Annotated in this window: 51 protein-coding genes (2 of these 51 cut by a window edge); 33 read left to right on the top strand and 18 right to left on the bottom strand. The window is 61.6% G+C overall.

Annotation, left to right across the window (positions count from 1 at the left end; all coding sequences use genetic code 11):
- The 3 genes from ngg to ACIPL0_RS13410 form a co-directional block, all read left to right on the top strand.
- Positions 1–1,529 carry the 3' portion of an N-acetylglutaminylglutamine synthetase gene (gene ngg / locus ACIPL0_RS13420; protein ID WP_400597131.1) on the top strand. 220 nt of this gene lie to the left of the window's left edge, so only the last 1,529 of its 1,749 coding nucleotides appear in the window; its start codon lies beyond the left edge, outside the window; its stop codon occupies positions 1,527–1,529.
- Between the two features lie 178 nt (positions 1,530–1,707).
- Entirely contained in the window at positions 1,708–2,898 is a 1,191-nt protein-coding gene (locus ACIPL0_RS13415; protein ID WP_400597130.1) for an osmoprotectant NAGGN system M42 family peptidase, read from the top strand.
- A 222-nt stretch (positions 2,899–3,120) separates the two neighbouring features.
- The gene (locus ACIPL0_RS13410; RefSeq protein ID WP_400597129.1) at positions 3,121–3,351 is read left to right on the top strand and encodes a YheU family protein; all 231 of its coding nucleotides are present in this window, start codon (positions 3,121–3,123) and stop codon (positions 3,349–3,351) included.
- 40 nt (positions 3,352–3,391) lie between these two features.
- On the opposite strand, the gene csrA is transcribed toward ACIPL0_RS13410, so the two are convergent.
- The 3 genes from csrA to ACIPL0_RS13395 form a co-directional block, all read right to left on the bottom strand.
- Positions 3,392–3,589 (bottom strand): carbon storage regulator CsrA, encoded by a 198-nt coding sequence (gene csrA / locus ACIPL0_RS13405; protein WP_400597128.1) that lies wholly within the window; start codon positions 3,587–3,589, stop codon positions 3,392–3,394.
- Positions 3,590–3,746: 157 nt separating this feature from the next.
- Positions 3,747–4,079, bottom strand: a complete 333-nt coding sequence (locus tag ACIPL0_RS13400; RefSeq protein ID WP_400597126.1) for a YnfA family protein — start codon at positions 4,077–4,079, stop codon at positions 3,747–3,749.
- Positions 4,080–4,146: 67 nt separating this feature from the next.
- Positions 4,147–4,953, bottom strand: a complete 807-nt coding sequence (locus tag ACIPL0_RS13395; RefSeq protein ID WP_400597125.1) for an SDR family oxidoreductase — start codon at positions 4,951–4,953, stop codon at positions 4,147–4,149.
- A 259-nt stretch (positions 4,954–5,212) separates the two neighbouring features.
- Here ACIPL0_RS13395 and ACIPL0_RS13390 point away from each other — a divergent pair, with 259 nt between their 5' ends.
- Positions 5,213–5,371 carry a DUF3309 family protein gene (locus ACIPL0_RS13390; RefSeq protein ID WP_020290439.1) on the top strand — a complete coding sequence of 53 codons (159 nt, stop codon included), beginning with the start codon at positions 5,213–5,215 and terminating at the stop codon, positions 5,369–5,371.
- A gap of 1,485 nt (positions 5,372–6,856) precedes the next feature.
- Here ACIPL0_RS13390 and ACIPL0_RS13385 read toward each other — a convergent pair.
- The 3 genes from ACIPL0_RS13385 to ACIPL0_RS13375 all read right to left on the bottom strand — a co-directional run bounded on the left by ACIPL0_RS13385 (position 6,857) and on the right by ACIPL0_RS13375 (position 10,063).
- The gene (locus ACIPL0_RS13385) at positions 6,857–8,515 is read right to left on the bottom strand and encodes a cation acetate symporter (protein WP_400597124.1); all 1,659 of its coding nucleotides are present in this window, start codon (positions 8,513–8,515) and stop codon (positions 6,857–6,859) included.
- Positions 8,512–8,823 carry a DUF485 domain-containing protein gene (locus ACIPL0_RS13380; protein ID WP_400597123.1) on the bottom strand — a complete coding sequence of 104 codons (312 nt, stop codon included), beginning with the start codon at positions 8,821–8,823 and terminating at the stop codon, positions 8,512–8,514. The genes ACIPL0_RS13385 and ACIPL0_RS13380 overlap by 4 nt, the downstream gene beginning before the upstream one ends.
- 382 nt (positions 8,824–9,205) lie before the next feature.
- Positions 9,206–10,063 carry a glycine betaine ABC transporter substrate-binding protein gene (locus tag ACIPL0_RS13375; RefSeq protein WP_400597122.1) on the bottom strand — a complete coding sequence of 286 codons (858 nt, stop codon included), beginning with the start codon at positions 10,061–10,063 and terminating at the stop codon, positions 9,206–9,208.
- A gap of 479 nt (positions 10,064–10,542) precedes the next feature.
- On the opposite strand from ACIPL0_RS13375, the gene ACIPL0_RS13370 reads away from it, so the two are divergent.
- On the top strand, positions 10,543–12,141 hold the full coding sequence (locus ACIPL0_RS13370; protein WP_400597121.1) for a glycosyl hydrolase family 17 protein: 1,599 nt from the start codon (positions 10,543–10,545) through the stop codon (positions 12,139–12,141).
- A gap of 940 nt (positions 12,142–13,081) precedes the next feature.
- Here the strand turns inward: ACIPL0_RS13370 and ACIPL0_RS13365 are convergent.
- Entirely contained in the window at positions 13,082–13,438 is a 357-nt protein-coding gene (locus tag ACIPL0_RS13365; RefSeq protein ID WP_400597120.1) for a hypothetical protein, read from the bottom strand.
- Between the two features lie 219 nt (positions 13,439–13,657).
- Between ACIPL0_RS13365 and ACIPL0_RS13360 the strand changes: the two genes are divergently transcribed.
- The 3 genes from ACIPL0_RS13360 (at position 13,658) to ACIPL0_RS13350 (ending at position 16,849) form a co-directional block, all read left to right on the top strand.
- Positions 13,658–14,956, top strand: coding sequence for a serine/threonine protein kinase (locus ACIPL0_RS13360; protein WP_400597119.1), 1,299 nt, complete (start codon positions 13,658–13,660; stop codon positions 14,954–14,956).
- The gene (locus ACIPL0_RS13355) at positions 14,949–15,752 is read left to right on the top strand and encodes a VacJ family lipoprotein (RefSeq protein ID WP_400597117.1); all 804 of its coding nucleotides are present in this window, start codon (positions 14,949–14,951) and stop codon (positions 15,750–15,752) included. The genes ACIPL0_RS13360 and ACIPL0_RS13355 overlap by 8 nt, the downstream gene beginning before the upstream one ends.
- 242 nt (positions 15,753–15,994) lie before the next feature.
- Positions 15,995–16,849: a pirin family protein gene (locus ACIPL0_RS13350; protein WP_400731541.1), complete on the top strand. Its 855-nt coding sequence runs from the start codon at positions 15,995–15,997 to the stop codon at positions 16,847–16,849.
- Between the two features lie 214 nt (positions 16,850–17,063).
- Here ACIPL0_RS13350 and ACIPL0_RS13345 read toward each other — a convergent pair whose 3' ends face one another.
- Together ACIPL0_RS13345 and ACIPL0_RS13340 are read right to left on the bottom strand one after the other, a co-directional pair.
- Positions 17,064–18,302: a patatin-like phospholipase family protein gene (locus ACIPL0_RS13345; protein WP_400597115.1), complete on the bottom strand. Its 1,239-nt coding sequence runs from the start codon at positions 18,300–18,302 to the stop codon at positions 17,064–17,066.
- A 19-nt stretch (positions 18,303–18,321) separates the two neighbouring features.
- The gene (locus ACIPL0_RS13340) at positions 18,322–19,254 is read right to left on the bottom strand and encodes a lipid A biosynthesis lauroyl acyltransferase (RefSeq protein WP_400597114.1); all 933 of its coding nucleotides are present in this window, start codon (positions 19,252–19,254) and stop codon (positions 18,322–18,324) included.
- Positions 19,255–19,410: 156 nt separating this feature from the next.
- Here ACIPL0_RS13340 and minC point away from each other — a divergent pair, with 156 nt between their 5' ends.
- From minC to ACIPL0_RS13310, 6 genes are all read left to right on the top strand, one after another.
- Positions 19,411–20,157 carry a septum site-determining protein MinC gene (gene minC, locus ACIPL0_RS13335; RefSeq protein WP_400597112.1) on the top strand — a complete coding sequence of 249 codons (747 nt, stop codon included), beginning with the start codon at positions 19,411–19,413 and terminating at the stop codon, positions 20,155–20,157.
- A gap of 289 nt (positions 20,158–20,446) precedes the next feature.
- Positions 20,447–21,259, top strand: a complete 813-nt coding sequence (minD, locus tag ACIPL0_RS13330) for a septum site-determining protein MinD (protein ID WP_400597111.1) — start codon at positions 20,447–20,449, stop codon at positions 21,257–21,259.
- Positions 21,259–21,513 (top strand): cell division topological specificity factor MinE, encoded by a 255-nt coding sequence (gene minE, locus ACIPL0_RS13325; RefSeq protein WP_166593368.1) that lies wholly within the window; start codon positions 21,259–21,261, stop codon positions 21,511–21,513. The genes minD and minE overlap by 1 nt, the downstream gene beginning before the upstream one ends.
- Before the next feature lie 91 nt (positions 21,514–21,604).
- Complete coding sequence (locus tag ACIPL0_RS13320; protein WP_400597110.1) at positions 21,605–22,240, top strand: RluA family pseudouridine synthase; 636 nt, start codon at positions 21,605–21,607, stop codon at positions 22,238–22,240.
- 270 nt (positions 22,241–22,510) lie between these two features.
- Entirely contained in the window at positions 22,511–23,800 is a 1,290-nt protein-coding gene (locus ACIPL0_RS13315) for a M18 family aminopeptidase (RefSeq protein ID WP_400597109.1), read from the top strand.
- Between the two features lie 336 nt (positions 23,801–24,136).
- Complete coding sequence (locus ACIPL0_RS13310; protein WP_400597140.1) at positions 24,137–26,254, top strand: mechanosensitive ion channel family protein; 2,118 nt, start codon at positions 24,137–24,139, stop codon at positions 26,252–26,254.
- A 132-nt stretch (positions 26,255–26,386) separates the two neighbouring features.
- On the opposite strand, the gene ACIPL0_RS13305 is transcribed toward ACIPL0_RS13310, so the two are convergent.
- Entirely contained in the window at positions 26,387–27,118 is a 732-nt protein-coding gene (locus ACIPL0_RS13305) for a UTRA domain-containing protein (protein ID WP_400597108.1), read from the bottom strand.
- A 374-nt stretch (positions 27,119–27,492) separates the two neighbouring features.
- Here ACIPL0_RS13305 and ACIPL0_RS13300 point away from each other — a divergent pair, with 374 nt between their 5' ends.
- From ACIPL0_RS13300 to ACIPL0_RS13260, 9 genes are all read left to right on the top strand, one after another.
- Positions 27,493–28,560 (top strand): ABC transporter substrate-binding protein, encoded by a 1,068-nt coding sequence (locus tag ACIPL0_RS13300; protein ID WP_400597107.1) that lies wholly within the window; start codon positions 27,493–27,495, stop codon positions 28,558–28,560.
- Between the two features lie 191 nt (positions 28,561–28,751).
- Positions 28,752–29,558 (top strand): alkaline phosphatase family protein, encoded by an 807-nt coding sequence (locus ACIPL0_RS13295; RefSeq protein ID WP_400597106.1) that lies wholly within the window; start codon positions 28,752–28,754, stop codon positions 29,556–29,558.
- Positions 29,555–30,397 (top strand): ABC transporter permease, encoded by an 843-nt coding sequence (locus ACIPL0_RS13290; protein WP_400597105.1) that lies wholly within the window; start codon positions 29,555–29,557, stop codon positions 30,395–30,397. The genes ACIPL0_RS13295 and ACIPL0_RS13290 overlap by 4 nt, the downstream gene beginning before the upstream one ends.
- Positions 30,384–31,181 (top strand): ABC transporter permease, encoded by a 798-nt coding sequence (locus ACIPL0_RS13285; protein WP_400597104.1) that lies wholly within the window; start codon positions 30,384–30,386, stop codon positions 31,179–31,181. The genes ACIPL0_RS13290 and ACIPL0_RS13285 overlap by 14 nt, the downstream gene beginning before the upstream one ends.
- A gap of 1 nt (position 31,182) precedes the next feature.
- Complete coding sequence (locus ACIPL0_RS13280) at positions 31,183–32,172, top strand: ABC transporter ATP-binding protein (RefSeq protein WP_400597103.1); 990 nt, start codon at positions 31,183–31,185, stop codon at positions 32,170–32,172.
- A 165-nt stretch (positions 32,173–32,337) separates the two neighbouring features.
- The gene (locus ACIPL0_RS13275) at positions 32,338–32,991 is read left to right on the top strand and encodes an HAD family hydrolase (RefSeq protein ID WP_400597102.1); all 654 of its coding nucleotides are present in this window, start codon (positions 32,338–32,340) and stop codon (positions 32,989–32,991) included.
- Between the two features lie 211 nt (positions 32,992–33,202).
- On the top strand, positions 33,203–33,532 hold the full coding sequence (locus ACIPL0_RS13270; protein WP_400597101.1) for a hypothetical protein: 330 nt from the start codon (positions 33,203–33,205) through the stop codon (positions 33,530–33,532).
- A 299-nt stretch (positions 33,533–33,831) separates the two neighbouring features.
- Positions 33,832–34,650: a hypothetical protein gene (locus ACIPL0_RS13265; protein ID WP_400597100.1), complete on the top strand. Its 819-nt coding sequence runs from the start codon at positions 33,832–33,834 to the stop codon at positions 34,648–34,650.
- Positions 34,651–35,038: 388 nt separating this feature from the next.
- The gene (locus tag ACIPL0_RS13260; RefSeq protein WP_400597099.1) at positions 35,039–35,650 is read left to right on the top strand and encodes a hypothetical protein; all 612 of its coding nucleotides are present in this window, start codon (positions 35,039–35,041) and stop codon (positions 35,648–35,650) included.
- Positions 35,651–35,875: 225 nt separating this feature from the next.
- On the opposite strand, the gene ACIPL0_RS13255 is transcribed toward ACIPL0_RS13260, so the two are convergent.
- Complete coding sequence (locus tag ACIPL0_RS13255; protein ID WP_400597098.1) at positions 35,876–36,838, bottom strand: zinc-binding dehydrogenase; 963 nt, start codon at positions 36,836–36,838, stop codon at positions 35,876–35,878.
- 155 nt (positions 36,839–36,993) lie between these two features.
- On the opposite strand from ACIPL0_RS13255, the gene ACIPL0_RS13250 reads away from it, so the two are divergent.
- On the top strand, positions 36,994–39,075 hold the full coding sequence (locus ACIPL0_RS13250; RefSeq protein ID WP_400597097.1) for a carboxy terminal-processing peptidase: 2,082 nt from the start codon (positions 36,994–36,996) through the stop codon (positions 39,073–39,075).
- A 276-nt stretch (positions 39,076–39,351) separates the two neighbouring features.
- The gene (locus ACIPL0_RS13245) at positions 39,352–41,115 is read left to right on the top strand and encodes a bifunctional diguanylate cyclase/phosphodiesterase (RefSeq protein WP_400597095.1); all 1,764 of its coding nucleotides are present in this window, start codon (positions 39,352–39,354) and stop codon (positions 41,113–41,115) included.
- A 219-nt stretch (positions 41,116–41,334) separates the two neighbouring features.
- Here ACIPL0_RS13245 and ACIPL0_RS13240 read toward each other — a convergent pair whose 3' ends face one another.
- From ACIPL0_RS13240 to ACIPL0_RS13225, 4 genes are all read right to left on the bottom strand, one after another.
- A complete protein-coding gene (locus tag ACIPL0_RS13240) occupies positions 41,335–41,700 on the bottom strand; it encodes a hypothetical protein (RefSeq protein WP_400597094.1) in 366 nt (121 codons plus the stop codon).
- A complete protein-coding gene (locus tag ACIPL0_RS13235; RefSeq protein ID WP_400597093.1) occupies positions 41,697–42,041 on the bottom strand; it encodes a multiprotein-bridging factor 1 family protein in 345 nt (114 codons plus the stop codon). Before ACIPL0_RS13235 ends, ACIPL0_RS13240 begins: the two co-directional genes overlap by 4 nt.
- 1,075 nt (positions 42,042–43,116) lie before the next feature.
- Positions 43,117–43,566, bottom strand: a complete 450-nt coding sequence (locus ACIPL0_RS13230; RefSeq protein WP_400597091.1) for a YkvA family protein — start codon at positions 43,564–43,566, stop codon at positions 43,117–43,119.
- 414 nt (positions 43,567–43,980) lie between these two features.
- Positions 43,981–44,784: an FKBP-type peptidyl-prolyl cis-trans isomerase gene (locus ACIPL0_RS13225; protein ID WP_400597090.1), complete on the bottom strand. Its 804-nt coding sequence runs from the start codon at positions 44,782–44,784 to the stop codon at positions 43,981–43,983.
- A 395-nt stretch (positions 44,785–45,179) separates the two neighbouring features.
- On the opposite strand from ACIPL0_RS13225, the gene ACIPL0_RS13220 reads away from it, so the two are divergent.
- The 8 genes from ACIPL0_RS13220 (at position 45,180) to ACIPL0_RS13185 (ending at position 54,103) form a co-directional block, all read left to right on the top strand.
- Positions 45,180–46,229: an ABC transporter substrate-binding protein gene (locus tag ACIPL0_RS13220; protein WP_400597089.1), complete on the top strand. Its 1,050-nt coding sequence runs from the start codon at positions 45,180–45,182 to the stop codon at positions 46,227–46,229.
- Between the two features lie 11 nt (positions 46,230–46,240).
- The gene (locus ACIPL0_RS13215; protein ID WP_400597088.1) at positions 46,241–47,167 is read left to right on the top strand and encodes an ABC transporter permease; all 927 of its coding nucleotides are present in this window, start codon (positions 46,241–46,243) and stop codon (positions 47,165–47,167) included.
- Positions 47,168–47,965 (top strand): ABC transporter permease, encoded by a 798-nt coding sequence (locus tag ACIPL0_RS13210; protein WP_400597087.1) that lies wholly within the window; start codon positions 47,168–47,170, stop codon positions 47,963–47,965.
- Positions 47,966–48,377: 412 nt separating this feature from the next.
- Entirely contained in the window at positions 48,378–49,838 is a 1,461-nt protein-coding gene (locus tag ACIPL0_RS13205; RefSeq protein ID WP_400597086.1) for an NAD-dependent succinate-semialdehyde dehydrogenase, read from the top strand.
- Between the two features lie 138 nt (positions 49,839–49,976).
- Positions 49,977–51,065: an ABC transporter ATP-binding protein gene (locus tag ACIPL0_RS13200; RefSeq protein ID WP_400597085.1), complete on the top strand. Its 1,089-nt coding sequence runs from the start codon at positions 49,977–49,979 to the stop codon at positions 51,063–51,065.
- A 435-nt stretch (positions 51,066–51,500) separates the two neighbouring features.
- A complete protein-coding gene (gene gabT / locus ACIPL0_RS13195; RefSeq protein WP_400597084.1) occupies positions 51,501–52,790 on the top strand; it encodes a 4-aminobutyrate--2-oxoglutarate transaminase in 1,290 nt (429 codons plus the stop codon).
- 96 nt (positions 52,791–52,886) lie between these two features.
- Positions 52,887–53,573, top strand: a complete 687-nt coding sequence (locus tag ACIPL0_RS13190) for a hypothetical protein (protein WP_400597083.1) — start codon at positions 52,887–52,889, stop codon at positions 53,571–53,573.
- A 38-nt stretch (positions 53,574–53,611) separates the two neighbouring features.
- Positions 53,612–54,103 (top strand): Lrp/AsnC family transcriptional regulator, encoded by a 492-nt coding sequence (locus ACIPL0_RS13185; RefSeq protein ID WP_400597082.1) that lies wholly within the window; start codon positions 53,612–53,614, stop codon positions 54,101–54,103.
- Between the two features lie 773 nt (positions 54,104–54,876).
- Here ACIPL0_RS13185 and ACIPL0_RS13180 read toward each other — a convergent pair.
- The 3 genes from ACIPL0_RS13180 to ACIPL0_RS13170 form a co-directional block, all read right to left on the bottom strand.
- Positions 54,877–55,587 (bottom strand): cupin domain-containing protein, encoded by a 711-nt coding sequence (locus tag ACIPL0_RS13180; protein WP_400597081.1) that lies wholly within the window; start codon positions 55,585–55,587, stop codon positions 54,877–54,879.
- Between the two features lie 14 nt (positions 55,588–55,601).
- Positions 55,602–56,885, bottom strand: a complete 1,284-nt coding sequence (locus ACIPL0_RS13175; protein ID WP_400597080.1) for an NAD(P)/FAD-dependent oxidoreductase — start codon at positions 56,883–56,885, stop codon at positions 55,602–55,604.
- Between the two features lie 174 nt (positions 56,886–57,059).
- Positions 57,060–57,671, bottom strand: partial view of an HAD-IA family hydrolase gene (locus ACIPL0_RS13170; protein WP_400597079.1) — the 3' portion only. It continues 96 nt past the right edge of the window; 612 of the gene's 708 nt are visible here — the last part of the coding sequence; the start codon falls outside the window, past its right edge; its stop codon occupies positions 57,060–57,062.

The raw sequence follows: 57,671 nt of genomic DNA, 5'->3' as shown, positions 1-57,671 counted from the left end.
TCGCGCTGTACGTGGCGGCGCCGCAGCAGGTGCTGGCGCAGTCACCGCAGCAGCTGTTTCTCGACCCGTCCGACACCCTGCGTCTGTGGTTCAGCGACTATCGGCCGTCGCAGCGAGTGTTTCGCGGCTTCCGCATCCGTCGTGCGCAAAGCGAGGCCGACTGGAGCGCGATCAATAACCTGTACATCGCCCGTGGCATGTTGCCCATCGACCCGACGCTGCTGACCCCGCGCCATCAGGGCGGCCCGGTGTACTGGATCGCCGAGGACGAGAGCAGCAACGCGGTGATCGGCAGCGTCATGGGCCTGAATCATCAGAAGGCTTTCCATGACCCGGAAAACGGCAGCAGCCTGTGGTGCCTGGCGGTCGACCCGCAATGCACCCGCCCCGGTGTCGGCGAGGTGCTGGTGCGCCATTTGATCGAACACTTCCAGAGCCGCGGCCTGGCCTATCTGGACCTGTCGGTGCTGCACGACAATCAGCAGGCGAAAAACCTCTACGCCAAACTCGGCTTTCGCAACCTGTCGACCTTCGCCATCAAGCGCAAGAACGGCATCAACGAACGGCTGTTCCTCGGCCCCGGCCCGCAGGCGGACTTCAACCCCTATGCACGGATCATCGTCGAGGAAGCCCACCGTCGCGGTATCGACGTGCAGGTGGATGACGCCGAAGCCGGGCTGTTCACCCTGATCCACGGCGGGCGGCGGGTCCGTTGCCGCGAGTCGCTGAGCGACCTGACCACCGCCGTCAGCATGACCCTGTGCCAGGACAAGCGTCTGACCCACAAGGCGCTGAAGGCCGCCGGGCTTGAGCTGCCGGTGCAGCAACTGGCGGGCAATGCCGATGACAATCTGGCGTTTCTCGACGAGCACGAACGCATCGTGGTCAAGCCGGTGGACGGCGAACAGGGCCAGGGCGTGGCAGTGGACCTGCGCAGCATCGAAGACGTGCAGACCGCAGTCGAACGCGCCCGTCAGTTCGACAGCCGGGTGCTGCTGGAAAGCTTTCATGAAGGTCTCGACCTGCGCATCGTGGTGATCGGTTTTGATGTGGTGGCAGCGGCGATCCGGCGCCCGGCGGAAATCCGTGGCGATGGCCGTCATACCATCGGCCAGTTGATCGAAGCCCAGAGCCGGCGCCGCGCGGCGGCCACCGGTGGCGAGAGCAAAATCCCGCTGGATGAAGAAACCCGCCGCACCGTGGCAGACGCCGGTTTCGACTTCGACAGCGTGCTGCCCGCCGATCAGCGCCTGGCCGTGCGCCGCACCGCCAACCTGCACACAGGCGGTTGTCTGGAAGACGTCACCGCGATCCTCCATCCGGTGCTGAAAGACGCCGCCATCCGCGCCGCCCGCGCCCTCGACATTCCGGTGGTCGGCCTGGACCTGATGGTCCCAGCGGCGGACCAGCCGGACTACGTGTTCATCGAAGCCAACGAACGCGTCGGCCTGGCCAACCACGAGCCGCAGCCGACCGCCGAACGCTTCGTCGATCTGTTGTTTCCCCATAGCCTGCCCGTGCATGGCTGATGCTGCGCAACTGTACGCCGGATGCTGACCGACGTTGTGGGAGCGAATTCATTCGCGAGAGGCCGTAACAGGCGACATTGTTGCCCTTACGTTCGTATCGCGAATGAATTCGCTCCCACAATGAGGTCATTCATTCGGCCAACGGCTGCATCGCTCACGAAATACAGGAGCCCTCCCCATGACCACTGCACAGAAAATCCTCGAACCGGATCTGAATTACCTGCAGAAAGTCCTGCTGGAAATGCTCGCGATTCCCAGCCCCACCGGCTTCACCGACACCATCGTGCGCTATGTCGCCGAGCGGCTGGAGGAGCTGGGCATTCCCTTTGAACTGACCCGGCGCGGCACCATTCGCGCCACCCTCAAGGGCCAGCAGAACAGCCCGGACCGCGCCGTGTCCGCGCACCTGGACACGATTGGCGCCAGCGTGCGCGAGGTCAAGGACAATGGCCGGCTGGGCCTGGCCGCCGTGGGTTGCTGGTCCAGTCGCTTCGCCGAAGGCAGCCGGGTCAGCGTGTTCACCGACACCGGGGTGATTCGCGGCAGCGTGTTGCCCCTGATGGCGTCAGGGCACGCCTTCAACACCGCCGTGGACAGCATGCCGATCAGTTGGGACCACATCGAATTGCGCCTGGACGCCTACTGCGCCACCCGCGCGGATTGCGAATCGCTGGGCATCAACATCGGCGATTTTGTGGCCTTCGATCCGCTGCCCGAATTCACTGAAAGCGGGCATATCAGCGCCCGCCATCTGGACGACAAAGCTGGCGTCGCAGCGCTGCTGGCGGCGCTCAAGGCCATTGTCGACAGCGGTGCCAGCCCACAGATCGACTGCCACCCGCTGTTCACCATCACCGAAGAAATCGGCACCGGTGCGGCCGGCAGCCTGCCGTGGGACGTCAGCGAATTCGTCGGCATCGACATCGCCCCGGTCGCACCGGGCCAGCAGTCCAGCGAGCATGCGGTGAGCGTGGCGATGCAAGACTCCGGCGGGCCGTACGACTATCACCTGTCCCGCCACCTGCTGCGTCTGGCCCAGGACAAGGAGCTGCCGGTGCGCCGCGACCATTTCCGCTATTACTACAGCGACGCCCACTCGGCGATCACCGCCGGCTACGACACCCGCACCGCGCTGCTGGCCTTCGGTTGCGACGCCACCCACGGTTACGAGCGCACCCACATCGACAGCCTCAACAGCCTCAGCCGCCTGCTCGCGGCGTACATCATGAGCCCGCCGGTGTTCGCCAGCGACGCCCAGCCGTCCAAGGCCTCGCTGGAGAATTTCAGCCATCAGCTGGAACATGATGCGCAGATGGAGTCCGACACCCGCGTGCCAGCAGTGGATACGCTGGTGGGACAAAACTCCTGACTCCGTCCTTCTGTAGGAGCTGGCTTGTCCTGCGAGCGGCTGCGAAGCAGTCGTAAAATCGGCTGACGCGTTTTTTTCTGACACAGCGCATTCACTGGTTTTACGACGACTCCGTCGCCGCTCGCAGGACAAGCCAGCTCCTACAGGGGCTCCCCAACGTCTACACAGACAGAATCTGCTAGCATCGCCGCCCATTCCCTTTTTGCCCGCACCGAGACCGCCATGCTGATTCCCCACGACCAGCTCGAAGCCGACACCCTGACCCGTCTGATCGAGGATTTCGTGACCCGTGACGGCACCGACAACGGCGACGACACGCCGCTGGAAACCCGCGTGCTGCGGGTCCGCCATGCGCTGAGCAAGGGTCAGGCGGTGATTTTCTTCGACCTGGACAGCCAGCAGTGCCAGTTGATGCTCAAGCACGAAGTGCCGAAAGAGTATTTTGAAGACTGAGAAATGGCCGCAAGGCGGAAAGGGTCATGACAGCGTCAGTCTATGAATCTGCTGATTGCGCTGCCAGATGTTGCAACCGTTCGGTGATCCGTCGATAGACTTCCGCGCGGTGGATTTTCACGTGTTGCGGTGCATCGATGCCCAACCGGACCTGATTGCCGGCGATACCCAGAATCTGCACGGTGATGTCATCGCCGATGGAGAAGGTTTCTCCAACTTCCCTCGTCAATACCAGCATGTTCCTGCTCCTTGGTGATAACCGAGGACGCAGGGTGCCGCGCCTGCCGTAGCGCTTCAATGCACACAAGGCGAATCAGCCATGCCCTTCATGGCAATCAGATTCGTCCGGCAGACACTTCCTACAAAACCCGTAGCGGATCACAAAAACGCGCAGATCACGCCGCCGACCAGCGCGGTCCGAACAGAATGATGCTCGCCCCGATCACGCAGAACGCCACGCCGATCCAGTCCGAGTTCAGGGGCCGTACCTTTTCGATCAGACCCAGCCAGGCAATCGACGCGACGATGTAGATACCACCGTAGGCCGCGTAGGCTCGACCGGCATAGGTGGCTTCGACCCGGGTCAACAGCACGGCGAACAGGGTCAGGCTGATCAGCGCCGGAATCACCCAGAGCACGCTCTTGCCCTGGCGCAACCACATCCAGAAGGCGTAGCAACCGGCGATCTCGAACAGGGCGGCAAGAAAAAACCAGAGGTAATTGAGCACGGCGCAATCTCTTCAAGGGTGGCAAAACGATGCGCGCCACCCTAGCAGAGTTTGTACGGCGAGAGGATCAATGCCCCGCTTTGGCCCGCATCTTCACGGCCATGCTGGCCATTTCGTCGTAGATCGCCTGCGGATTCTGCTGCTTGACCTGCCAGGCCATGCGCCCCTGCTCGTGGGGCAGGATCATGAACTGGCCTTCGGCGACCTGACGGTAGATGTAGTCGGCAATGTCCTCGGCGCTGATCGGCGAGCTTTCCAGCAGCTTGCCGACCTGCGCCTTCATGGCCGGGGTCGGGCCGCGGAACGAGTCCAGCAGGTTGGTCTGGAAGAACGACGGACAGACCACATGCACGCCGACTTCCTGCTGACGCAACTCCACCAGCAGGCTCTCCGACAGCGCCACCACACCGGCCTTGGCCACGTTGTAGTTGCTCATCGCCGGGCCCTGCATCAGCGCCGCCATGGAGGCGATGTTGATGATCTTGCCCTTGCTTTGCTCCAGCAGCGGCAGGAAGGCCTTGCAGCCCTTGACCACGCCCATGAGGTTGATCGCGATCTGCCAGTCCCAGTCTTCCAGCGACAGCTCGCCGAAGAAGCCGCCGGAGGCCACACCGGCGTTGTTGACGATGATGTCGATGCCGCCGAACTTCTGCTCGCAGGCCTGGGCCAGTGCCGTCAACTGGCTGTAGTCGCGCACGTCACAGCGCTGGACGAAGCCGTCACCGCCGGCCTCGCGCACCAGGCGCAGGGTCTCCTGCAGGCCGCTGTCACTGACGTCCGACAGCGCCAGCCGCCAGCCTTCGCGCGCCCAGCGCAGTGCGATTTCGCGGCCCAGGCCTGAGCCGGCGCCCGTGATCATGATGCGGTTTTGCATAGCCAATGTCCGTTGCAGGGAAGTGGGCTCAGTGTAATCAGACAAATTGTCCGACAAGCCCTTCATCAGCTCGCTGAATATGCAGGACAAACCGCCGCACCAGCGCCCGCCTTTACCCGCAACGCCTGCCGCGCATGCAGAAAGTCCGAACCTTTTGCCAACCCCGGCAGTCGGATTTTTCAAGCGGCTCGTCTTTTTGCCAGAGGAGTTACCGGTCGAGCGACAAGCCACCACTCAAGAACACAAAAAGGTACTCGCCATGGGCATCGGCACAATCCTGATCATCATCCTCATCCTCCTGCTGGTGGGCGGTCTCCCCGTATTCCCGCACTCACGCAGCTGGGGTTACGGGCCATCCGGCATCATCGGTACGATCCTCGTGATTCTGCTGATTCTGGTCTTGCTGGGCAGGATATGACCCCTGGCAGCCAGTGAAAAAACCGCGCCTGGCGCGGTTTTTTCATGGATGACGTCCTGCTCCTGCCACATGACGCCGCCCTGTTCCGCCTCCCGCACGTTACACGGACTTTTGTAGGAGCTGGCTTGCCCTGCGACCGGCGACGCAGTCGTCGTAAAACCTGTGTATGCGGTGTGTCTGACGTATTGCCGGTCTGCTAACGCAGCCTTGTTTCGCCTGACGGCGAGTTACTTGGAAAAGCCCCAAGTAACCAAGGGCTCTTATCCCCGCCATACGGTGCCTCGCCTAGGCTCGGCATACCCGCACTCCGGCAATGCTCCGTGGGCTCGCCGCGAATGGGCCATCCATGGCCCACGCGGCTCTCGCGGCATCCATGCCGCTCGGCCCACTCCACATCGCCTGCGTTTGGCCTTCTGGAACGGGGCCCCAAGATCAAAATCAAAAGCCCCGTAGCAGTCCGGCTTGCAGGCGGTTGCAACCTCACGGACGTCACCGCCGGCAAGCCGGACTGCTACAGGCGCTTTGCCGCAATACCTGTAGGAGTGTGGCTTGCCCGCGATCGGCGACGCAGTCGTCGTAAATCCTGTGTCCTTGGCGTGTCTGATACTCCGCCGAGCCTACTAACGCAGCCTTGTTTCGCCTTCGGCACGTTACGCGCCCCCCATGTAGGAGCTGGCTTGCCCTGCGACCGGCGACGAAGTCGTCGTAAAACCGGTGCACTCGGTTTGTCTGGCCTGACGCTGTAGCTGCTAACGCAGCTTGGTTTCGCCTGACGGCGAGTTACTTGGAAAAGCCCCCCTCTCTGTTTCAAGAGCAGCCAAGGGCTTCTTACCCCGCCATACGGCACCTCGCTAATGCTCGGTGTTCCCGCACTCCGGCTTGTCCCGCGACTTGGCGCGAAGCGGCAGTCAATTCGATGAATGCGGGGGGGTCAGAAAGATCGCGTGCGCAGGTTTCACGACGACTTCGGTCGGACGCGACCCCGGCGCGCTCGCAGGGCAAGCCAGCTCCTACAGGTGCGAGGCAATTCAGACACTATTGCAGTGATTTACAAAACCCGTTCGCGGGCAAGCGCGCTCCTACAGGTAGGGGAGACCGCGCCTTAGTCCAGACACCGCAAAAAAACACGCGACAGACCAGACGCCGCAAAACGCGACTTGGGTGCAGGCCGAGCGCAGGCGGTGCGGAGTGGGTCGAGCGGCATGGATGCCGCGAGAGCGCCGCCAGGACATGGATGTCCGTTCGGCGCGGGCCCACGGAGCATCGTCGGAGCGAGGGAACCCGACGCAGTCGGGCCAAACCAGAAGCAAAGCGTTTTTGGTTACTTTTGGGTGGTCCGGCATTCCGGCGTTTGCCAAAAGTGACCCGCCGTAAGGGCGGAACCATAAGTAGCCGTTACCAAAGCAATGGATATGCACACTATCCCCAAAAACAAAAACGCCCCGACTCAATCGGGGCGTTCTCGTTCAAGCGATCTACCTCAGATCAATGCGACACCGCACCACTAGCCCCCAGGCCCGTCTGCGAACGCACGAACTGCGGATAGAACAACTCACGCTCACCTTCCGCCGCTTTCGATTTGTCAGTCACCGAGAAGAACCAGATCCCGATGAAAGCAATGATGATCGAGAAGAACGCCGGGTACTCGTACGGGAAGATCGCCTTCTCGTGATGCAGAATCTGCACCCAGATGGTCGGTCCGAGAATCATCAGAATCACTGCACTGAGCAGACCCATCCAGCCACCGATCATGGCGCCACGGGTGGTCAGGTTCTTCCAGTACATCGAGAGCAACAGCACAGGGAAGTTGCAGCTCGCCGCGATGGAGAACGCCAGGCCGACCATGAACGCGATGTTCTGACTTTCGAAGGCGATACCCAACACGATGGCGACGATGGCCAGCCCGATGGTGGTGATCTTCGACACACGGATCTCGTCTTTCTCGTTGGCCTTGCCAGCCTTGATCACGCTGGCGTAGAGGTCATGGGACACCGCCGAAGCACCGGCCAGGGTCAGACCCGCTACCACCGCGAGGATGGTCGCGAACGCCACCGCCGAAATGAAGCCCAGGAACAGGCTGCCGCCCACGGCATCGGCCAGGTGCACCGCTGCCATGTTGTTGCCGCCGATCAGCGCGCCGGCTGCATCCTTGAACGCCGGGTTGGTGCTGACCAGCAGGATCGCGCCAAAACCGATGATGAAGGTCAGGATGTAGAAGTAGCCGATGAAACCGGTGGCATACAGCACCGACTTACGGGCTTCCTTGGCATCGCTCACAGTGAAGAAGCGCATCAGGATGTGCGGCAGGCCCGCAGTACCGAACATCAGCGCCAGACCCAGCGAGAACGCCGAGATCGGGTCTTTGACCAGGCCGCCAGGGCTCATGATCGCTTCGCCTTTCGGATGCACTTTCACCGCTTCCGAGAACAGCATGTTGAAGTCGAAGTTGACGTGCTTCATCACCATCAGCGCCATGAACGAGGCACCGGACAGCAACAACACGGCCTTGATGATCTGCACCCAAGTGGTCGCCAGCATGCCGCCGAACAGCACGTACAGGGCCATCAGGATACCGACCAGCACCACCGCAACGTTGTAGTCCAGGCCGAACAGCAGTTGGATCAGCTTGCCCGCGCCGACCATCTGCGCGATCAGATAGAACGCCACCACCACCAGCGAACCGCAGGCAGACAGGGTACGGATTTCCTTCTGCTTGAGGCGGTAGGACGCCACGTCCGCGAAGGTGTATTTGCCCAGGTTGCGCAGGCGCTCGGCGATCAGGAACAGAATGATCGGCCAGCCCACCAGGAAGCCGATCGAGTAGATCAGGCCGTCGTAGCCGGAGGCGTACACCAGCGCGGAAATACCCAGGAAGGACGCGGCCGACATATAGTCACCGGCAATCGCCAGACCGTTCTGGAAACCGGTGATCTTGCCGCCGGCGGCGTAGTAGTCCGCAGCCGACTTGTTCTTTTTTGCGGCCCAGTAGGTCACGCAGAGGGTGGCGCCGACGAAGATCACGAACATGATGATCGCGGCCACGTTCAGCGGTTGTTTCTGCACCGCACCGGTCAGCGCATCGGCTGCCATGAGCGAAGGCGCAAATGCCGCCAGGCCAAGTGTTGCAAACAGGCGACGGCTCATTGTTGTGCCTCCTTCAGGATCGCGTTGTTCAGCTCATCGAACTCGCCGTTGGCACGACGTACATAGATGGCGGTCAACACGAACGCGGAAAGAATCAGTCCGACGCCGATCGGCATTCCCCAGGTGATGGATGATGTGGCGCTGAGTTTGGCGCCGAGAATCTGAGGCCCATACGCAATCAAAAGGATGAAAGCCGCATAAAGCCCAAGCATGATCGCCGAGAGAATCCAGGCGAATCGTTCCCTTTTCGAGACCAGCTCCTTGAAGCGGGGGCTGTTCTGAATCGAGAGGTAAATGCTGTCGTTCATTGTTTTTGTCCTCGCAGCACAGATTGGATGTCACGCTTCCACTTTAGACCGCTCTCGGATGCACTCCAGACGACCTTAGTATTAGAACGACATTAGCTGATGCGCGCAGGACTGCGTGTTTCAGGGATGAGAAAAAAGAGGCCGCATGTTTGGCGTAACAGACCTCTACGAAAACGCCCGCACAGACCGCTTCTGGCCGCAGGCCGTGGGAGCCGGCTTGCTGGCGAAAGCATTTATGAAGACAACATGGATGTGACTGGCCTGGCGCATTCGCCAGCAAGCCGGCTCCCACAGGTTTCGACCGGGGATCAACCAACAAAAAAACCGCCCGGCAACGTCTTGCCGGGCGGTTTCGGGTGAAGCATGAATCTTTTATGGCAAATTACTTGCCGGTCCATTCCTTGACGCGGTCCGGGTGCTTCGCTACCCAGTCCTTGGCCGCCTGTTCAGGCTTGGCACCGTCCTGGATCGCCAGCATCACTTCGCCGATCTCGTCCTTGCTCGACCACTGGAATTTCTTCAGGAAGTCGGCCACGTCCGGAGCTTTCTTCGCGAGGTCCAGGCTGCCGATGTTGTCCACGGTTTCAGCCGCGCCGTACACGCCCTTCGGATCTTCGAGGAACTTCAGTTTCCACTTGGCGAACATCCAGTGCGGCACCCAGCCGGTCACGGCAATGGATTCCTTCTTGTTCTCGGCGCGAGTCAGCTCGGCGATCATGCCGGCACCGGAACTGGCCTGCAGTTTGTAGCCATCCAGACCGTAGTCCTTGATGGCTTGGTCGGTCTTGATCATCACGCCTGAACCGGCGTCGATGCCGACGATTTTCTTCTTGAAGGACTCATCGGTCTTGAGGTCGGCGACCGAGTTGGCTTTCACATATTCCGGCACGATCAGGCCGATTTTCGCGTCCTTGAAATTCGGACCGTAGTCGGTGACCTTGTCCTTGTTCTTGGCCCAGTATTCACCGTGGGTCACAGGCAGCCAGGCGGACAGCATCATGTCCAGTTTGCCGGTTGCCACGCCCTGCCACATGATCCCGGCCGCGACGGCCTGCAGTTTCACGGGATAGCCCAGCTTCTGCTGAATGACTTCGGCGGCGACGTTGGTGGTCGCGACACTGTCGGACCAGCCATCCACATAACCGATGCTCAGCTCCGGTTTGGTGTCGGCAAGGGCCAGCGTGGAACTGATGGCAAGCGCCAGAGCGGCACCCGCACCCAGGATTTTTCGCATCTTCATCTTTACTTCCCCGGTAGTCCTGAACCCGACGATGTGCCGGGTATCGTTAACGTTTTTATAAGACCGGACGCTGCGCCCACATTTGGCGCACCTCCCGACTTTCACGCTTAAACCACTTGCCTGCGCAGCTGCACTCGCTGCGTTGACGAACCGATCATCAACCCCCACCGACCTTGTGCCTTTCCTGCGTACGACACTCAGGCATCGGGAAACGACATCACTGGGCCATCAACGACACAGGGGTCGTAAAACGCAGCACAGTCCGTCCGGAAATTGCATGCTTGAAAGGCAGTTGCGAGCTGCAAGCCTCAAGCAGCAAGAAAAAGCGGGGAGCATGCGCCTCGTCTTGCCGCTTGCCGCTTGCCACTTGCCACTTGCCACTTGCCACTTGCCACTTGCCACTTGCCACTTGCCACTTGGGGCTTGAGGCTGTTTTTCGAATGCTAATATGCCGGTCCCTGCCCCGTTTCGGCCCGATCATGCCCGTCACTTCCCGTTCGCCTGTCGTCCTTTACCTGTTCTCCTGTCTGATTGCGCTATGCGCCCTGTCCGGTTATTGGTACTGGCTGGGCAAGCCCGTTGTCCTGCCCGATGCCGCGACGCCGACGCACAAGCTGCAATGCGCCTCGTACACACCGTTCGACAAGGATCAGTCGCCGTTCGATCAGCCGTTCAAGCTGCGCCCTGAACGGATGGACGCCGACCTCGCCCTGCTGGCGACTCGCTTCCAGTGCATCCGCACCTATTCCATGACCGGTCTGGAAGCGATCCCGGCGCTGGCGCGCAAACATGGCCTGAAAGTGATGCTGGGGGCCTGGGTCAATGCCAACCCGCAAGACACCGCCAAGGAGATCGACGCGCTGATCGCCTCGGCCAATGCCAACGCCGACGTTGTCACCGCTGTGATCGTCGGTAACGAGGCGCTGTTACGCAAGGAAGTCACCGGGCCACAACTGGCGAAACTGATCGGTCAGGTCAAGGCACGCGTGAAACAGCCGGTGACCTACGCCGATGTCTGGGAATACTGGCTGCAATACCCGCAGATCGCCCCCGCCGTGGACTTCCTGACCATTCATTTGCTGCCTTATTGGGAGGACGATCCCAAGAGCATCGATGACGCCCTGGATCATGTCGCGCAAATCCACCAGTCGTTCGCCAGCAAGTTCGCGCCCAAGGACATCCTGATCGGCGAAACCGGCTGGCCCAGCGAAGGCCGTCAGCGGGAAACCGCCCTGCCCAGCCGGGTCAATGAAGCGAAGTTCATCCGCACCTTCGTCAGCATGGCCGAGCACCATGGCTGGCGTTACAACCTGATCGAAGCCTTCGACCAGCCGTGGAAGCGCGAGGCCGAGGGCGCGGTGGGCGGTTACTGGGGACTGTTCGACGCCGACCGTCAGGACAAGGGCGTGCTGGCCGGCCCGGTGTCAAACCTGCCGCAATGGTCATTCTGGCTGGCGGCCAGTGCGGTGTTGAGCCTGCTGACTCTGGCGCTGGCCGGCCCTGTGACCCGGCCGCGTAATGCGCTGGTCCTGCCGCTGCTGGCGGTGTTTGCGGCCTGCTGCATCGGCACTTGGGCGGAACTGGCGCAGGTCACCAGCCGTTTTGCCGGCGAATACGCCTGGGCCGTCGCGCTGATCGGCTTGAATCTGCTGATCCTCGCCCATGCCGCGCTGAGCCTGTCGGCACGTCAGGGCTGGCGCGGGCGTGCATTCGCCTGGTTCGAGCAGCGTGCCGGATGGTGGCTGTGCGCAGCAGGCTTCGCGGCGGCCGTGATGATGCTGACGATGGTGTTCGACCCGCGTTACCGCAGTTTCCCCACCGCCACCCTGTGGCTGCCAGCGCTGTTCTATCTGTTGCGACCGGTTGCAGCGCCACGCCGGGAAATCGCCCTGCTGGCGTTCATCGTCGGGGGCGGCATCGTCCCGCAACTGTATCGCGAAGGGCTGAGCAACCCGCAGGCCCTGAGCTGGGCGGCGGTCAGCCTGCTGATGACCCTCGCGCTGTGGCGCAGCCTGCGGGTGTGCACTGCGCCGACCGCTCAAGCTCAAGGTTTCAAGGGGCAATCCGCCACCGTGTAACCGACTGTGCGCCGCTCCGGATACATTGTGTTACCGCTTGCCGACTCCGACCCCGGCAAGCGGGTAACACGGAAACAGAAATCGCCAGTTCGGCGTGCAGGGAAAAATCCAAAAAATCATAAGCTATTGATTTATAACGATTTTAAAAAGTTGGCACGGCACCTGCTATATCTCTGGCATAACAAGAACAAAAAGTGAAAACCCAATAAAAATAAGATGAATCGGCTCTGACATAACAAGAACAACGGCACAGAGACGCAGCCAACTGATTTTTTTGGAGTAGATGTGCTTTACGGAGGCCCCGGCCTCACAGTCCGACAGAGAACAATAAAACTGCCCCGAGGCAGCGTCCCGAACGGATTGGAACCTTCAGGTTCAAGGCAGATCAGCGCTCAAAAAAATACGTTTGCTCTTGTATCCCGGATGGGGATCACTGAAGAACGCTGTAGAGGGACCGGTTGCCAAAAACAACAACAGACCGCCCTACAACAATAAAAAAGAGCACGTGCAACGATTTAAAGGGGAGCCTCGGCTCCCCTTTATGCTGTCTGGGGTTTACGGACGCATCTCCTGTAGGCGCTGGCTTGCCCTGCGACCGGCGGGGAACCCTTCGTAAAACCTGCATCCCGGCTCGATCTGGCACACCGCAGCCACAGGATTTACTGCCGCTTCGCGCCAGCTCGCGGGACAAGCCACGCTCCTACGCCTTCGGCAGAATCAAAAGCATCGCGCCCGCCACCTATCTGTAGGAGCTGGCTTGCCCTGCGACCGGCTGCGCAGCAGTCGTAAATCCGGTAAACGCGGTGTATCAGGAGAACCGCGTATGCAGGATTTACGACGACTCCGTCGCCGCTCGCAGGGCAAGCCAGCTCCTACAGATAAGCCGTCAGCTCCTACAGGTGAGCTCATGCCAGACCAGATGAATTAGTGCCAGGTGCAGTCACCGCCGCACCAGCCGCAACCCTGCAATCACCACCGCAAACACCGCCAGGCTCGCCGAGTACAGCACCAGCGACAGTACGCCCAGTGCCAGGCCGATTGCCGCCAGCCAGCGCCCTGCCCTGTGCCGCACAAGGAATCCCGCCAGCGACGCCACCAGCGCGCCCCAGCCGAACACACCGAAGTGAATCAACAGTCCCAGGTTCGAGCGCACCTGGCATTGCCATTTAGATGCCTCGTCGGCGCACAACCCGACCCATTGCACATCCTCCATCAGCCCATAGCGCAGGCCATAGGCAGCGGCCAACCAGACAGCCAAAGCGACGAACGACACAAGCAGCGGCAGATGACGCGACACAGAGCACTCCAGATCAAGCGGAAACGGCGCCCAGCATAGCCGCGGGCGCAGGAAAAAAGCACAGGCAGACACGCCATGCCGATCAGAACGTGTATTGTCGATCCGGTTTCATGCGCAGGGTTCATCCGTAGACTCGCTTGCGGTTACGGCACTTTGGCACTACACCCGTGTCTTAGCCTGCGGTAACTCAACAGCACTTCATTCCCAAGGGATTCAGTCATGCTTGGTTTTCTACGCCTCGCCGCCCTTTCTGGCGGCCTGTTCTTGAGTGCGTCCGTGATGGCGGTCGATGTCGACCCGTCCAGCTATGGCTTCCCCCTGACCAATCCGTTCGAAGCGACCATCGCCACGACCCCACCGGATTTGCGTGCCAAGGTGCCGGAAGACGCCGACATCGATCAGGACGATTACAGCCTGACCCTGCGCCCCGAGCGTGAATTCACCCTGCCGGACAACTTCTGGGCAGTGAAAAAACTGCGCTACCGGCTGGCGAAGCAGGATCATCCGGCACCGTTGATTTTCCTCATTGCCGGCACCGGCGCGCCGTACAACAGCACGCTCAATGAATACCTCAAGCGCCTGTACTACGGAGCCGGTTACAACGTCGTACAGCTGTCGTCGCCTACCAGCTACGACTTCATGAGCGCCGCCTCGCGTTTCGCCACCCCCGGCGTGACCAAGGAAGACGCCGAAGATTTGTACCGGGTGATGCAGGCCGTACGCGCCCAGCAGGACAAACTGCAAGTCACCGAGTATTACCTCAGCGGTTACAGCCTCGGCGCGCTGGACGCGGCCTTCGTCAGCAAGCTGGACGAAACCCGGCGCAGCTTCAATTTCAAGAAAGTGCTGCTGGTCAACCCGCCGGTGAACCTCTACACCTCGATCACCAACCTCGACAAGCTGGTGCAGACCGAGGTCAAGGGCATCACCAACAGCACCACGTTCTATGAACTGGTGCTGCAAAAGCTGACGCGCTACTTCCGCGAAAAAGGCTACATCGACCTGAATGACGCGCTGCTCTACGACTTCCAGCAGTCCAAGCAGCACCTGTCCAACGAACAGATGGCGATGCTGATCGGCACCTCGTTCCGCTTCTCGGCGGCCGACATCGCCTTCACCTCGGACCTGATCAACCGCCGCGGCCTGATCACGCCGCCGAAGACGCCGATCACCGAAGGCACCAGCCTGACGCCGTTTCTCAAGCGTGCCCTGCAGTGCGATTTCGACTGTTACGTGACCGAGCAGGTGATCCCGATGTGGCGGGCGCGTACCGACGGCGGCAGCCTGCTGCAACTGGTCGATCAGGTCAGCCTGTACGCATTGAAGGATTACCTGGCCAGCAGCAAGAAAATCGCCGTGATGCACAACGCCGACGACGTGATCCTCGGCCCCGGCGACCTGGGTTTCCTGCGCAAGACCTTCGGCGATCGCCTGACCGTTTATCCGTACGGCGGTCACTGCGGCAACATGAACTACCGCGTCAACAGCGACGCCATGCTGGAGTTTTTCCGTGGCTAAACGTCTATTGCTCACTGCGGCCCTGCTCTGCGCAGGCGCTGTTCATGCGGCCGAACAGCCGATCGTTTCCAAGGCGGCGCCGGTCCAGCGGGTCGAAAGCTCCGATGGTTTCACCGAGCCGCTGAAGTCGCTCAAGTTCAACCCCGGCCTGGACCAGCGCGAGTTCGAGCGGGCGACCCTCAACGCCCTGAACGTCTACGACCCGCTGGAGTCGTGGAACCGTCGGGTCTACCACTTCAACTACCGCTTTGACGAGTGGGTGTTCCTGCCGGTGGTCAACGGCTACAAATACATCACCCCCAGCTTCTTGCGCACCGGCGTGAGCAACTTTTTCAGCAACCTGGGCGACGTGCCCAACCTGCTCAACAGCCTGCTGCAACTCAAGGGCAAGCGCTCGATGGAAACCACCGGCCGCCTGCTGATCAACACCACGCTGGGCATCGCCGGCCTGTGGGACCCGGCGACCAAGATGGGCCTGCCGAAGCAGAGCGAAGACTTCGGCCAGACCTTGGGCTTCTACGGCGTGCCGGCCGGTCCGTACTTTGTCCTGCCGATCCTCGGCCCGTCGAACTTCCGCGACACCGGCGGCCTGGTCTTCGACTTCGCTGCGGAATCGCAGATCAACTTCCTCAACGTCTCCCAGGTCAGCGAGGACCACCCGGAGCTGTACCTGCTGCGCGCCATCGACAAGCGCTATACCACCAGTTTCCGTTACGGGCAGATGGACTCGCCGTTCGAGTATGAGAAGGTGCGTTACGTGTATACCGAGGCGCGCAAGTTGCAGATCTCCGAGTGACCGGCGCATAACCACTGTAGGAGCGAGCTTGCTCGCGATTGCGGATATCAGCCGACATCAACATGTCAGGACCGCCGCCATCGCGAGCAAGCTCACTCCTACAAGGTGTTCGGCATAAACACACATGACGCCTGCAAAAATATCTAAAAATCCGATTAATCCCCCACAAAAATACCACCCATCTATCGCCTCAACCCCTCTACCATAGGCGCCATTCCTACCTGTTTTCCGGAGTGTGCCCGATGACTCAATTTCGCAAAGTGCTGTCCATGCAGAGCGGCCAGCCGACCTCTGACGGCGCGGGCGTCAAGCTGACCCGCGTGTTCGGCGGGCCGGGGGTCGAGGTGTTCGATCCGTTCCTGATGCTCGACGAGTTCGGTTCGGAAAAGGCCGACGACTACATCGCCGGCTTCCCGCCGCACCCGCATCGTGGTTTCGAGACTGTGACTTACATGCTCGAAGGCCGCATGCGCCATGAAGACCATATGGGTAACGTCGGCCTGCTCCAGGGCGGCGGTGTGCAGTGGATGACCGCTGCCCGCGGTGTGATTCACAGCGAAATGCCGGAGCAGGAAGAAGGCGCCATGCGCGGCTTCCAACTGTGGCTGAACCTGCCAGGCAAATCGAAGATGGGGCCGGCCGGTTATGACGACATCCAGCCTGAGCGCATCCCCCGCGTGACCACCGCCAATGGCGTCGAAGTGATCGTGATCGCCGGCCAGTTCGACGACGGTCAGTTGCAACAGGCAGGCGTGGTGCAGCGCCCCGACACCGAGCCGCAGTATTTCGACTTCCACATGCCGGCCGGTTCGACCATCAGCCCGAAGGTTCCGGAAGGCCACCGTGTGCTGTTGTATGTGTACGAAGGTGAAGTGGAAATTGCCGGGCAACCGCAGAAACTCGGCAAGAGCCGTCTGGCGCGGCTGTCGGAAAACGGCGAACTGCAACTGAGCGCGTCGACCGGTTCCAAGGTTTTGCTGATCGCCGGCAAACCGCTGGGCGAGCCGATCGTGCAATACGGCCCGTTCGTGATGAACACCCGCGAAGAGATCGAACAGGCGCTGCGTGATTTTCGTGATGACAAGTTGACTGCTTGATCAATGCATTCTGCGCGTAGGGCGTAGGAGCCGGCTTGCTGGCGAATGCGTCGTCGAAGCCGCTGACGCCGGCAAGCCAGGCAAATGACCGTGTGGGAGGGAGCTCTGCTCGCGATGGCGTCAGACCGGACAACACTGCGTCGACTGATGTGCCCTCATCGCGAGCAGAGCTCCCTCCCACAGGATTTGCGTCGTTCAACGGATATCGCCCGCGTCAAACCACCTGCAAAAACCGCTTCAGCTCTTCCTGCTGGGCCATCGCATCGCGGCGGCCCAGTTCGATCAGCTCGCTGCAATACCCCGACTCGAACAGCAGATAGCTCAGCACCCCGGCGCCGCTGGTCTTGGTCGCGCCCGGGCCACGCAGAAAGGTGCGCAGCGCCGGTGGCAACTCGCGACGGTGGCGGGCAGCGATTTCGTCGATGGGCTGGCTGGGCGAGATCACCAGGACGTCCACCGGCGCCAGTGACTGCGCTGGCGTCGGCTGTTCGGACACCTGTGGCGAAGGCGCATGCCCGGCGGGCGGCAGCAGCCGGCTCAGCAGATTCAGCCGCTCCAGCAACTCGATATCGCTCTCCAGGCTGTCAATGAAGGTGCTGTTGAGCATGTGCCCGCCGATCTGCGCGAGGCTCGGCTGCATGCCGCTCATGTTGCGTTGCACCACAGTATTGGCGCCCAGGCCACGGGGGTTGCCGCTGACCCCGACCACCAGCACCCGATTGGCGCCCAGATGCAGCGCCGGGCTGATCGGCGCCGACTGCCGCACCGCGCCATCACCGAAGTACTCATGTTCCAGTCGCACCGGCGCAAACAGCAGCGGAATCGCCGAACTGGCCAACAGATGATCCACCGTCAGCCGGGTCGGCACGCCGATCCGCCGATGGCGCAACCACGATTCGATGGTGCCGCGCCCCTGATAAAAGGTCACCGCCTGCCCCGACTCGTAACCGAACGCGGTGACCGCCACAGCGCGCAGGTGCCTGGCCTCGATGGCCGTTTCGATATCAGAAAAATTCAGCCGCTCGCCGAGCAGGTCGCGCAACGGCGAGCTGTTGAGCAGCGCCACCGGCACGTCCTTGCCACCGATGCCGAGCAGGCTGCGGCCAAAGAATCGCGTGGCCTGGCGAATCACCCCCGGCCAATCGCTGCGCAGCACCTGATGGCTACGAAAGCTCTGCCAGAAGTCGGTCAGTTCGTGGATGGCAGTACGAAACTGCGCGGCACCGCTCGCCAGTTTCACCGCATTGATGGCGCCGGCCGAGGTGCCAACGATCACCGGAAAAGGATTGCTGGCGCCGACCGGCAACAGATCGGCGATGCCGGCCAGCACGCCGACCTGATAGGCAGCGCGAGCGCCGCCACCGGAGAGAATCAGCCCGGTGACCGGCTCGGTGCCGGCCAGGGCCGTTGAAGCGCTGTTGACGGTTTGTTGTTCTGGCGCGCTTGTACTCATGAAACCTCAGCTTTTGATGTCAGCCACGCTTTTTGTAGAGCTTGGGTTCGCCCGGCGGACGACTCTTGAAGCGCCGGTGCGCCCACAGGTACTGCTCCGGGCAGTCGGTCACGGCGCGCTCGACCCACTGGTTGATGCGCAGACAGTCCGCTTCATCGCTCTCGCCGGGGAAATTGTCCAGCGGCGGATGAATCACCAGCCGGTAACCGCTGCCATCGGCCAGGCGTTCCTGGGTGAACGGCACCACCAGTGCGTGGCCGAGCTTGGCGAACTTGCTGGTAGCCGTCACGGTGGCGGCCTGAATGCCGAACAGCGGCACGAAGATGCTCTGCTTGGCGCCGTAGTCCTGATCAGGCGCGTACCAGATGGCGCGGCCCTTGCGCAGCTGCTTGAGCATGCCGCGCACGTCCTCGCGCTCGACGGCGATGGAGTCCAGGTTGTGGCGCTCGCGACCGCGACGCTGAACGAAGTCGAACAGCGCGTTCTTGTGTTCGCGGTACATGCCGTCGATGGTGTGCCGCTGGCCGAGCAGCGCCGCGCCGATCTCAAGGGTGGTGAAGTGCAGCGCCATGAGAATCACGCCCTGCCCTTCGGCATGGGCTTTCTGCAGATGTTCTAGGCCTTCGATGTGCGCCAGCTTCGCCAGCCGCGCCTGGGGCCACCACCAGCTCATGGCCATTTCGAAGAAGGCGACGCCGGTGGAGGCGAAGTTTTCCTTGAGCAGGCGTTTACGCTCGGCCGCCGAATACTGCGGGAAGCACAGTTCCAGATTGCGCGACGCGATGATCCGGCGGTCGGTGGCGAACGAATACATGATCAGGCCCAACGCGCGGCCGATGGCCACCAGCAGGCGAAACGGCAACTGCACCACCAGCCAGAGCACGCCCAGCCCCAGCCAGAGCGGCCAGAAGCGCGGATGAAGAAAACAAGCTCGAAAACGCGGGCGATCCATTACAGCTTCCGTCAGGGCAAAGGCGGGCATTCTACATCGGTTCGGCAAGATCCGTGGCCTCTCGTCGCCAGCGCAGGCAGTGCGCCTCCCTTGCGGCTGGCGGGCGTTCTCGTTATAAGTCTCGACACTTTTAGCGACAAGCCGCTGTATGCCGACATGAGCCAAATCGAAAGACAAGAGCAGGATCCGGTGTTCCAGTTGAAGGGCAGCATGCTGGCCATCACCGTGCTGGAGCTGGCACGCAACAACCTCGAAGCGCTGGATCGTCAACTGGCGGCCAAGGTTGCCCAGGCGCCGAACTTCTTCAGCAACACCCCACTGGTGCTGGCGCTGGACAAGCTGCCGGCCAACGAAGGCGCCGTCGATCTGCCGGCGATGATGCGTGTCTGCCGTCAGCACGGCCTGCGCACCCTGGCGATTCGCGCCAACCGTATCGAAGACATCGCCGCCGCCATCGCCATCGACTTGCCAGTACTGCCACCGTCCGGTGCGCGGGAGCGGCCACTCGATCCGACGGAAGGCGAGGTGAAGAAAAAGCCCGAAGTGGTGGAAAAACCGCCGGAGCCTTTGATCAAGCCGACCAAGATAATCACGGCTCCGGTGCGTGGCGGACAGCAGATTTACGCCCAGGGTTCGGACCTGGTGGTGGTCTCGTCGGTCAGCCCGGGTGCGGAACTTCTGGCCGATGGCAACATCCATGTGTACGGGCCCATGAGGGGCCGAGCGCTGGCAGGGATCAAGGGCGATACCAAAGCCCGCATTTTCTGCCAGCAGATGGTTGCAGAGCTCGTGTCCATCGCCGGGCAGTACAAGGTTTCCGAAGACTTGCGCAGAGATCCTCTGTGGGGTGCCGGGGTACAGGTCAGCCTGTCCGGCGACGTGTTGAACATCACCCGTCTTTAACGGATACTGCGCCATTTTCAAAGCAACGCTGATTCGTCGTGAAATCGATGCAAAGGACGTTGGATTGTCGAGGAAACTGCGGTTTTCTCGATCAGGGATCCCTTCACGGATTCAACGTTTCCATCTTTGCTCGTCCATCGCGATAATCGGCGAGGCTCTTTCAAGTACCGGGATCGGTATGAACAGTCGGCAAGGGAATGTCAGCGAGCCTGTCTTTTTGCAGCATGACCGCGCGCATCCACTGTTCCATCCGGCCCTGGCCGTCCTTTTCCTCTAGGGGTGATACACCTTGGCCAAGATTCTCGTGGTTACATCCGGCAAGGGTGGTGTGGGCAAGACCACCACCAGCGCCGCTATCGGTACCGGTCTCGCGCTGCGCGGCCACAAAACAGTTATCGTCGACTTCGACGTCGGTCTGCGTAACCTCGACCTGATCATGGGCTGCGAGCGCCGCGTGGTGTATGACTTCGTCAACGTCGTCAACGGCGAAGCCAACCTGCAACAGGCTCTGATCAAGGACAAGAAGATCGAGAACCTGTACGTGCTGGCCGCCAGCCAGACCCGCGACAAGGACGCACTGACCCAGGAAGGCGTCGAAAAAGTCCTGATGGAACTGAAGAAGTCCTTCGAATACATCGTCTGCGACTCGCCGGCCGGTATCGAGAAAGGCGCGCACCTGGCGATGTACTTCGCCGACGAAGCCATCGTCGTGACCAACCCTGAAGTCTCCTCGGTGCGTGACTCCGACCGCATGCTGGGCCTGCTGGCGAGCAAATCCCGCCGCGCCGAAAACGGCGAAGACCCGATCAAGGAACACCTGCTGATCACCCGCTACCATCCGGAGCGCGTGAGCAAGGGCGAAATGCTGGGCGTTGAAGACGTCAAGGAAATTCTGGCCGTGACCCTGCTGGGCGTCATTCCGGAATCCCAGGCCGTACTCAAGGCTTCCAACCAGGGCGTGCCGGTCATCCTCGATGACCAGAGCGATGCCGGCCAGGCCTACAGCGACACCGTAGACCGCCTGCTGGGCAAAGATCGCGAGCACCGCTTCCTGGACGTACAGAAAAAAGGATTTTTCGAACGCCTGTTCGGGGGTAATTAATGAACATTTTTGACTTCTTTCGTGCCAACAAAAAGCCAAGTACCGCGTCGGTTGCGAAAGAGCGTCTACAGATCATCGTGGCGCACGAACGCGGCCAACGCAGTACCCCGGATTACCTGCCTGCCCTGCAGAAGGAACTGGTCGAAGTGATCCGTAAATACGTCCAGATCGAGGACGATAAAGTACAGGTTGCCCTGGATAACGAAGGCAGCTATTCGATTCTGGAACTCAACATCACCCTGCCCGATCGTTGATCCGGCGGTTGCCTGCGGCGGCATGAACGTCACCTGGAAACAGGCTGACGGGCATGCCGCCGTTGGTGTTTCTAGCGCTTTGAGGCCGTACATGCCGCTGTCAAACATTCGCATCATTCATCAGGACGACGCTGTTCTGGTGATCGACAAACCCACCCTGCTGCTGTCCGTGCCCGGTCGTGCCGACGACAACAAGGACTGCCTGATCACCCGCCTCCAGGAAAACGGCTTCCCCGAGGCGCTGATCGTTCACCGTCTGGACTGGGAAACTTCCGGCATCATCCTGCTGGCCCGCGACCCCGATACCCATCGCGAACTGTCCCGGCAGTTTCACGACCGCGAAACCGAAAAGGCCTACACCGCATTGGCCTGGGGTCAGCCGACGCTGGACAGCGGCAGCGTCGACCTGCCACTGCGCTATGACCCACCGACCAAGCCGCGTCATGTGGTCGATCACGAATTCGGCAAGCATGCGCTGACCTTCTGGAAAGTGGTCGAGCGTTACGACACCCATTGCCGCGTCGAACTGACGCCGATCACCGGGCGTTCGCACCAGTTGCGCGTACACATGCTGTCGATCGGACATCCGTTGCTGGGTGATCGCCTGTACGCCCACCCCGAAGCCCTCGCCGCCCACGAACGGCTGTGCCTGCACGCCAGCATGCTGACCTTCACCCACCCGGTGACGAAAGAGCGCATGCGCTTCGAGTGCCCTGCGCCGTTTTGAGGGTTGGCTTTAGATCGTTACTCTGATGCCCTTCGGGCCTGATCGCGAGCAAGCTCACTCCTACATTTTTTGCAACGTGCCCCATTCTGATGAACCGAGTTTGTAGCCTTGGTGCCGAGCTTTTAAGGCTAAGAGCTCGGTCTGTCAGGCCATGGTACGTTTAAGCAAATGTAGGAGTGAGCTTGCTCGCGATCAGGCCCGACGGGCATCAAAGTAGCGGTCCGCCCGAATTGGCCTGTAAACTCGCGCCATTGCTGTCTGGAGTAACTTATGCGCGAAGAGTTGAACCAAGGCCTGATCGATTTCCTCAAGGCCTCTCCCACCCCGTTTCATGCCACCGCCAGTCTGGTGCAACGTCTGGAAGGCGCGGGTTATCAGCGTCTCGACGAGCGCGAGCCGTGGCACACCGAAGCCGGTGGCCGCTATTACGTCACCCGTAACGACTCCTCCGTGGTCGCTTTCAAGCTGGGTCGTCTGTCGCCGCTGATCGGCGGCATCCGTCTGGTCGGCGCCCACACCGACAGCCCGTGCCTGCGGGTCAAGCCGCAACCCGAGCTGCAACGCCAGGGCTTCTGGCAACTGGGCGTTGAAGTCTACGGCGGCGCCCTGCTCGCGCCGTGGTTCGACCGCGACCTGTCGCTGGCCGGCCGCGTGACCTTCCGCCGTGATGGCAAGGTCGAAAGCCAGCTGATCGACTTCAAACAGCCAATCGCGATCATCCCGAACCTGGCGATCCACCTGAACCGCACCGCCAACGAAGGCTGGCCGATCAACCCGCAGAACGAACTGCCACCGATCCTGGCTCAGGTCGCCGGTGACGAGCGCGCCGATTTCCGCGCCCTGCTCACCGACCAACTGGCCCGCGAACACGGCCTGAACGCCGATGTGGTGCTGGATTACGAGCTGAGTTTCTACGACACCCAGAGCGCGGCAGTCATTGGCCTGAACGGTGACTTCATCGCCGGTGCGCGACTGGACAACCTGCTGTCGTGCTTCGCCGGCCTGCAGGCCCTGCTCAATGCTGACGGTGACGAAACCTGCCTGCTGGTCTGCACCGACCACGAAGAAGTCGGTTCGACCTCGGCTTGCGGCGCCGACGGCCCGATGCTGGAGCAAGTGCTGCAACGTCTGCTGCCGGAAGGCGACGACTACGTGCGCACCGTGCAGAAATCGCTGCTGATCTCTGCCGACAACGCCCACGGCGTACACCCGAACTACGCCGACAAGCACGACGGCAACCATGGCCCGAAACTCAACGCGGGTCCGGTGATCAAGGTCAACAACAACCAGCGCTACGCCACCAACAGCGAAACCGCCGGGTTCTTCCGCCATCTGTGCATGGCCGAAGAAGTGCCGGTGCAGAGCTTCGTGGTGCGCAGCGACATGGCCTGCGGTTCGACCATCGGCCCGATCACCGCCGGCCACCTGGGCGTGCGCACGGTGGACATCGGCCTGCCGACCTTCGCCATGCACTCGATCCGCGAACTGGCCGGCAGCCAGGACCTGGCGCATCTGGTCAAGGTGCTGACGGCGTTCTACGCCAGCGCCGAGTTGCCGTAAGACAGCAAGCTACATCCCTGTAGCCGTCCGGCTTGCCGGCGGTGGCGTCCGCAAATCGCTACCGCCGGCAAGCCGGACTGCTACGGAACAATCTGCGCCGTACTTGTAGGAGCGCGGCTTGTCCCGCGACCGGCTGCGAAGTCGTCGTAAACCCGGTAATCGCGGTGTGTCAGACAGACCACATGTACAGGGTTTACGACTGCTGCGCAGCCGCTCGCAGGACAAGCCAGCTCCTACAGCCCCACCCGCTTCGAGGTTGATGACCCGGTGACTGCCCTTTCCCGCCGCTGCTCCCTGTTCTGCCTGTTGCTGATCGGCCTGTTGGCTCTGCTGCCCATGGCGTCCTCCCAGGCCGCCGGGCTGCCGAGCCTGCTCAATGGCCAGAAAGCCCAGCCCCAGGCGCAGGAGCCGCTGGGGCAGTCGCTGGATGAAGTCATCACCTCGCTGGAAAACGATCAGCAGCGCAGCAAGCTGCTGGACGATCTGAAGAAGCTCCGCGATGCCACGAAAAAGGCCCAGCCCACCGCCGAACAGGGCGTACTGGGGCTGATCGGCAGCACCCTGTCGGAATTCGAAAAGCAGTTCACCGGTGACGACAGCCCGCTCAGCCGCTGGGCCGACGAGGTGTCGCAGGCCGAAGACGAGCTGATGGCGCTGATGCTGCCGGCCAATCAGTGGTGGCCGATCATCTTCAGTTTCGCCGTGGTCATCGCCCTGTGGAGCCTGCTGGCGGCAGCGCTGATCTGGCTCGGCCATCGCGTGCGCGTGCGTTTCGGCCTGTCCGAAGAACTGCCGCAGCACCCGAGAACCCTCGACATGCTGCGCTTCGCCCTGCGCAAGCTGGGCCCGTGGCTGATCGCCCTGGTGATCACGGTTTACCTGAGTTATTCGCTGCCGCCATCGCTGGGCCGCGATCTGGCGATGGTGTTGGCCTATGCACTGGTGGTCGGCACGCTGTTCTCGGCGATCTGCGTGATCGCGTTCTCGCTGCTCGACGGCCCGCACCGTCATCAAGCGTTGTACATCCTGCGTCATCAGGCGTTCCGGCCGCTGTGGTGGATCGGCAGTTTCGCCGCGTTCGGCGAAGCGCTGGGTGATCCGCGCCTGATCGCCAGCCTCGGCCAGCATCTGGCCCACACCGCCGCGACCCTGGCCAACGTCATGGCAGCCTTGTCCACCGGGCTGTTCATCATCCGTTTCCGCCGCCCCATTGCGCACCTGATCCGCAACCAGCCGCTGTCGCGCCGCCTGAAACGCCGGGCGTTGAGCGACACCATCGAAATCCTCGGCAGCTTCTGGTATCTGCCGGCGCTGGTGCTGGTCGGGGTGTCGCTGTTCGCCACGTTCTTCTCGGCCGGCGACACCAACACCGCGTTGCGCCAGTCGCTGATCTGTACCGTGTTGCTGGTGCTGTGCATGGTCATCAACGGGCTGGTGCGCCGCCACTCGCAGAAACCGAGCCACGGCCACAAGCGGCACACGCTGTATTCGGACCGGCTCAAGGCGTTTTTCTACACCGTGGCGCATCTGCTGGTGTGGCTGGCGTTCATCGAACTGGGCCTGCGGGTCTGGGGTCTGTCGCTGATCCGCTTTTCCGAGGGCGACGGCCATGACATCAGTGTGCGCATCGTCGGTCTTGCCACCACCCTGATGTTTGCATGGCTGGTGTGGATCCTCGCCGACACGGCGATCCATCATGCACTGACCCGCTCGCGCAAGGGCCTGGCCAATGCCCGTGCGCAGACCATGATGCCGCTGATCCGCAACGTGCTGTTCGTGACCATTTTCATCATCGCGGTGATCGTCGCCCTGGCGAACATGGGCATGAACGTCACCCCGCTGCTGGCCGGTGCCGGTGTCATCGGTCTGGCCATCGGTTTCGGTGCGCAGTCACTGGTCGCCGACCTGATCACCGGGCTGTTCATCATCATCGAGGACTCGCTGGCCATCGACGATTACGTGGACGTCGGCGGCCACCTGGGCACGGTCGAGGGTCTGACCATCCGCACCGTGCGCCTGCGCGATATCGACGGCATTGTTCACACCATCCCGTTCAGCGAGATCAAGAGTATCCAGAACTACTCCCGCGAGTTCGGCTATGCGATTTTCCGCATCGCCATCCCGTCGAGCATGAACATCGACGACGCGCTGAAGATGATCCGCGACGTCGGCCAGAAAATGCGCACCGACCCGCTGCAACGGCGCAACATCTGGTCGCCGCTGGAGATTCAGGGGGTGGAAAGCTTCGACGGCGGCAACGCCATCCTGCGCGCCCGCTTCAAGACTGCGCCGATCAAGCAGTGGGAAGTGTCGCGGGCCTTCAACCTGTCGCTCAAGCGCTACCTGGACGAGGCCGGCCTGGACTTGGCGACGCCGCGTTTGAGCGTGCAGGTCAACACCAGCGGCGGGACGGTGAGCGCAGTGCCTCGCAAGAAAAGCGATTCGACTTCGTAACCCTTGTAGGAGCTGGCTTGCCCTGCGAGCGGCGACAAAGTCGTCGTAAACCCAGTGAATGCGGTCTGTCTGAAAAACCGCGTGCACAGGTTTTACGACTGCTGCGCAGCCGGTCGCAGGACAAGCCAGCTCCTACAGGGGACTAACGGTGTCAGCCACCACCGCACTCACATGAATCGCATCATGCCGCCAATACTCAAGGTCGCAGTCGATCAACCGGCCCTGCTGGTCGTGGTTGACCCGGGCGATGCGCAGCCCGGGGCTGCCGATGGAGACTTTCAGCGCCGAGGCCGCTTCCACCGGCAACGCCGTGGGCACCATTTCGAATTGCACCTGACCGTAGCGGATGTCGTAATGCCGGGCGTAGAGCTCGGTCAGCGACTGATTCAGGTCGAATTCAAGAATCTGCGGGAAGTATTCCGGGTTCAGGTAATGCTCGACATAGAGCACCAGCCGCTCGTCTATCCGCCGCGCGCGGCAGATCTGGATCACGCTGGACAGCGCCGGCAGTTGCAGCAACGCGCAGATCGCCGCCGAAGCCGGTTGCAAACGTGCGGAGATCACCTGAGTGGCCGGTATCCGCCCCTGCGCTTCGACCATGGCGTGAAAGTGGCTGCGGCGCATCAGGTCGTAGGCCAGTCGCGGCGGCGAAATGAACCAGCCACGCCGCTCCTCGCGGTAGATCAGCCCGCGCGCCTCCAGTTGCACCAAGGCTTCGCGCAGGGTGATGCGCGTGGTGTCGAACACCTCGCTGAGCTTGCGTTCGGCCGGCAACTTGCTGCCGGGCAGCAACAGGCCATGCTCGATCTGCTCCTGCAGCGCGCTGCAAATGGTCGTCACCGCTCGGGGCATTTCCTGGCGCATTGCGTTACCTATCTGGACTAGACCAGCGCTATTCGGGGGCAATTTTCGTCACCGCAACCATCCGTTTCATGCCACCAAAGCCTAGGCAGCGTAGATGACTGTTGCGTGACAAGCCATATTTTCCGGCGACCGCCGAGCGCCTGAATAAAAGAATTTTTCCTTTAAACACCAGCTATTTAGCCATGGTCTACGCTTGTTTCCCAGCGACTGCCTGGGTGCGCAGCTATCGTGAATACCGTCGATCCGGACACGAAAATGTCATTTTAGTGGCCTAACTTGGCTCAGGTATTGCTGACCTAGACCAACCCAACCGCAACGAGCACTTACCCGACCGCTTCCACCATAACGTCGAGAAGTAACCAAAGGAGCTTCGAATGAAACACCTGTTGCTGGCATCACTCCTCGGTTCGGCCATCGCGCTGAGCACATCGGCCATGGCCGCCGACACCGATCTCAAGACTCTGGAAGCCGCGGCCAAGGCCGAAGGCGCCGTGAACAGCGTCGGCATGCCCGATGACTGGGCGAACTGGAAAGGCACTTGGACCGACCTCACCGCCAAATACGGTCTGGTGCACATGGACACCGACATGAGTTCGGCGCAGGAAGTGGCCAAGTTCGATGCGGAAAAAGACAACGCCAGCGCCGACATCGGCGACGTTGGTGCTGCCTTCGGCCCGATCGCGACCGCCAAGGGCGTGACCCAGCCGTACAAGCCGACCACCTGGGATCAGGTGCCGGACTGGGCCAAGGACAAGGACGGTCACTGGGCGCTGGCCTACACCGGCACCATCGCCTTCATCGTCAACAAGAAGCTGCTGCACGGTTCCGACATCCCGAAATCCTGGGCTGACCTGAAAAACGGCAAGTACAAGGTCACCATCGGTGACGTGAGCACCGCCGCCCAGGCCGCCAACGGCGTGCTGGCCGCCGCCATCGCCATGAAAGGCAGCGAGTCCAACATCGCGCCGGGCCTGCAACTGTTCACTGAACTCGCCAAGCAGAAGCGTCTGGGCATCAACAACCCGACCATCCAGACCATGGAAAAAGGCGAAGTGGAAGTCGGCGTGGTGTGGGATTTCAACGGCCTGAGCTACAAGGCCAAGATGGCCAACCCGGATGACTACGTGGTGCTGATCCCGTCCGATGGCTCGGTGATTTCGGGCTACACCACCATCATCAACAAATACGCCAAGCACCCGAACGCCGCCAAGCTGGCTCGCGAATACATCTTCAGCGACGCCGGTCAGATCAACCTGGCCAACGGCAACGCCCGTCCGATCCGCGCCGAACACCTGAAACTGCCGCCTGAAGTACAGGCCAAGCTGCTGCCCAACGAGCAGTACAAGAACGTGACGCCGATCAAGGACGCCGCGGCCTGGGAGAAAACCTCCAAAGCCCTGCCGCAACAGTGGAACGAACAAGTCATCGTCGAGATGCAGTAATACCCGAATGGCGCGCCATGGATGACGCGCCATTGTCACGTCACATACCCCTGTAGGAGTGAGCTTGCTCGCGATGACATCCGCTCAGACACTGTAACAGTGACTGGCCCACCGCTATCGCGAGCAAGCTCACTCCTACGGGAGATCAGCGCCAGTCTTGCGATACCGAATTCGAACACCCCGGAGCCGGCATGAAACACAACGTCATCCTGATTCTGCTCGACGGCCTGAGCTACAGCGTGGCGCAGCACGCCATGGGCCATCTGCTGGCCTGGCGCGAAGCCGGGCGCGCCGCTTTGTACAAGCTTGAGTGCGAACTGCCGGCGTTGTCCCGCCCGCTCTACGAATGCATTCTCACCGGCGTGGCGCCCATCGACAGCGGCATCGTGCACAACCATGTCTCGCGCCTGTCTAGCCAGCGCAGCGTGTTTCATTACGCCCGTGCCGGTGGCCTGAGCACTGCGGCAGCGGCCTATCACTGGGTCAGCGAGCTGTACAACCGCAGCCCGTTCATCGCTGCCCGCGACCGTCACACCGACAACGTCGAACTGCCGATCCAGCACGGCCATTTCTACTACGTCGATCACTACCCCGATTCGCACCTGTTCGACGACGCCGAGCACCTGCGCCTGGCGCACTCACCGAACCTGCTGTTCATCCACCCGATGAACATCGATGACGCCGGCCACAAACACGGCCTCGACACCCCGCAATACCGCAACAGCGCGCGCTCGGCCGACATCATCCTCGCCGAGTACCTGCAGCGCTGGCTCGACGCCGGGTATCAGGTGCTGGTGACCGCTGACCATGGCATGAACAACGACCGCTCGCACAACGGCACCCTGCCGGAAGAACGCGAAGTGCCGCTGTTCGTCATCGGCGACGCCTTCAGCCTCGACCCGAACGCGCAACCGAAGCAGACCGAGCTCTGCGGCATCGTCTGCGAGCTGCTCGGCGTGGCCCACGACAAACCTGTCTGCACAGAGGTGCTCAAGTGACTTCACAACCTCGCGGCAAATGGCTGGCGCTGCTGTGCCTGGTGCCGTTCGCCCTGTTCTTCATCGCTTTCCAGCTGGCGCCGCTGGGCTGGGTCGCGGTCAACAGTCTGTATTCGGACGCCGGCTGGGGCGTGGACAACTTCATCAAGGCGTTCAATTCGCGCTTCTACCGCCAGGCCATGCAATACAGCCTGGAGATCAGTTTCTGGTCGAGCCTGATCGGCCTGTTCATCGCCATCCTCGGCAGCTATTCACTGCGCAAGGTGCCGTCGCGGCTGCGGGATTTCGTCAGCGCCTTCGCCAACATGACCAGCAACTTTTCCGGGGTACCGCTGGCCTTCGCCTTCATCATCCTGCTCGGTTTCAACGGCGCGCTGACCCTGATCCTCAAGCAGGCCGGGATCATCGATGACTTCAACCTGTATTCGAAAACCGGCCTGATCATCCTTTACACCTACTTCCAGATTCCCCTCGGCGTGCTGCTGCTCTATCCGGCCTTCGACGCCTTGCGCGAAGACTGGCGCGAGTCGGCCTCGCTGCTCGGCGCCAGCACCTGGGATTTCTGGCGGCATATCGGTATTCCGGTGCTGACCCCTGCCCTGCTCGGCACCTTTGTCATTCTGCTGGCCAACGCCCTCGGCGCCTACGCCACGGTCTACGCCCTGACCACCGGCAACTTCAACGTGCTGCCGATCCGTATCGCCGCCATGGTCGCCGGCGACATCAGCCTCGACCCGAACATGGCCAGCGCGCTGGCGATGATTCTGGTGGGCATGATGACCCTGGTGACCGTCGTCCATCAGTGGCTGTTGAAGAGGAGCTACCATGTCTCGCGCTGAACGCGGCCCGGCCGGGCTTTATCACCGTCTGGTGGTGACCGTGCTGTTTCTGATCCTGCTGGCACCGTTGCTCGGCACCTTCGTCTACTCCATCGCCACCAGTTGGTCGGCGAGCATCCTGCCCGCCGGGCTGACCTACAAATGGTACCTGGCGCTGTGGAGCGACCCGCGCTTTCTGATCGCCTTCGGCCAGTCGCTGCTGGTCTGCGTCGGCGCGCTGATGCTGTCCGTGGTGCTGATCCTGCCGTTGCTGTTCGTGGTGCATTACCACTTCCCGAAACTCGACGGCCTGATGAACATCCTGATCCTGCTGCCATTCGCCGTGCCGCCGGTGGTGTCCTCGGTGGGCCTGTTGCAGCTGTACGGTTCCGGGCCGCTGGCGATGGTCGGCACGCCGTGGATTCTGATCGGCTGCTATTTCACCGTGGCGCTGCCGTTCATGTATCGGGCGATCACCAACAACCTGCAGGCGATCAACCTGGTGGACCTGATGGACGCCGCGCAACTGCTCGGTGCCAACACCTTTCAGGCAGCGTTTTTCGTGGTCCTGCCCAACCTGCGCAAGGGTCTGATGATCGCGCTGCTGCTGTCGTTCTCCTTCCTGTTCGGCGAGTTCGTGTTCGCCAACCTGCTGGTCGGCACGCGCTACGAAACCCTGCAGGTGTACCTCAACAACATGCGCAACAGCAGCGGTCACTTCAACAGCGCGCTGGTGATCTCCTATTTCTTCTTCGTATTGCTGCTGACCTGGGCGGCCAACCGACTGAACAAGGACAACGACTGATATGAGCTTCGTCAGCGTCGAAAACCTGCAAAAGAACTACGCCAGCACCGCAGTCTTCAGCGACATCAATTGCGTGATCAACCAGGGCGAGTTCGTCACCCTGCTCGGCCCGTCCGGCTGCGGCAAATCCACCCTGTTGCGCTGCATCGCCGGGCTGACATCAGTGACCAGCGGCAAGATCTTTCTCGACGGCAAGAACATCGTACCGCTGTCGCCGCAGAAGCGTGACATCGGCATGGTGTTCCAGAGCTATGCGCTGTTCCCCAACATGACCGTGGAGCAGAACGTGGCGTTCGGCCTGAAAATGCACAAGGTCGGCGCCGAGGAAACCAGGCAGCGCGTGGCCGAAGTGTTGAAACTGGTGGAGCTGACCGAGCTGGCCCGCCGCTACCCGCACCAGATGTCCGGCGGCCAGTGCCAGCGTGTGGCCCTGGCCCGTTCGCTGGTCACCCGTCCGCGCCTGCTGTTGCTCGACGAGCCACTGTCGGCGCTGGACGCGCGGATTCGCAAACACCTGCGCGAGCAGATCCGTGCGATCCAGCAGGAACTGGGCCTGACCACCATCTTCGTGACCCACGATCAGGAGGAAGCGCTGACCATGTCCGACCGCATCATCCTGATGAACCACGGCCGCATCGTGCAGAGCGGTGACGCCGAAACCCTGTACACCGCGCCGGTGGACGCCTTCGCCGCCGGTTTCATCGGCAACTACAACCTGCTCGAAGCCGAAGACGCCAGCCGCCTGATGCAGCGCCCGATCAGCAGCCGCGTGGCGATCCGCCCGGAAGCCATTCAACTGAGCCTGACCGGCTCGCTGGAAGGCGAAGTGCGCAGCCACAGCCTGCTGGGCAACGTGATCCGCTACCGCGTCGAGGCCCGAGGCGTGCAACTGGTGGTCGATGTGCTCAACCGCTCCGCCGCCGACTTGCACCCCGCCGGGCAACGCGTCACCCTGAACATCGAAGCGTCGGCGCTCTGCGAAGTGGCTTGAAAACAGCGGAACACACCTGTAGGAGCCGGCTTGCTGGCGAATGCGTCGAGTCAGCCAACATTGATGTGTCTGGTCCGACGCATTCGCCAGCAAGCCGGCTCCCACAAGGTCTACGCGTTTCACCAGTGACGACGGCGGCAATTATTTTGTGAGAGGACCAACACCATGGCACTGGCCATTTTCGATCTGGACGAAACCCTGATTCACGGCGACTGCGCCAGCCTCTGGAGCGAGCAGATGGGCCGGCTGGGCTGGGTCGATCCCGAGTCGTTCATGAAGAAAGACCATGAACTGATGGAGGCCTACGGCAAGGGCGATCTGGCAATGGAGGACTACATGGCCTTCAGCCTGGAGCCGATGATCGGCCGCACACCCGAAGAGGTGGAGTTTCTGGTCGGGCCCTGGGTCGAGGATTTCATCGAACCGATCATTTTCAGCGATGCCACCAAAGCCATCGCCGAACACCGCGCCAACGGTGATCGCATCCTGATCATCTCGGCATCCGGCGTGCATCTGGTGCAGGCGATCGCCGAACGCATCGGCGTCGACGAAGTACTCGCCATCGACCTGGAAGTCGCCCATGGCGTATACAGCGGCAAGACCACCGGCGTGCTGACCTACCGTGAAGGCAAAATCACTCGCCTGCTGGAATGGCTGGACCAGAACGAGGAAAACCTCGAAGGCGCCAGTTTCTATTCCGACTCCCGCAACGATCTACCGCTGTTGCAGAAAGTGGACTTCCCCCACGTCGTGAACCCGGATCCGGTATTGCGTGAACTGGCAGAAAAAGCCGGTTGGCCCATCCATCAGTGGAAGTAACGCTTGATCGTTAATCCGTAGCAGTCTGGCCGGGCGGCGTTCCAATGCCGGCGGTGGCGTCGGTAAAATCGCCACCGCCGGCAAGCCGGACGGTTAAAAGAAATACGGTTAAATCCCGACCGGCGGTATAACGCCTGTCAATGTCGACTGTAGCCAGAAAGTGTCGACGCGCGCTTAATGACAAGTGCCATTAATTGACAGGAGTCGCACCATGGCTAAATACACAATCAAGACGATTGCACGAGTAGGCACAATCCCCCCTTCCTCCGTTAAAAAGATCGATGTATCCGTCAGCGGTATTACCGAACTAACGCCCGACGTCACCCGAGGTGATGGCTTTGTCAGGCTTTATGAAGTCGGGAATGACGCCGATGCCGCAGATTGCATTGCAGAAGGGCCAGTCACAAAGCTGGGTAACTGGACATTATTAGTCCCTCTGATGAGCAAAGCCCGCTACGACATCTATGTCTCGGATTATGACAATAACGAGGCGGCTCAGTCCGTTCCTAAAACGCTGGATTGGGTAGCGCTTATCAAGTAGTCGTGCGGCGCGAAGAGCACTTACTGGAACGATTTTTTCATCCAGCCCGTTATGAAAAAGTCCCGAAAGTTGTTCACCCATACCACTCTTATGGCTTGCTGACGAAGGTGTATCGGTATTTCAGCAAGCCTGCCGATGACGCCGGAATACCCGCGCCGTCGAGCCATGCCCCCCCCCTTCGAACATTCCTCTTGACCAATGCCCTCAATCGGTATTCACCGGACATAGCGCTTGATTGCGCATCTGTCTGTCATGCCGGCAGCGGAAACAACGACCCTTTCCAAGAGGACAACACGATCATGAAGATCACTTTCTGCATCACCGTACTCGCGTTATCGGCCTGCATCAGCGCTTATGCGTCTGTCGAGCCGGGTGCGCTCCAGCAACAAACAGAGACTGACGGCCACGACGTCGCCGCGCGTTTGAATGCCCGTTATCTGGACACCTCGGCGGCCTGTGATGGCCTGCCTGCGTATCGCTGCAACGGCGTCCTGCTGCGCGCGGTCACGTTCAACCCGGCATCCCACGTGTGGAACCCCGGGTCCAGTGCGATCAGCCGCAACGGCGTGTCATTCAGTTACCTGCGGGCCGACGTCGGCAACGATTCGATCTACGGCCCTCAGGGCTTCATCATTGACCCGACGCCTGCGGCAACGGCCTATCCACTGGCCGTGCGCTGCGCCTACCCGGCGAATGCCGGCACTGACCTGATAACCGACAGCTGTCGCGCCCGCTGTGAGCAGGAGGGCGTTGCCAGCATCGAAAGCTGGCGTAACCGCTACGCGGCGACACCGCCAAAGAGCTGCGCCTTCAGCACCGAGCCAGAGCAATTCCAGCTCAGCGTACAGGTACGCCAGGCGTTTCCGGCCGACTGGCAGTTCATCTGGAACGAAGTGATCGTCGCGCCGTGGCCACAGGACATTCCCGCGCAACTGCCATTGGAAGCGCTGTTCTATACCCGCGCCGACGGGCTTGTGCAGGCTCAGTCGATCCAGCAGGACTACCGGGCGGCGACCGGTAAAACCTTGCCGCTGATCAAACTGACGCTGAAAGCGGCCGCGCCGTTCAGCTATGTGCTGGAGGATCAGGTGCCGGTGCAGATTGCTTCGCAGACGTAAGCGCTGAGGCTACACAAGCGCGCTCCTACAGGTTTTGTGCCATGCCTGAATTCACCAAACACCTCAAAACCTGTGGGAGGGAGCCCTGCTCGCGAAAGCGGTAGCTCAGACACATCGCTTTCGCGACCCTCGCAACCTCGGCCCCTCCCATAAAAAGCAAATGTCCTGCGCTGATCGGTAGCCGTCCGGCTTGCCGGCGGTGTCGCGCCATCGATGCAGGTCTCGCCTGTTGTCAAACGCCGGAGTAACGATTTCAACCACTGCGCCAGTCGACCAATGGCCCGTCGAGTCGCTCAGTTTTTAAACAAAACTGTCAACATTGACAGTCGCGGGAATCCCGCATTTGACCCGTAATAGAGGCTCCTTTCTACAGTCAGGAGTTCTCCCCATGGCCCATTCCACAAATCCCGCTTCGCCCTCAAAAAAACGCACCCTGGGCGGTGTCGCACCGACACTCATTCATGTGACAGACCCGAACGGTGTCGAAATACCCGAAAAGGGCAGCACCTGCCATACCGAGGCGCACGTCTTTGGCATCGCCCCGCCCGGTTTCACGGTCACGCTGTTCAATGGCAAGGACAGCCTCGCCGAAGCAATTGCCGACCCCGACGGTTATTGGGACTCAAGCATCAGCATCGGCGCGCGGCTTTTTATTCGCATCACCGCCAGAACCTCCCAGGACCCGGACGCTGTCTCCAATGAGCGCACATTCGGTATGAGCCCTTTCATTTTGTCGGTCACCGGCGCTGACGGCAGTGTCATCGCCGATGGCGGCACGACCGGCGTCGACAATGTGACCGTGATTGGCAAGGGTGTGTTCGCCGCCGGGCCCATCAGCCTGTGGGACAACGACGAGTACATCGGCAGCCTTCCCGTCAGCCCGGACGGAGACTGGAGCATCGAGCTCGATAGCCTGACAGCAGGTAGCCACGAGGTAAAAATCGGGCAGGTGCTGGAAGGCACCACCATGAGCTGGACCTGGACATTCGTGAAGCGATGAAGGTCGAAGACAGGCAACCCCACTGGCGGAACCGTCCATCCCGGAGATGTTTGCAGTCTCTCCCATGCCCTTGCAGGGGCAGCATTTGAAGGCAGGGCCAGACCGTGTTCTCGCTGAAAGCAAACCGGCATCGCTCCCACGATGCCGGCTTCTCATTACCTCACTGGGTCACCCGCTGTAGCGCAGAAGCGGAATGCCTTGCTGCAGGCGTCCTGTGAAGCCCGCTCAAACCAGCGTGGAATCGATCACCAGCACGACTTTGCCCGACACCTGATTGGTTGCCAGTTCGGCATACGCCTCTTCCGCTTCGAGGATCGGAAAGCTGCGCGCCAATTGCGGTTTCAGGCGGCCTTCGACGAACAGAGGCCAGACGTGCTGACCCAGATCGGCCAGCAGGTCGGCCTTGAACTGATCGTCGCGGCTGCGCAGGGTCGAGCCCAAGAGTTGGATGCGCTTGCCGAGCACCAGGGCCAGATCGAGTTCGGCCTTGCGCCCGCCCATCAGGCCGATCAGCACCAGACGTCCGTCGACACCGAGGACTTTGAGGTTCAGCGCGGCGTAGTTCGCGCCCACCGGATCCAGGACGACGTTGAACGGCGCGAAGTCATTGAGACCGTCCAGGCTTTCGCTGCGGATCACGCCACCCTGGGCGCCAAGTTCTTCGCAGTAAGCAAGTCGCTCGGCAGAACCGACGCTGACCCAGCACGGGTTGCCGAACGCCTTGCACAGCTGAATGGCAGCTGAACCAACTCCACTTGCTCCGGCGTGCAGCAAGACTTTTTCGCCAGGCTTCAGACCCGCCAGCTGGAACAGGTTCAACCAGGCAGTGGCATAGACTTCCGGAATACCGGCCGCTTCGGCCAGCGACACGCCTTCCGGCACCGGCAACACATGACGGGCATCGACCACCACTGCTTCAGCCATCGCCCCGCCCGCGACCAGCGCACAGACGCGGTCTCCAACCTTCCAGGCGGTGCCTGAACCGACCTCGGCGATCACCCCGGAACATTCCATGCCAAGGATATCGGTGACGCCCGGCGGCGGTGGATAGAGCCCGGCGCGCTGCAGCAGATCGGCCCGGTTGAGCCCGGCTGCAGCCACCTTTATACGGACTTGTCCGACATCCAGTGCCGGTGATGGCCGTTCAACCCATTCCACATGACCTTCAACGCCTTGCAATGCTTTCACGGTGCCTCCATAGTGAGTCTTGACTGAGCCCGATGCGCTTCCAAGCGTCCGGGCTTTTGGCATTTGTGACCGGGCTTCGTATCACGCTGATATGGAACCGGCGACTTCTAAGACGGCCTACTATGCGTTATCAACTGTCCCCGCGTCGAATCAGCATGAAGCACTTTTTGCCCAGCACCGCCCTTGCATTGTTTATCGGCCTGGCAACAGTGCCGATGTCTGCCAACACGTTTGCGGCCAACGCCTGGGACAATCTGCAACCCGATCGCGATGAAGTGATCGCCAGCCTCAATGTCGTGGAGTTGCTCAAGCGCCACCACTACAGCAAGCCACCGCTGGACGACAAGCGCTCGGAAATCATCTATCAGAGCTACCTGAAACTGCTCGACCCGGCGCGCAGCTACTTCCTGGCCAGCGATATCGCCGAGTTCGACAAATGGCGCTTCCAGTTCGACGACTTCCTCAAGAGCGGCGATCTGCAACCGGGATTCACTATCTACAAGCGCTATCTGGACCGCATCAAGTCGCGTCTGGACTTCGCCATCGCGCAACTGGACAAGGGCGTCGACAAGATCGACCTGACCACCAAGGAAACCTTGCTGGTCGACCGCAAGGACGCGCCATGGCCGAAGAACGAAGCCGAGCTGGACGACCTGTGGCGCAAGCGCGTCAAGGATGAAGTCCTGCGTCTGAAGATCGCCGGCAAAGAGCCTGCGAAAATCCAGGAAACCCTGACCAAGCGCTACAAGAACCAGCTGGCGCGTCTGGGTCAGACCCGCAGCGAAGACATCTTCCAGGCGTACCTGAACACCTTCGCCATGTCTTACGATCCGCACACCAACTACCTGTCGCCCGACAGCGCGGAAAACTTCGACATCAACATGAGCCTGTCGCTGGAAGGCATCGGCGCCGTCCTGCAGAGCGACAACGACAACGTCAAGATCGTGCGTCTGGTACCGGCAGGTCCTGCGGCCAAGACCAAGCAGGTCGCTCCGGCGGACAAGATCATCGGCGTCGCCCAGGGCGACAAGGAAATGGTCGACGTCATCGGCTGGCGTCTGGACGAAGTGGTCAAGCTGATCCGCGGTCCGAAAGGCTCGGTGGTGCGTCTGGAAATCATCCCGGCCAGCAATGCGCCGAGCGACCAGACCACCAAGATCGTGTCGATCACCCGTGAAGCGGTGAAACTGGAAGAACAGGCGGCGAAGAAGTCGGTTCTGCACCTGAATCAGGACGGCAAGGACTACAAGCTCGGCGTCATCGAGATTCCGGCGTTCTACCTGGACTTCAAGGCCTACCGTGCCGGTGATCCGGAGTACAAGAGCACCACCCGCGACGTGAAGAAACTGCTGACCGAGTTGCAGTCGGAGAAAGTCGACGGCGTGGTCATCGACCTGCGCAACAACGGCGGTGGCTCGCTGCAGGAAGCCACCGAGCTGACCAGCCTGTTCATCGACAAGGGCCCGACCGTGCTGGTGCGCAACGCCGACGGCAAGGTCGACGTGCTGGAAGATGAAAACAGCGGCGCGTTCTACAAGGGGCCGATGGCGTTGCTGGTCAACCGCCTGTCCGCCTCGGCTTCGGAGATTTTCGCCGGCGCCATGCAGGACTACCACCGTGCGCTGATCATCGGCGGCCAGACCTTCGGCAAAGGCACCGTGCAGACCATCCAGCCGCTCAACCATGGCGAGCTGAAACTGACCCTGGCCAAGTTCTACCGGGTTTCCGGGCAGAGCACCCAGCATCAGGGCGTGCTGCCGGACATCGCCTACCCGTCGATCATCGACACCAAGGAAATCGGCGAAAGCGCGCTGCCGGAAGCGATGACCTACGACACCATCAAACCGGCGATCAAGCCGGCGGTGGACCCGTTCAAACCGTTCCTGGCCCAGCTGCAATCGCGCCACGACCTGCGTTCGGCCAAAGACGCCGAGTTCGTGTTCGTCGAGCAAAAACTGGCACTGGCCAAGAAACTGATGAGCGAGAAGACCGTCAGCCTCAACGAAGCCGAACGCCGCGCCGAGCACACCGACGTCGAATCCAAGCAACTGGCGATGGAAAACACCCGTCGCAAGGCCAAGGGCGAAGAGCCGCTCAAGGAGCTGAAGAAAGAAGACGAAGACGCCCTGCCGGTGGACGACGACAAGACCAAACCGGAAGACGACGCCTACCTGTCGGAAACCGGGCGGATTCTCATCGACTACCTGGGCTTGAGTGGTTCTGTGGCAAAGAAGTAAGCAAGTAGGGCAGCCACGCTCTTTGTAGGAGCTGGCTAGCCCTGCTACCTGCCGCGAAGCGGCGGTGAATTCGGCAAATGCGGTGAATCAGGTATACGGCATGTGCAGGTTTTACGGCGGGTTCCCCGCCGGTCGCAGGACAAGCCAGCTCCTACAGGGGCGCGGCGCTTTTGGATGAAGTGATGGCAATTCGTCATCAAACAGTCATGAATCTGTCGTGAAATACAGGGGCTCGGCGCCAGGCGTCGGGCCCCTTTTTCTTGCCCCGAGATTGCCATGACCGTGACTGAACAGCTGAGCGCACTGAGTTCGATCCTGACTCATCGCGACTTGCACAGCCTGTTCCAACCGATTGTTTCGCTATCGGACCGGCGAATACTCGGCTACGAAGCCCTGACACGCGGGCCGTCCAACAGCGCCCTGCACTCCCCCGTCAGCCTGTTCGCCGTCGCGCGTCAGGCGGGCCGTTTAAGTGAACTGGAGATGGCCTGCCGTGAATCGGCCTGCCGTCGTTTTGCGGAACAGCAGCTGGATGGCAAGCTGTTCCTCAATATTTCCCCCGAATCGCTCCTGGAGGCCTCGCACCCGCCGGGCCGCACCCTGCAACTGTTGCAGCGCTACGGCATTCCGCCGAGCCAGGTGGTGATCGAACTGACCGAACAGACGCCGACCGACGATTTCGGTCTGCTCTACAACGCCCTCGTGCACTACCGCGACATGGGCTTTTCCATTGCCCTGGACGACCTCGGCGCCGGTTATTCCAGCCTGCGCCTGTGGTCCGAGCTACGCCCGGACTACGTGAAGATCGACCGGCATTTCATCGACGGCATCCATCAGGACGCGGTCAAGCGCGAGTTCGTCGGTTCCATGCTGCAGATCGCCAAAGCCTCGCGGGCGCTGGTGATCGCCGAAGGCATCGAATTGCAGGAAGAGCTGGCGGTGCTGATCGAGATGGGTGTCGATCTGGTTCAGGGCTATTTGCTCTGCCGGCCGCAGGAACACCCGCCACGGGATGCCCGCGCGCTGTTGCCGAAGATCGACCCCAACGCCGCCGTGCTCAACGAAGAAAGCAGCGACCTCAGCGCGCTGCTCAACAGCCTGCCGGCGGTGCAGCAGACCACGCCCACTGCCACGGTGCTGGAGGCCTTTCGCAAGCAGGCCAACCTCAACTCGCTGGCGGTGCTCGACGAACAGAAACAGCCGATCGGCATCGTCCACCGGCATTCGCTGTCGGACGTGCTGCTGCAGCCGTTCGCCACCGAACTCTATGCGCGCAAGCCGATCAGCCGGCTGATGAGCGATGACTTTCTTGCGGTCGAACTGAATCAGTCGCTGCAACAGGTCAGCCGCCTGATCACCAGCCGCGCGCGGCAGCGCATCGAAGAAGATTTCATCATCATGCAGAACGGCGTTTACCTGGGCCTGGGCCGGGTGATCGACGTGCTCAAGCTGATCACCGAGCTCAAGATCCAGCAGGCGCGCTATGCCAACCCGCTGACCCTGCTGCCCGGCAATGTGCCGATCCAGCAGTGCCTGACCCGCCTGCTGCAACAGGGGCGCGAGTCGATCATCTGCTACGTCGATATCGACAGCTTCAAGCCGTTCAACGATATCTATGGCTATGGTCGCGGCGATGAAGTGCTGTTGTGTCTGGCGCAATGCCTGAACGACCGCATCGATCCCAGCCGCGACTTCGTCGGCCACATCGGCGGTGATGATTTCCTGATGGTGCTGGGCTCGGAAGACTGGCGCAAACGTTTGAACCTGCTGCTGGAAGACTTCCAGAATCAGTGCCGGCGCTTCTATCGCGCCGAGCATCTGGAAGCCGGCTGCTTCGTCGCCCTCAACCGTCAGGGCCAGCGCCAGGAATTTCCGCTGCTGTCGTTGTCGGTCGGGGTGGTGCACCTGCACCCGGAAGCCTGCGCCAGCCTCGACGCCAGCCAACTGGCCGAACTGGCATCACAAGCCAAGCACCACGCCAAGGACGTCAGCGGCGCGAGCCTGCATGTGATCGATACACTGCGAACAAAACCTCTGTAACCGGCGACGGCGCTCTTGCCCGCGATGGCGATCTTGCGGGCACCACCACTGACGATCCCTGCAAATGATCCATTGTGGGAGGGAGCCCTGCTCGCGAAAGCGCCAGATCAGACACTGCAGCGCTGACTGACACTACGCCTTCGCGAGCAGGGCTCCCTCCCACAGGATCAGCGTTGTCTGAGATAACGCCATCAAATCGAGCAGAGCAAATTGCCCGGCTCAATCCATCTCCGGGTATTCGAATTCGAACACCCGCACCACCTCCGAGGCATGCCACGAGGCCGCCGCGACGCCGTCGGACGGGCCGGAGAAACGACCCAGGCGTTCGGCGCACTCGAAGAAGCCGGTACGTGGCAGGCGGCTGGCGCCCTGGCTGATCACCAGTGAGCTGCGCAACGGTTGATCGGCGCGGGCGTCGAGGGCTGCCAGATGTTCCAGTGCGGCGGTCAGGGTCTGCATCGCCGGGCTGGGCAGCTGGATACGCTCCAGCAAGGCGCGATAGGTCACCAGATGACGTTGCTTGCGTGCCAGATCCAGTTCGCCCAGCAGCGCATCCCAATGCTGACGGCTGATCCTTACGCTCATGCCTCACCTCGCCAGCCCGAGACGCCCAACTCCCAGGCCAGACTCCGGCGAATCGCCGCATCGGGCTGGCGCGTGCCGTTTTCGATCAACTCCAGATACGACGGGCTGATGCCGACCGAACGCGCCAGTTGCGCCAGTTCAAGCCCTTTGGCCTGACGCAGTGCACCCAGTTGCTCGAACGAGGGCAGATCGGCTGCGGCGGCGGTATCGCCAGACGGCGCGGCGGACGGGTTTGCCTGCGGGCGGGACACACCGGCAGCCTGCAACAGGGCCTGATACTGAGCCCATGGCAGCACTGCGTATTCTGGCTCTCCATCGCGCGAAATGACCTGAAGATCCATACCACCCCCTGTAGGACGAAAAACTGTTTCCAGTAGTCTTTTTCTTTGTATTGGCGGCATCTTAACAGCGGATGGGGGGCACTGGCGTGCGCTGAGTCGACACAGTTTTCTCAGGAGCGACGTTTTGCCGGGATTTTGCTGAGCGGAGGTGTTTTTTTGTCGTTATCCGGCGACGATTTCACGGATGCCACCGCCGGCAAGCCGGACTGCTACAGCATGATCTTCGCCATACCTGTAGGAGCTGGCTTGTCCTGCGGGCGGCGACGAAGTCGTCGTAAAACCTGTGCACTCGGTGTGTCAGTTACTCCGCCGAGTCTGCTAACGCAGCCTTGTTTCGCCTGGCGGCGAGTGACGCGGACCTGTAGGAGCGTGGCTTGCCCGCGATCGGCGACGCAGTCGTCGTAAAACCTGTGCACTCGGTGTGTCTGATGTATTGCTGGTCTGCTAACGCAGCCTGTTTCGCCTGACGGCGAGTTACTTGGAAAAGCCCCAAGTAACCAAGGGCTTCTTACCCCGCCATACGGTGCCTCGCCTAGGCTCGGCATGCCCTCACTCCGGCAATGCTCCGTGGGCCCGCCGCGAATGGGCCATCCATGGCCCACGCGGCTCTCGCGACATCCTGTCGCTCGACCCACTGCGCACCGCCTGCGTTCGGCCTTCTGGGACGGGGCGCCAAGATCAAAATCAAAAGCCATATCAAAAGCCCACCGAGGCGGACTAACGTCCGGCCTGGCTGGCCGAACGCATCCCCTGTAGGAGCTGGCTTGTCCTGCGACCGGCTGCGTAGCAGTCGTAAACCCTGACGACTATGCATTTCTGACACACCGCGTTCACCGGTTTTACGACGAGTGCCTCGCCGCTCGCAGGGCAAGCCAGCTCCTACAGACTGGCGGTGAACATTCCTTAGCAGTCATACAGAAAATCACCAGACACCCCAAAAAGTGTGGGAGCGAATTCATTCGCGAAGCGATGTTCCGAACAACACATCCGTAACGGGCGGAATGCCTCATCGCAAATGAGTTCACTCCACAGAATGCCCCCAAGGCGGTGATGCCTGACGAGCACTGGTACACCGCTAGTCCTTCTTCTCCTGCTCCAGCAATTTCGGCGTGGCCGGCAGGCGTTCGACGACGGCGAGTTTTTCCGGTTTCTGTTGTTCGCGCCACAGACGAAACGCATCGAGTTCGGCCTTGAGCGAGGTCATGACCCAGGTCAGCACGGCGATGTCGTCGAGCATGCCCAGGCCGGGAATCCAGTCAGGGATGGCGTCCAGCGGACTGAGGAAGTACATCAGCCCCGCCACCACCGACAACAACGCCTTGCCACTGATGGCCCTGTACTCGCCGCGCCAGTAGGCCAGGCACAGCGCCTGCAGCAGTTTCAGATCGTCCTTGAGCTTGCCCAGCCGGTTACCGTCGGTGGCAGCCTTGCCGGCCACGGCGAACAGCAAGGCCGGCAGGCGTCCCGCTGCCATCAGGCGCTTGGCCATGGGCAGGTAACGCAGCAGATTCCACGGTGCTTTCATGATCCCTCCAGCGAAGTCGATAAAAATCGACCATTTGGTCAACCCGCCCAGGGGCACAATCAGCCCGCTCGCAGCGGCCGTGCCACCCCAAAGGTTATCCACACAAATTGTGGATAACCTTGTGAACAGAGCCGCCTTGGCGGCCTGAAACGCCCGTTTTACAGGGCCTGAGCTTAAATCGCGCGTTTTTTACTCACATGATGGAACTAAAAAAAACATTGACTTGAGCGGCTGAATGTCTACCCCTCGCCTCTATACGGAGATGACGCTTCCGACAATTCCCGGACTTTTCCGACAATCGCCGACGCTATTGGGACTGCATCGTCGGCATCCGGTTCGCCCGTTTTTGCGCACAAACAAAAATGCCCCGTCGAGACGGGGCATTTTCAGCACAAGGCAATCGCGAAAGGACGATTACTTCTTGGCAGCAGGCTTGCCAGCGTCGGCCGACTTGGCGTCAGCGGCTGGAGCAGCCTCTTCTTCTTCGTCACCGGCGGCAGCGGCGTCATTGGCGCCTGCGGCTGCAGGGTCCTTGATGCCCAGCAGTTCCAGATCGAATACCAGCACCGAGTTGGCCGGGATCATCGGGCTCGGGCTCTGTGCGCCGTAAGCCAGTTCGCTCGGGATGTACAGCTTGATCTTCTCGCCAACGTGCATCAACTGCAGGCCTTCGACCCAACCCGGGATCACGCCGCTGACCGGCAGATCGATCGGGCTGCCGCGCTCGACGGAGCTGTCGAACACCTTGCCGTCAGTCAGCTTGCCTTCGTAGTGAACGGTCACGACGTCAGTCGGCTTCGGTACAGGACCGTCGGCTTTCTTGATGACTTCGTACTGCAGGCCGGAAGCAGTGGTGGTGACTTCCTTGCGCTTGCCGTTCTCTTCGAGGAATTTCTTGCCGGCAGCAGCCGACTCTTCGGCCATCTTGGCCATGCGCTCTTCAGCGCGCTTTTGCAGTTCGCCGAAGGCTGCAACCAGCTCTTCGTCTTTCAGTTTCTGCTCTTTCTTGCCGACGGCGTCTTCGATGCCCAGGGCCACGGCCTTGGAATCCAGATCGTCCATGCCTTCCTGAGCCAGGCTCTTGCCCATGTTCAGGCCGATGCCGTAAGAGGCTTTCTGGGCCGGGGTTTTCAGTTCAACGGTGCTGGCTTGCTTGTCGCAGCCTGCGAGTACCAGACCGACCAGGGCAATCGCCGCTGCCAACCGATGCTGTTTCATCCTGTTTCCTTGTTCATGCGCCGAAAGGGCAAACGAGTAAAGCCGCGAGCTTATCAGGCCGCCGCGATCAATGGCTACCGGCATGAGAGGGAGAAAAGGCAGATAAGTTCAGGGGCTCAAAGGTTTTCTTGTTCGAGCGAGAAAACGGTTCAGTTTCGGTTCAGCCTCACGACAGAAAAGCCGATTCCGCGTGCAGGCTTTTTCCCAGAGCGCTCGGCGCAGGAGATGCCGTTACCCCCGCCGATTTCGCAATAAAGCACTTTTGCGCAGGGCATTTATGACCGCTTCGTTTCTGGCCGAACCAGTACATTAGGTGGGCATGGTCCCGCAGAGCGACCGATAACAAAACCTCCAGCTCGCTTGATGAATCTGCCAACCATACGGAGTCTGTTTTTATGAGCACAACACGCAGCACCGCTTTCACACTGGCGAGTCTGGCCCTGTTCATCAGCAGCACACAGGTTTTTGCCGAAGACATCACATTCGTCTCCCAGGGTGGCGCGTATCAGGAAGCCCAGAGCAAGGCGATCCTTGAACCGGCCGCGAAGAAGCTCGGCCTGACCCTCAAACAGGACAGTTCGCCCAAGGCCTACCCGATCATCAAGACCCAGGTCGAAAGCGGCAAGGTCACCTGGGACGTGGTCGACCTGCCCACCGGCGACTGCATCCGCGGCCAGCAGGAAGGCCTGTTCGAGAAGCTCGACCTGGCGCTGATCCCCAATGCCGCGCAGATTCCTGCGGCCCTGAAAGACGATTACAGCGTCGGCTATATCAGTTACTCCACGGTGCTGGCGTACCGCACAGATGCGTTCAAGGCAGACAAGGCGCCGAAAACCTGGGCCGACTTCTGGGACACCAAGAAATACCCGGGCCAGCGTTCGTTGCGCAATCTGCCGCGCCCGACCCTGGAAATCGCCCTGCTGGCCGATGGCGTACCCGCCGACAAGCTCTACCCCATGGACGTCGAGCGTGCATTTAAAAAGCTCGAAGAAATCAAACCGAACATCGCCACCTGGTGGACCTCGGGCGGCCAGTCGGCGCAGCTGATCAGCGACGGCGAAGTCGACATGATCCAGGCCTGGAACGGGCGCATCAGCGCCGTGGAAGCCGCCGGTGCGCCGGTCGCCTTCGACTACAACCAGGGCGTGCTGGAAACCAATTCGCTGTGCGTGCTCAAGGGTTCGCCGCACAAAGTGACAGCGATGAAGTTCGTCAACGAAGCCATCGACGCGAAGCTGCAGGCGGCATTGCCGATGATCATCGACTACGGTCCGCTCAACCCTGAAGCCTTCAAGACCGGCGTGATCCCCGCCGAGCGTGCTGCGCAACTGCCGTCCTCGCCTGAAAACATTTCCCGGCAGGCCCTGTTGTCCGCGCAATGGTGGGCATCGGATGCCGGCGTGAAAGCCGAAGAGCGCTGGCTGTCCTTCGTTCAGAAAAAGTAATGGGAGGCCCTATGTCCAACGCTTATCTCGCCAAATCCCTGCCCGACTCCAGCGACCGCGACGAGCCACCGCTGGCCAACGAACAGGCCCTGGCCCGCGAGGAACGCAAGGAGCACACCTCGATGCTGTTGCTGCTAACCCCGGCGCTGGTGATGGTCGTGGTGCTGCTGATCATGCCGCTGTGCTGGCTGGCGTTTCAATCGGTGCAGACCGAAGAAGGCTTCTCGCTGGCCAACTACGCGCGGATCTTCCAGGAAAGCATCTATTGGGAAACCTTCGCGCTGACCTTCAAGATCAGTTTTCTGGTGACCATCCTCTCGATTGTCATGGGCTTCCCGATTGCCTACGCGGCGTCGCGGCTGCATGGCTTCTGGGCCAACCTGATCCTGATCTGCGTGATCCTGCCGTTCTGGACCAGCGTGCTGGTGCGCTCCTACGCCTGGCTGGTGCTGCTGCAACGGCGCGGCCTGGTCAACCAGACGCTGATGGACCTGGGCATCATCGACCAGCCGCTGACGCTGATGCACAACACCACCGGCACGGTGATCGGCACGCTGCACGTGATGCTGCCGTTCATGGTGCTGCCGTTGTATGCAGTGATGAAAAAGATCCCGCAGGACCTCATGCAGGCCTCGGAAAGCCTCGGCGCCAAGCCGTTCTACACCTTCCGTCGGGTGTTCCTGCCGATGGCCGCACCGGGCGTCATGGCCGGTTCGATTCTGGTGTTCGTGATCTGTCTGGGCTTCTTCATCACCCCGGAACTGCTGGGTGGCGGCCGCACGATCCTGGTGTCGATGCTGGTGCAACGCAACGTCGAGCTGTATCACGCCTGGGGCGCCGCCAGTGCGGTCGGTCTGGTGCTGCTGTTCGTGGTGTTCCTGATCTTCTGGGGCATCAACCGCTTCATCCCCATCGAACGCATTCTGGGAGCGCGCTAAATGAACCTGCTTGCCAACCTGCGTCAGATTCGCCTGTCGCACCTGCTGTTCACCGTGGTGGTCGCGGCGATCCTGCTGTACCTGATCATCCCGGTGCTGATCGTGGTGCCGATGTCGTTCTCCGAAGCGCGCTTTCTGCAGTTCCCGCCCAAACAATGGTCGCTGCATTGGTATGAAGCGTTCTTCACCAGCGTGGAGTGGATGTCGGCGGCCAAGGTCAGCCTGATCACGGCGTTCTTCACCATGGTCATCAGCCTGCCGATCGGCATGGCAGCGGCCTACGCCATCAACAACTCCAGCCTCAAGGTGATCCGCACGCTGCAGATCATTCTGCTGTTGCCGATGATGGTGCCGATCATCCTGATCGCGGCCGGGGTGTTCTTTGTCTACGCCCGCGTCGGGCTGATCAGCACCATGACCGGTCTGGTGCTGGCGCACATCATGCTGGCCCTGCCGTACGTGATCATTGCGCTGCTGGCGGGCCTGCGGAATTTCGACATGTCCCAGGAGATGGTCGCCCGCAGCCTGGGCATGAACCGCTTCCGCGCGTTCATGGCGGTGACCCTGCCGCAGATCAAACCGAGCGTGGTGTCGGCGACACTGTTCGCCTTCATCACCTCGCTGGATGAAACCGTGGTCGCACTGTTCATCTCCGGCGGCGACAACCAGACCCTGACCAAACGCATGTTCACCGCCCTGCGCGACGAGATCGACCCGACGATTGCAGCGATCAGTTCGATCCTGATCCTGGCGTCGCTGATTCTCGTGGTGGTGGCGGGGCGTAACAAACAAGGCTGACGGCTACAGACAAACCAACGCACGCCCCCCTGTAGGAGCTGGCTTGCCCTGCGACCGGCTGCGAAGCAGTCGTAAAACCTGTGAATGCGCTGTGTCAGGAAAGCAGAGTTGCCAGGGTTTGCTGCCGCTGCGCAGCAGGTCGCAGGGCAAGCCAGCTCCTACAGAAGCAGTCGTAAAACCTGTGAATGCGCTGTGCCAGGAAAGCAGAGTTGCCAGGGTTTGCTGCCGCTGCGCGGCAGGTCGCAGGGCAAGCCAGCTCCTACAGAAGATCGCCACAACCCTCCCGGCACAGCCTGCCGTCAACCGCCGCAATTCAGCATCAATCACCCGCCCACCGGCCTATCTCGGCATCGGCCACTGGCGGGGCATTTTTACAATGAGTCCATCCTTCGTAGCCTCAAGGTTCCCGATCATGTTGAAAAGCCAATTGCGTGACCCTTCCCTGCTCGTCGAACGCGCCTACGTCAACGGCGCCTGGATTGACGCCGATGACGGCGCCACGATCGACGTCACCAACCCCGCCGACGGCAGCGTGATCGCTCGCGTACCGGCGCTGCAGGCTGCTGAAACCCGCCGCGCCATCGAGGCCGCCGAAGCGCGTTTCGTCACTTGGCGCGAAGTGCCGGCCGCCGAGCGGGCGCGTTATCTGGAAGTCTGGTTCAAGCTGATCATGGACAACCAGGAAGACCTGGCGCTGATCATGACCGCCGAACAGGGCAAGCCGCTGGCCGAGTCCCGTGGCGAAATCGCCTACGGCGCCAGCTTCGTCAAATGGTTCGCCGAGGAAGCCCGGCGCATCTACGGCGACACCATCCCGGCACCAACCGGCGACCGCCGCATTCTGGTGCTCAAGCAACCGATTGGCGTCGTCGCGGCGATCACGCCGTGGAACTTCCCCAACGCGATGATCACCCGCAAATGCGCGCCAGCCCTGGCTGCCGGCTGCCCGGTGCTGGTCAAACCGTCGGAAATGACCCCGCTGTCGGCACTGGCCCTCGCAGTGCTGGCCGAGCGTGCCGGGATTCCGGCCGGCGTGTTCAACGTGCTGACCGGCCTGCCGGCGGGTGTCGGTGGCGAGATGACCGCCAACCCGGCGGTGCGCAAACTGTCGTTCACCGGTTCGACCCGCGTCGGCCAGCTGCTGATGAGCCAGTGCGCCGCGACCATCAAGCGCCTCAGCCTGGAACTGGGCGGCAACGCGCCGTTCATTGTCTTCGACGACGCCGATCTGGACCTGGCGATTGCCGGGGTCATGCAGAGCAAATTCCGCAACGCCGGCCAGACCTGCGTCTGCGCCAACCGCATTCTGGTGCAGGACGGCATTTATGACCGTTTCGCCGAACGCCTCAGCGCCGCCGTGGCCGAACTGAAGGTCGGCGACGGCCTGGAAGCAGGCGTGACCATCGGCCCGTTGATCAACGCAGCAGCCGTCGACAAGGTTGCACGGCACATCGGCGACGCGCTGGAAAAAGGCGCCAGCATCGCCATCGGCGGCGCACCCCAAGGTGAAGGCCTGTACGTGCAACCCACCGTGCTGCGCGACGCCAGCGCCGACATGCTGCTGGCCAGCGAAGAAACCTTCGGCCCGGTCGCCCCGCTGTTCCGCTTCAAGGACGAAGCCGAAGCACTGGCCCTGGCCAACGCCACGCCCTACGGCCTCGGCGCCTACTACTTCACCCAGGACATGCGTCGCGCCTGGCGCGTGGGCGAGCGTCTGGAGTTCGGCATGGTCGGCCTCAACACCGGGATCATCTCGATGGAAGTCGCACCGTTCGGCGGCATGAAGCAGTCCGGCACCGGCCGCGAAGGCTCCAAGTACGGTCTGGACGAGTTCCTCGAAGTGAAGGCCTGGCACATTGGCGGGCTCAATTAACTCTTCATGCGTGTAAACGCCGCCCGACAGCACATCCTGTTTTTCCGGCGGCCCAAAACGGCACGAACCGGGCCTGCGCCTGTGTTCAGATGACATGCAGATCTTTCGGGCAAACCCCTTCTGCAAAGAGGACGCTCCATGAATTTCACTGAAGGTTTTGAATCGGTCAGCGTTAACAAGGTGTGCAAGCACTACGGCAGCCTCAAGGCGTTGAACAACGTCGATCTGAAGGTCGAGGCCGGGGAATTCATGTCGCTGCTCGGCCCGTCCGGCTCGGGCAAGACCACGCTGCTGAGCATTCTCGGCGGCTTTATCCGGGTCAGCTCCGGCAGCATTTTCTTCGGTGAGCGCGACGTCACCCTGATGCCGCCGCACAAGCGCGAGATCGGCGTGGTGTTCCAGAACTACGCGCTGTTCCCGCACATGACCGTGGGCGAGAACGTGGCCTTTCCGCTGCGCGCCCGTGGCGAAAGCGCGGCCAGCAGTCGTGAGCGGGTCAAGAACGCGCTGGCGACGGTGGAACTGACCGGCTACGAAGACCGCAACATTGCCGCCCTCTCCGGCGGTCAGCGCCAGCGCGTGGCGCTGGCTCGGGCGATTGTCTTCGAGCCCAAGCTGATCCTCATGGACGAGCCGCTGTCGGCGCTGGACAAACAACTGCGCGAGATCATGCAGATCGAACTGCGCGCCCTGCACAAGCGCCTCGGCGCGACGATGATTTACGTCACCCACGACCAGCGTGAAGCGCTGACCATGAGCGACCGCATCGCGATCATGCGTGGCGGCCAGTTGGTGCAGGTCGACACCCCGCGTCGTCTGCACGATCACCCGGCCAACGATTTCGTCGCCAGCTTCATCGGCGAAAGCACGCTGGTGCCGTTGCAGCGCGGCGCCAACAATGGCCTGACCCTGGGTGCCACACCCTTGCGCACCACGCGCCCGGTGCCGCCGTCCGGCGATGTGTTCCTGGCCCTGCAATCGGAAAAACTGCTGTTGGATAACGACAGCTGCGGACCGGAGTGGAACCGTCTGCGCGGCCGCGTGGCCGACATCGTGTTCCAGGGTGAAAGCCTCAAGGTGTTCGTCGACCTGGAAGGCGGCCCGACCGTCAGCCTGCGCCAGGCCAGCCACCACGAAGGCAACCTCAGCCTGCCACCGATCGGCTCGCCGATGATGATGCGCCTGCATCCGGAAGACACCATCGTCGTGCCGCGCGCGGGGGTTTGAATCCAGGCACCTGCCCTGCCTGAACCTGTAGGAGCGCGCTTGCCCGCGATAGCGTCAAACGATGAGTTGAAGCCTGACGAATAACCTGTAGGAGTGAGCTTGCTCGCGAGAGCAGTGTGTCTGATGACCATTCATTGGCAGACATTCCGCGATCGCGAGCAAGCTCACTCCTACAGTGGTCATTGGGCATCAGTGACAGGGGTGTCCGTCCCACAGGTCATTGGGCATCAGTGACATGGGTGTCCATCCGGGCAGGCGCAAAAAGCCCGCAGCGAAATATTTCGAAACGCCCCCGCAAAACAGTCGATCACCGCACTCCCCGCCCGAACTTCAGCGCTTGTGGCTCCGGGTAATCCTTATCCTGATCCCATCACCCGCCACCTCGGCATCACGGCGCTACGTCACTCACGACACCTGCTACCCACGGAGAGCAAAATGAATTCTGCACTGACTGAAAGCCAACGCCTGCTGGCCCTGCGCGACCACCATGTGCCACGCGGTATCGCCACCGCTCACCCGGTGGTCGCAGCCCGCGCCGAAGGGGCCGAACTGTGGGACGTCGACGGCAAGCGGTACCTGGATTTCGTCGGCGGCATCGGCGTACTCAACACCGGCCACAGCCATCCGAAAATCGTCGAAGCGGTGCGCCGTCAGGCCGGCGAAATCTCCCACGCCAGTTTTCAGGTGGTGGCCTACGAGAGCTACATCCAGGTCGCAGCGCGCCTGAATAAACTGGTCGGCGGCGATGCGCACTACAAAAGCGTGCTGTTCACCTCCGGCGCCGAAGCGGTGGAAAACGCGATCAAGATCGCCCGTGGCTACACCAATCGTCCCGCAGTGATTTCCTTCCGTGGCGGCTTCCACGGTCGCACCCTGCTCGGCGTGACCCTGACCGGCATGAGCCAGCCGTACAAACAGAACTTCGGCCCGTTCCCCGCCGAGATCTACCACGCCACCTACCCCAACGCGTATCGCGGTGTCAGCAGCGACGACGCGTTGGCCGAGCTGGATGAACTGTTCGCCACCGACGTCGCGCCCGACCGCGTGGCCGCGATCATCATCGAACCGGTGCAGGGCGACGGCGGTTTCCTCGCCGCTCCGAAAGCCTTCCTGCAAGCCCTGCGCGAGCGTTGCACGCAACACGGCATCGTGTTGATCCTCGACGAAATCCAGGCCGGTTTCGGGCGCACCGGCAAGATGTTCGGCTTCCAGCACGCCGGCATCCAGCCGGATCTGGTCACCGTGGCCAAGAGCCTGGCCGGCGGCATGCCGCTGTCCGGCGTGGTCGGTCGTGCCGAGATCATGGACGCACCGACGCCGGGTGGCCTGGGCGGCACTTATGGCGGTAACGCCGTAGCTTGTGCTGCGGCGCTGGCGGTGCTGGACCTGTTCGAAGAGCAGGATCTGCTGCAACAAGGCGAGACACTGGCGGCGCAGCTCAAAGAAGGTCTGCTGGCCCTGCAGAAACGTTACCCGCGCATCGGTGACGTGCGCGGTCTGGGCTTCATGCAGGCCATCGAAATGGTCGCCGACGACGCCCGCCACAGCCCCGATGCGACGCTGGCGCAGAAGGTCATCGACGAGGCGCGCAACGCCGGTCTGCTGGTCATCAAGTGCGGCGTGCATCGCAACGTGGTGCGCTTCCTCGCGCCGCTGGTGACCACTCAGGCGCAGCTGGCAGAAGCCTTGCAGATGCTCGAAATGGCCCTTGCCGCGGCCTGCTGACCGACCGCAACAACGTGCGAACCCGACCTGCTGCGTCAGCATCGGGTTCGCCGCGCAATCACATGGAACCGTCAACGCGTTGCTCAGGAGCACATGATGAAAGTCACCCAGTACAAGGCGCTCGGCCTGTCGTTTGGTACCCTGGTTGACCGCGAACGGGGCATCCTCGAAGGCCTGCGACCGCTGGCAGTGCAAAGCGATGCAAACACCAGCGACGCGCAGTTGCTCAGCACCTATCGACATGTGGCCCGCGAGCTGTCTGCGACGGCTGCGCAGGTCAGTGCCACGGCCTTTCACGGTCAGCTTTACCAGCGTGTGGCGCAACAATTGCAAATCATGCCCGGCTGGGATGAAAGTGTGGCGTTTGGTAGCTCCTCCGCCCAGTGGCCGATATTCGAAGACGCGCCAGGTGCGTTGCAGTACCTGGGCAAGTTTTACCGTTTGATACTGATCGCCCCACCCCAGGGCATCGATGTGCTGGCGCTGAGTCGCCGTCTGCCGGTCGAATTCGATGCGATCATCGAACCCGGCGCGGACGATTGGCATGCCGGCCTCGAACGCGAGCTGCGGCGCCTGGGTCTTGAGCGGTCAGAGCTGTTACCGGTGCGCAGTACCGAAAGCGACGACCCGTGGACTGACCGGGTCGACTTTCCGATCTGCACACTCCGCCGCGGCCTGGACCTGCCGTGGAACCATTCGCCTCAGGCAATGGACGGCAAGCGCTGTGAATACGCCAGCCTCGCCGACCTGGCACATGCCCACCAAAAGGCATTGCTGGCCTGAAACCGACAGCCCGGATTTGACATTGCGAGGACTGATCAATGGATGCATCAACCAAGCTCGACCGTATCGATATCAACATTCTGGTGCAGTTGCAGAAGGACGGGCGCATGACCAACGTCAGCCTCGCCGAGGCCGTGGGCCTGTCGCCCAGCCCTTGCCTGCAACGGGTCAAGCGCCTGGAAGCGGCGGGCTATATCAGTGGCTATGAAGCGCATGTCAACCTAGCCAAATTCGCCAACTCGGTGACCGTGTTCACCGAGATGACCCTGTCGGACCACAAGCGCGCCGACTTCGTGAAATTCGAGTCGAGCATTCGCAACATCGACGAAGTGCTGGAGTGCCACCTGATCAGCGGTGGCTACGATTACCTGGTGCGCTTCCTATGCAGCAGCATTCAGCACTACCAGGAACTGATGGAGTCGATCCTCGACAAGAACATCGGCATCGAGAAGTACTTCAGCTACATCGTGATCAAATCACCGGTGGTCAAAAGCACCGTGCCGTTGCGGAGTCTGGTCAGGGCGGTTTGAGTGTTCGTTGCATGAAGAAAGGGCCGACAGGCCCTTTTTTGTTGGCAGCGCTTACATCCCTGTAGGAGTCGGGCTTGCTGGCGAATGCAGCGGCTCATTCAACATCGATGTGTCCGAACCGGCCCCTCGCGAGCAAGCTCACTCCTACAGGGATTGCGGTGAGGCATTAGACGCTGCGGTGTTTGGACGGACGCGTTCGCCAGCAAGCCGGCTCCTACGGGACTCCGGGCATGACACAAAACCTGTAGGAGCCGGGCTTGTCCCGCGACCTGGCGCGAAGCGGCAGCAAATCCGATGAATGCAGGGTGTCAGGCAGGCATAGTCGTCAGGGTTTACGACGGGTTCCCCGCCGGTCGCAGGACAAGCCAGCTCCTACAGGGGACCGCGTAAACCTTACGCGATCTTCCAGACGCCGCAGAACGCGACTTGGGTGCAGGCCGAGCGCAGGCGGCGCGGAGTGGGTCGAGCGGCATGGATGCCGCGAGAGCCGCGTTGGGCCAGGGATGGCCCTTTCGCGGCGGACCCACGGAGCGTCGCCGGAGTGAGGGAACCCGACGCAGTCGGGCCAAACCAGGAGCAGGGCCTTTTTGGTTACTTTTGGGGCGTTTGCCAAAAGTGACCCGCTGTAAGAGCGGAACCCTACGTCGCCGTTACCACAGCAATGGATATGCCCCGAAATCCAACGAACAAAGCCAATCCGCTTTCCAGGTTCCCAAACCACAAACCCACAAACCCATCGCGGGCAAACGCGCTCCTACAAAGCTTCTGCAACGTCAGGAAAGAATACAAAACACCTTACGCACCACCCCATCACTGACCCACGCATTGGTCGCCCCCCTCGGCACCACCACCGTCTCTCCCGCCCTGACCACGTAGCTGTCACCCTGCTCAGCCGTCAGCGTCACCGCCCCGTCGAGGATAAACATCAGCTCGCTGTAACTCGGCTCCACCTGCCGACGCGCATACCCCTCGCATTGCCACAGGCCGATCCGCAGATTGGCCACACTGAACAGGGTCTCGCTCCACGCCTTCGGCGTCGCCGTCAGCAACACACTGGCCGCCGGCGGATTGCACGGCGCCAGCGGTTGCGTCAAATCGATCCTGATCGGCTGCTTCGGCATCTCCGCACACGCCTCAAGCCCCGGAAACGCCATGAACAACCGCCGCAGTTGCCCACGATGGTGCCAGCGCACGCTGACCCCGCGCGGCACCACAAAGCAGTCACCGGCGCTCAGTTGCAGATCGAAACCCTCCCCCTGCAAACGCAGTTCGCCGGCCTCGACAATCCCCAGTTCGACCCAGGGAAAATCCTCGATCAACAGGTTGGCCCCGACACTCACGCTGCTGCCGGTGACGAACCCCTGCTGCGCCTCATGGAAGTGAATCACCCGCCCCGCCGCCAGCGGATCGCCCTGCAAGGCATAAGCCGCGCAGGGCAACTGGCGGTCGGTGTGAGGCTGGGCGTAATGCAGAATCGGGGGCATGGCTTGAGGCTCGCTTATCGGCCGATGGCGTCGAGAAATTGCTGCCAGCCCGCCGCCAGGCGAACGCCCGGCGCGCGGAAGGCATGCAGCGGAATAGGGTTAAAACCGTCGCCGGCGAGCAGGCCGAGTTCGACCTTTTCCCCCGCCGTCATGGCCGCCAGTTGCGTGCCCATCCAGGTCGACATCGCCACCCCGCCACCGTTGTAGCCGATGGCGTAGAAACTGCGGTCGTCGAGCTGGCCGGCGTGGGGCAGGTAATCGAGGGTCATGGCCACCAGGCCCGACCACTGATAGTCGATCCTGTAGTCACGCAGGATCGGGAAGACCACGCCCATGCTGCGTTGCAGATCATCGAACGCACTCTGCGAATCGTCTTTGCCGAACGCACCACGACCACCGAAGATCAGCCGGTCGCCGATCACCCGGAACCAGCGCAGCATGCGTTTGGTGTCGCCGCACACTTGCCCGCCCGGCATCAGGCTGGCAAGGACGTGAGGCGGCAACGGCTGCGTGGCGATGATCGCGCTGCGGAACGGAATCAGTCGGCGATGCAGGGTGTCGGTGGCGCGGGTCTGGTCGGAATAGCCGTTGGTGGCGTAGATCACCTGCTTCGCGCTGACCCGCCCTTGCGGTGTCTGCACGATGACCCGGTCACCCTCGCGGCGAACCTGCTGCGCCGGGCTGTTGATGAACAGCTTCACGCCGTTGTCGACCAAGTGCTGGGCGATGCCACGGGCGTAGTTCAGCGGATGAATGCCCCCGGCCTTGGGCGTCAGCAGGCCACCGGCGAAGATCGTCGAGCCGGTCAGTTCGCGCACCTGTTCGGCAGAAATCATCACCGATGACGTGCCGCCGGTTTCGCGCTTGATCCAGTTCGCAGTGGTTTCCAGACCGCCGAGGGCATGCACGTTATGAGCCGCGGCGATGTGCCCGCCCATGTGCAGGTTGGCCTCGGTCAGGCCGAGCGCTTCCACGGTTTCCACCAGGCTGTCCACGGCGGCATAACCGGTGCGGTACATGTGCAGGGCGGTGTCGCGGCCGAAACGGGCCATGAGGGTGGAAAAGCCGACACGGAATTTCGGCGACACCACGCCACCGTTACGGCCGCTGGCGCCCCAGGCCAAGGTGTTGGCTTCGACGATCAGTGGCTCGCGTCCGCTGGCGGCGATGTGCCGGGCTGCCGAGAGGCCGGTATAGCCGGCGCCGATGATCACCACGTCGCACTGCCGCTCGCCTTCCAGCGATTGCAGCGCAGGTGCAGGTTGGGCGGTGGCCGCCCATAAGCTCTGAACAGTCATGCCAGCCTCTCGGCTTCGGATCGGAATTTAATGACTGTGGGAGCCGGCTTGCTGGCGAATGCGGTGGGTCAGCCAGTTCATTCGTCACTGACCCACCACTTTCGCCAGCAAGCCGGCTCCCACAGGTACTGCGCCCACCCGAACATCTACAGGCAGGCGCTTGCAAATCGGGGATCAACCCAGCTCTTTCTCGACCGCGTCGGCCAGTTGCGCCAGCGAGGTGAAGTGGTAGTGCGGCTCGGTGCGCTCGGATTCGAGGGTGCCGCCGGTGCCTTTCTGGGCGAAACGACGCTCGATCCAGCAGGTCTGGTAACCCAGGCGCACGGCCACGCCGATGTCGTGGTACTGGCTCTGGGCGACGTGGAGGATTTCCTCGAAGACGATGCCCTGGGTCGACGCCAGCACGCCACGGGTGTAGGCGAAGAACTGCGGATCAGGCTTCTCGAAACGCACATCGTCAACGGTGACGCGCACGTCGAACGGCTGGTCGAGGGTCTCGGCCATGTAGTTCAGGGCCCAGATCTGCGAGTTGGTGGTGGCCACCAGCTTGAAGTGCTTGCGCAGACGCTTGAGCGCTTCGACCGAATCCGGGAACGCCGGGAAGTTCTTCACCGACTGGGCCAGGCCCTTGGCATAGTCGTCGTTGTCCGGCAGGCCGAGCTTGGCGGCGATCGCGTGGTAGCAGCGCTCCAGGTCGTCCGGCCACCAGCCCGATTCGGTGGAGGCGCGGGCTTCGCGGTAGGCCTTGAGGATGTCGTCATCGCTGCAGGCGCGGCCGGCGTCACC

Source organism: Pseudomonas sp. NPDC090208 (genome assembly GCF_044746785.1).
GTDB lineage: Bacteria > Pseudomonadota > Gammaproteobacteria > Pseudomonadales > Pseudomonadaceae > Aquipseudomonas.
The sequence above is the reverse complement of the archived record's forward strand: the minus strand, read 5'-3'. Positions and strand labels throughout refer to the sequence as shown.

Coding starts and splice junctions, on each gene's coding strand:
- ACIPL0_RS13280 (WP_400597103.1), top strand. CDS start 31,183: ATGAGCTTCGTCAGCGTCGAAAACCTGCAAAAGAACTACGCCAGCACC.
- ACIPL0_RS13415 (WP_400597130.1), top strand. CDS start 1,708: ATGACCACTGCACAGAAAATCCTCGAACCGGATCTGAATTACCTGCAG.
- ACIPL0_RS13345 (WP_400597115.1), bottom strand. CDS start 18,302: ATGAGTACAAGCGCGCCAGAACAACAAACCGTCAACAGCGCTTCAACG.
- ACIPL0_RS13270 (WP_400597101.1), top strand. CDS start 33,203: ATGGCTAAATACACAATCAAGACGATTGCACGAGTAGGCACAATCCCC.
- ACIPL0_RS13265 (WP_400597100.1), top strand. CDS start 33,832: ATGAAGATCACTTTCTGCATCACCGTACTCGCGTTATCGGCCTGCATC.
- ACIPL0_RS13305 (WP_400597108.1), bottom strand. CDS start 27,118: ATGCGCCAGGAAATGCCCCGAGCGGTGACGACCATTTGCAGCGCGCTG.
- ACIPL0_RS13295 (WP_400597106.1), top strand. CDS start 28,752: ATGAAACACAACGTCATCCTGATTCTGCTCGACGGCCTGAGCTACAGC.
- ACIPL0_RS13395 (WP_400597125.1), bottom strand. CDS start 4,953: ATGCAAAACCGCATCATGATCACGGGCGCCGGCTCAGGCCTGGGCCGC.
- ACIPL0_RS13215 (WP_400597088.1), top strand. CDS start 46,241: ATGTCCAACGCTTATCTCGCCAAATCCCTGCCCGACTCCAGCGACCGC.
- ACIPL0_RS13260 (WP_400597099.1), top strand. CDS start 35,039: ATGGCCCATTCCACAAATCCCGCTTCGCCCTCAAAAAAACGCACCCTG.
- ACIPL0_RS13300 (WP_400597107.1), top strand. CDS start 27,493: ATGAAACACCTGTTGCTGGCATCACTCCTCGGTTCGGCCATCGCGCTG.
- ACIPL0_RS13315 (WP_400597109.1), top strand. CDS start 22,511: ATGCGCGAAGAGTTGAACCAAGGCCTGATCGATTTCCTCAAGGCCTCT.
- ACIPL0_RS13245 (WP_400597095.1), top strand. CDS start 39,352: ATGACCGTGACTGAACAGCTGAGCGCACTGAGTTCGATCCTGACTCAT.
- ACIPL0_RS13200 (WP_400597085.1), top strand. CDS start 49,977: ATGAATTTCACTGAAGGTTTTGAATCGGTCAGCGTTAACAAGGTGTGC.
- ACIPL0_RS13380 (WP_400597123.1), bottom strand. CDS start 8,823: ATGAACGACAGCATTTACCTCTCGATTCAGAACAGCCCCCGCTTCAAG.
- ACIPL0_RS13205 (WP_400597086.1), top strand. CDS start 48,378: ATGTTGAAAAGCCAATTGCGTGACCCTTCCCTGCTCGTCGAACGCGCC.
- ACIPL0_RS13320 (WP_400597110.1), top strand. CDS start 21,605: ATGCCGCTGTCAAACATTCGCATCATTCATCAGGACGACGCTGTTCTG.
- ACIPL0_RS13385 (WP_400597124.1), bottom strand. CDS start 8,515: ATGAGCCGTCGCCTGTTTGCAACACTTGGCCTGGCGGCATTTGCGCCT.
- ACIPL0_RS13375 (WP_400597122.1), bottom strand. CDS start 10,063: ATGAAGATGCGAAAAATCCTGGGTGCGGGTGCCGCTCTGGCGCTTGCC.
- ACIPL0_RS13350 (WP_400731541.1), top strand. CDS start 15,995: ATGACTCAATTTCGCAAAGTGCTGTCCATGCAGAGCGGCCAGCCGACC.
- csrA (WP_400597128.1), bottom strand. CDS start 3,589: ATGCTGGTATTGACGAGGGAAGTTGGAGAAACCTTCTCCATCGGCGAT.
- ACIPL0_RS13235 (WP_400597093.1), bottom strand. CDS start 42,041: ATGGATCTTCAGGTCATTTCGCGCGATGGAGAGCCAGAATACGCAGTG.
- ACIPL0_RS13410 (WP_400597129.1), top strand. CDS start 3,121: ATGCTGATTCCCCACGACCAGCTCGAAGCCGACACCCTGACCCGTCTG.
- gabT (WP_400597084.1), top strand. CDS start 51,501: ATGAATTCTGCACTGACTGAAAGCCAACGCCTGCTGGCCCTGCGCGAC.
- ACIPL0_RS13220 (WP_400597089.1), top strand. CDS start 45,180: ATGAGCACAACACGCAGCACCGCTTTCACACTGGCGAGTCTGGCCCTG.
- ACIPL0_RS13360 (WP_400597119.1), top strand. CDS start 13,658: ATGCTTGGTTTTCTACGCCTCGCCGCCCTTTCTGGCGGCCTGTTCTTG.
- ACIPL0_RS13230 (WP_400597091.1), bottom strand. CDS start 43,566: ATGAAAGCACCGTGGAATCTGCTGCGTTACCTGCCCATGGCCAAGCGC.
- ACIPL0_RS13225 (WP_400597090.1), bottom strand. CDS start 44,784: ATGAAACAGCATCGGTTGGCAGCGGCGATTGCCCTGGTCGGTCTGGTA.
- ACIPL0_RS13285 (WP_400597104.1), top strand. CDS start 30,384: ATGTCTCGCGCTGAACGCGGCCCGGCCGGGCTTTATCACCGTCTGGTG.
- ACIPL0_RS13240 (WP_400597094.1), bottom strand. CDS start 41,700: ATGAGCGTAAGGATCAGCCGTCAGCATTGGGATGCGCTGCTGGGCGAA.
- ACIPL0_RS13250 (WP_400597097.1), top strand. CDS start 36,994: ATGAAGCACTTTTTGCCCAGCACCGCCCTTGCATTGTTTATCGGCCTG.
- minC (WP_400597112.1), top strand. CDS start 19,411: ATGAGCCAAATCGAAAGACAAGAGCAGGATCCGGTGTTCCAGTTGAAG.
- ACIPL0_RS13190 (WP_400597083.1), top strand. CDS start 52,887: ATGAAAGTCACCCAGTACAAGGCGCTCGGCCTGTCGTTTGGTACCCTG.
- ACIPL0_RS13180 (WP_400597081.1), bottom strand. CDS start 55,587: ATGCCCCCGATTCTGCATTACGCCCAGCCTCACACCGACCGCCAGTTG.
- ACIPL0_RS13175 (WP_400597080.1), bottom strand. CDS start 56,885: ATGACTGTTCAGAGCTTATGGGCGGCCACCGCCCAACCTGCACCTGCG.
- ACIPL0_RS13185 (WP_400597082.1), top strand. CDS start 53,612: ATGGATGCATCAACCAAGCTCGACCGTATCGATATCAACATTCTGGTG.
- ACIPL0_RS13340 (WP_400597114.1), bottom strand. CDS start 19,254: ATGGATCGCCCGCGTTTTCGAGCTTGTTTTCTTCATCCGCGCTTCTGG.
- minE (WP_166593368.1), top strand. CDS start 21,259: ATGAACATTTTTGACTTCTTTCGTGCCAACAAAAAGCCAAGTACCGCG.
- ACIPL0_RS13210 (WP_400597087.1), top strand. CDS start 47,168: ATGAACCTGCTTGCCAACCTGCGTCAGATTCGCCTGTCGCACCTGCTG.
- ACIPL0_RS13390 (WP_020290439.1), top strand. CDS start 5,213: ATGGGCATCGGCACAATCCTGATCATCATCCTCATCCTCCTGCTGGTG.
- ACIPL0_RS13310 (WP_400597140.1), top strand. CDS start 24,137: ATGGCGTCCTCCCAGGCCGCCGGGCTGCCGAGCCTGCTCAATGGCCAG.
- ACIPL0_RS13275 (WP_400597102.1), top strand. CDS start 32,338: ATGGCACTGGCCATTTTCGATCTGGACGAAACCCTGATTCACGGCGAC.
- ACIPL0_RS13370 (WP_400597121.1), top strand. CDS start 10,543: ATGCCCGTCACTTCCCGTTCGCCTGTCGTCCTTTACCTGTTCTCCTGT.